51 protein-coding genes and 3 pseudogenes (1 of these 54 running past the window's edge) are annotated in these 56,419 nt (G+C 65.2%); 32 read left to right on the top strand and 22 right to left on the bottom strand.

Annotation, left to right across the window (positions count from 1 at the left end):
- From ACVW17_RS04810 to ACVW17_RS04785, 6 genes and pseudogenes are all read right to left on the bottom strand, one after another.
- Positions 1-295: pseudogene (locus ACVW17_RS04810) on the bottom strand (sugar ABC transporter ATP-binding protein); it reaches 1,203 nt to the left of the window's first position.
- A complete protein-coding gene (locus tag ACVW17_RS04805) occupies positions 292-1,389 on the bottom strand; it encodes a hypothetical protein (protein ID WP_456750879.1) in 1,098 nt (365 codons plus the stop codon). Before ACVW17_RS04805 ends, ACVW17_RS04810 begins: the two are co-directional and overlap by 4 nt.
- Positions 1,386-3,509 carry an ABC transporter permease gene (locus tag ACVW17_RS04800; protein WP_456750878.1) on the bottom strand — a complete coding sequence of 708 codons (2,124 nt, stop codon included), beginning with the start codon at positions 3,507-3,509 and terminating at the stop codon, positions 1,386-1,388. Before ACVW17_RS04800 ends, ACVW17_RS04805 begins: the two co-directional genes overlap by 4 nt.
- Before the next feature lie 78 nt (positions 3,510-3,587).
- Positions 3,588-4,604: a sugar ABC transporter substrate-binding protein gene (locus tag ACVW17_RS04795; protein ID WP_456750877.1), complete on the bottom strand. Its 1,017-nt coding sequence runs from the start codon at positions 4,602-4,604 to the stop codon at positions 3,588-3,590.
- A 38-nt stretch (positions 4,605-4,642) separates the two neighbouring features.
- Positions 4,643-5,614 carry an ABC transporter permease gene (locus ACVW17_RS04790; protein WP_456750876.1) on the bottom strand — a complete coding sequence of 324 codons (972 nt, stop codon included), beginning with the start codon at positions 5,612-5,614 and terminating at the stop codon, positions 4,643-4,645.
- Between the two features lie 19 nt (positions 5,615-5,633).
- The gene (locus ACVW17_RS04785) at positions 5,634-6,341 is read right to left on the bottom strand and encodes a TetR/AcrR family transcriptional regulator (RefSeq protein ID WP_456750875.1); all 708 of its coding nucleotides are present in this window, start codon (positions 6,339-6,341) and stop codon (positions 5,634-5,636) included.
- Between the two features lie 412 nt (positions 6,342-6,753).
- On the opposite strand from ACVW17_RS04785, the gene ACVW17_RS04780 reads away from it, so the two are divergent.
- The 16 genes from ACVW17_RS04780 (at position 6,754) to ACVW17_RS04705 (ending at position 22,088) form a co-directional block, all read left to right on the top strand.
- The gene (locus tag ACVW17_RS04780) at positions 6,754-7,521 is read left to right on the top strand and encodes an STN domain-containing protein (protein WP_456796807.1); all 768 of its coding nucleotides are present in this window, start codon (positions 6,754-6,756) and stop codon (positions 7,519-7,521) included.
- Positions 7,518-8,252: an energy transducer TonB gene (locus ACVW17_RS04775; protein WP_456750873.1), complete on the top strand. Its 735-nt coding sequence runs from the start codon at positions 7,518-7,520 to the stop codon at positions 8,250-8,252. Before ACVW17_RS04780 ends, ACVW17_RS04775 begins: the two co-directional genes overlap by 4 nt.
- Before the next feature lie 188 nt (positions 8,253-8,440).
- The gene (locus ACVW17_RS04770) at positions 8,441-8,983 is read left to right on the top strand and encodes an RNA polymerase sigma factor (RefSeq protein WP_456750872.1); all 543 of its coding nucleotides are present in this window, start codon (positions 8,441-8,443) and stop codon (positions 8,981-8,983) included.
- Between the two features lie 434 nt (positions 8,984-9,417).
- Entirely contained in the window at positions 9,418-10,395 is a 978-nt protein-coding gene (locus ACVW17_RS04765; protein ID WP_456750871.1) for a FecR family protein, read from the top strand.
- Between the two features lie 340 nt (positions 10,396-10,735).
- A complete protein-coding gene (locus tag ACVW17_RS04760; RefSeq protein ID WP_456750870.1) occupies positions 10,736-12,424 on the top strand; it encodes a ShlB/FhaC/HecB family hemolysin secretion/activation protein in 1,689 nt (562 codons plus the stop codon).
- The gene (locus tag ACVW17_RS04755; protein WP_456796806.1) at positions 12,424-14,466 is read left to right on the top strand and encodes a DUF2341 domain-containing protein; all 2,043 of its coding nucleotides are present in this window, start codon (positions 12,424-12,426) and stop codon (positions 14,464-14,466) included. The genes ACVW17_RS04760 and ACVW17_RS04755 overlap by 1 nt, the downstream gene beginning before the upstream one ends.
- Before the next feature lie 5 nt (positions 14,467-14,471).
- Positions 14,472-14,876: an ExbD/TolR family protein gene (locus ACVW17_RS04750; RefSeq protein ID WP_092122695.1), complete on the top strand. Its 405-nt coding sequence runs from the start codon at positions 14,472-14,474 to the stop codon at positions 14,874-14,876.
- A gap of 20 nt (positions 14,877-14,896) precedes the next feature.
- Positions 14,897-15,382 carry a hypothetical protein gene (locus ACVW17_RS04745; protein ID WP_456750868.1) on the top strand — a complete coding sequence of 162 codons (486 nt, stop codon included), beginning with the start codon at positions 14,897-14,899 and terminating at the stop codon, positions 15,380-15,382.
- Positions 15,379-16,176, top strand: a complete 798-nt coding sequence (locus ACVW17_RS04740) for a TonB C-terminal domain-containing protein (protein ID WP_456796805.1) — start codon at positions 15,379-15,381, stop codon at positions 16,174-16,176. The genes ACVW17_RS04745 and ACVW17_RS04740 overlap by 4 nt, the downstream gene beginning before the upstream one ends.
- A gap of 59 nt (positions 16,177-16,235) precedes the next feature.
- Positions 16,236-18,119, top strand: a complete 1,884-nt coding sequence (locus tag ACVW17_RS04735) for a putative porin (RefSeq protein ID WP_456750866.1) — start codon at positions 16,236-16,238, stop codon at positions 18,117-18,119.
- A gap of 2 nt (positions 18,120-18,121) precedes the next feature.
- Positions 18,122-18,715 carry a hypothetical protein gene (locus ACVW17_RS04730; RefSeq protein ID WP_456750865.1) on the top strand — a complete coding sequence of 198 codons (594 nt, stop codon included), beginning with the start codon at positions 18,122-18,124 and terminating at the stop codon, positions 18,713-18,715.
- Positions 18,712-19,767 carry a peptidylprolyl isomerase gene (locus ACVW17_RS04725; protein WP_456750864.1) on the top strand — a complete coding sequence of 352 codons (1,056 nt, stop codon included), beginning with the start codon at positions 18,712-18,714 and terminating at the stop codon, positions 19,765-19,767. Before ACVW17_RS04730 ends, ACVW17_RS04725 begins: the two co-directional genes overlap by 4 nt.
- A gap of 13 nt (positions 19,768-19,780) precedes the next feature.
- Positions 19,781-20,314, top strand: coding sequence for a YbjN domain-containing protein (locus ACVW17_RS04720; protein WP_456750863.1), 534 nt, complete (start codon positions 19,781-19,783; stop codon positions 20,312-20,314).
- 39 nt (positions 20,315-20,353) lie between these two features.
- Positions 20,354-21,277 carry a lytic transglycosylase domain-containing protein gene (locus ACVW17_RS04715; protein ID WP_456750862.1) on the top strand — a complete coding sequence of 308 codons (924 nt, stop codon included), beginning with the start codon at positions 20,354-20,356 and terminating at the stop codon, positions 21,275-21,277.
- 96 nt (positions 21,278-21,373) lie between these two features.
- Complete coding sequence (locus ACVW17_RS04710) at positions 21,374-21,796, top strand: hypothetical protein (RefSeq protein WP_456750861.1); 423 nt, start codon at positions 21,374-21,376, stop codon at positions 21,794-21,796.
- A gap of 115 nt (positions 21,797-21,911) precedes the next feature.
- A complete protein-coding gene (locus tag ACVW17_RS04705) occupies positions 21,912-22,088 on the top strand; it encodes an MJ0042-type zinc finger domain-containing protein (protein ID WP_456750860.1) in 177 nt (58 codons plus the stop codon).
- Positions 22,089-22,131: 43 nt separating this feature from the next.
- Here the strand turns inward: ACVW17_RS04705 and ACVW17_RS04700 are convergent, their stop codons facing one another.
- Genes ACVW17_RS04700 through ACVW17_RS04685 form a run of 4 tightly spaced genes read right to left on the bottom strand, consistent with a single transcriptional unit; the run spans position 22,132 to position 24,789 of the window.
- Entirely contained in the window at positions 22,132-23,394 is a 1,263-nt protein-coding gene (locus ACVW17_RS04700) for an MFS transporter (protein WP_456796804.1), read from the bottom strand.
- Positions 23,391-23,720 (bottom strand): hypothetical protein, encoded by a 330-nt coding sequence (locus ACVW17_RS04695; protein WP_456796803.1) that lies wholly within the window; start codon positions 23,718-23,720, stop codon positions 23,391-23,393. The genes ACVW17_RS04700 and ACVW17_RS04695 overlap by 4 nt, the downstream gene beginning before the upstream one ends.
- Complete coding sequence (locus tag ACVW17_RS04690; protein ID WP_456750858.1) at positions 23,707-24,282, bottom strand: isochorismatase family protein; 576 nt, start codon at positions 24,280-24,282, stop codon at positions 23,707-23,709. Before ACVW17_RS04690 ends, ACVW17_RS04695 begins: the two co-directional genes overlap by 14 nt.
- A gap of 51 nt (positions 24,283-24,333) precedes the next feature.
- Positions 24,334-24,789 (bottom strand): MarR family winged helix-turn-helix transcriptional regulator, encoded by a 456-nt coding sequence (locus ACVW17_RS04685; protein ID WP_456750857.1) that lies wholly within the window; start codon positions 24,787-24,789, stop codon positions 24,334-24,336.
- Positions 24,790-24,949: 160 nt separating this feature from the next.
- Between ACVW17_RS04685 and ACVW17_RS04680 the strand changes: the two are divergent.
- Positions 24,950-25,669: pseudogene (locus ACVW17_RS04680) on the top strand (NAD(P)/FAD-dependent oxidoreductase); the annotation flags it as partial.
- A gap of 7 nt (positions 25,670-25,676) precedes the next feature.
- Positions 25,677-26,025, top strand: a pseudogene (locus ACVW17_RS04675) (RidA family protein).
- Positions 26,026-26,064: 39 nt separating this feature from the next.
- Here the strand turns inward: ACVW17_RS04675 and ACVW17_RS04670 are convergent.
- A complete protein-coding gene (locus ACVW17_RS04670; protein WP_456750856.1) occupies positions 26,065-26,520 on the bottom strand; it encodes a hypothetical protein in 456 nt (151 codons plus the stop codon).
- Positions 26,521-26,620: 100 nt separating this feature from the next.
- Here ACVW17_RS04670 and ACVW17_RS04665 point away from each other — a divergent pair, with 100 nt between their 5' ends.
- The 8 genes from ACVW17_RS04665 to mscL all read left to right on the top strand — a co-directional run bounded on the left by ACVW17_RS04665 (position 26,621) and on the right by mscL (position 32,740).
- Positions 26,621-27,691, top strand: a complete 1,071-nt coding sequence (locus ACVW17_RS04665; RefSeq protein WP_456750855.1) for a sensor histidine kinase — start codon at positions 26,621-26,623, stop codon at positions 27,689-27,691.
- A 58-nt stretch (positions 27,692-27,749) separates the two neighbouring features.
- Positions 27,750-28,406 carry a response regulator transcription factor gene (locus ACVW17_RS04660; RefSeq protein ID WP_212021280.1) on the top strand — a complete coding sequence of 219 codons (657 nt, stop codon included), beginning with the start codon at positions 27,750-27,752 and terminating at the stop codon, positions 28,404-28,406.
- A gap of 194 nt (positions 28,407-28,600) precedes the next feature.
- Positions 28,601-28,930, top strand: a complete 330-nt coding sequence (locus ACVW17_RS04655; protein WP_456796802.1) for a hypothetical protein — start codon at positions 28,601-28,603, stop codon at positions 28,928-28,930.
- A 2-nt stretch (positions 28,931-28,932) separates the two neighbouring features.
- Positions 28,933-30,675 (top strand): OmpA family protein, encoded by a 1,743-nt coding sequence (locus tag ACVW17_RS04650; RefSeq protein ID WP_456750853.1) that lies wholly within the window; start codon positions 28,933-28,935, stop codon positions 30,673-30,675.
- Positions 30,675-31,175 carry a Rab family GTPase gene (locus ACVW17_RS04645; protein WP_456750852.1) on the top strand — a complete coding sequence of 167 codons (501 nt, stop codon included), beginning with the start codon at positions 30,675-30,677 and terminating at the stop codon, positions 31,173-31,175. Before ACVW17_RS04650 ends, ACVW17_RS04645 begins: the two co-directional genes overlap by 1 nt.
- A gap of 279 nt (positions 31,176-31,454) precedes the next feature.
- Positions 31,455-31,892: a DUF3597 domain-containing protein gene (locus ACVW17_RS04640; RefSeq protein WP_456750851.1), complete on the top strand. Its 438-nt coding sequence runs from the start codon at positions 31,455-31,457 to the stop codon at positions 31,890-31,892.
- A gap of 76 nt (positions 31,893-31,968) precedes the next feature.
- Complete coding sequence (locus ACVW17_RS04635; protein WP_456750850.1) at positions 31,969-32,247, top strand: hypothetical protein; 279 nt, start codon at positions 31,969-31,971, stop codon at positions 32,245-32,247.
- Between the two features lie 73 nt (positions 32,248-32,320).
- Positions 32,321-32,740 carry a large conductance mechanosensitive channel protein MscL gene (gene mscL, locus ACVW17_RS04630; RefSeq protein WP_456750849.1) on the top strand — a complete coding sequence of 140 codons (420 nt, stop codon included), beginning with the start codon at positions 32,321-32,323 and terminating at the stop codon, positions 32,738-32,740.
- Positions 32,741-32,817: 77 nt separating this feature from the next.
- Here mscL and ACVW17_RS04625 read toward each other — a convergent pair whose 3' ends face one another.
- The 3 genes from ACVW17_RS04625 to ACVW17_RS04615 all read right to left on the bottom strand — a co-directional run bounded on the left by ACVW17_RS04625 (position 32,818) and on the right by ACVW17_RS04615 (position 34,723).
- A complete protein-coding gene (locus ACVW17_RS04625; RefSeq protein WP_456750848.1) occupies positions 32,818-33,366 on the bottom strand; it encodes a hypothetical protein in 549 nt (182 codons plus the stop codon).
- An 87-nt stretch (positions 33,367-33,453) separates the two neighbouring features.
- Positions 33,454-34,272: a class I SAM-dependent methyltransferase gene (locus tag ACVW17_RS04620; RefSeq protein ID WP_456796801.1), complete on the bottom strand. Its 819-nt coding sequence runs from the start codon at positions 34,270-34,272 to the stop codon at positions 33,454-33,456.
- A complete protein-coding gene (locus ACVW17_RS04615) occupies positions 34,259-34,723 on the bottom strand; it encodes an Rrf2 family transcriptional regulator (RefSeq protein ID WP_456750846.1) in 465 nt (154 codons plus the stop codon). The genes ACVW17_RS04620 and ACVW17_RS04615 overlap by 14 nt, the downstream gene beginning before the upstream one ends.
- A gap of 166 nt (positions 34,724-34,889) precedes the next feature.
- Between ACVW17_RS04615 and ACVW17_RS04610 the strand changes: the two genes are divergently transcribed.
- Complete coding sequence (locus ACVW17_RS04610; RefSeq protein WP_456756342.1) at positions 34,890-36,980, top strand: tetratricopeptide repeat protein; 2,091 nt, start codon at positions 34,890-34,892, stop codon at positions 36,978-36,980.
- 7 nt (positions 36,981-36,987) lie between these two features.
- Here ACVW17_RS04610 and ACVW17_RS04605 read toward each other — a convergent pair whose 3' ends face one another.
- On the bottom strand, positions 36,988-38,721 hold the full coding sequence (locus ACVW17_RS04605; RefSeq protein WP_456750845.1) for an ATP-dependent Clp protease adaptor ClpS: 1,734 nt from the start codon (positions 38,719-38,721) through the stop codon (positions 36,988-36,990).
- Positions 38,722-39,050: 329 nt separating this feature from the next.
- Between ACVW17_RS04605 and ACVW17_RS04600 the strand changes: the two genes are divergently transcribed.
- The 3 genes from ACVW17_RS04600 (at position 39,051) to ACVW17_RS04590 (ending at position 43,364) form a co-directional block, all read left to right on the top strand.
- Positions 39,051-41,408, top strand: a complete 2,358-nt coding sequence (locus ACVW17_RS04600; RefSeq protein WP_456750844.1) for a mechanosensitive ion channel family protein — start codon at positions 39,051-39,053, stop codon at positions 41,406-41,408.
- A gap of 221 nt (positions 41,409-41,629) precedes the next feature.
- On the top strand, positions 41,630-42,730 hold the full coding sequence (locus ACVW17_RS04595) for an LLM class flavin-dependent oxidoreductase (protein ID WP_456756341.1): 1,101 nt from the start codon (positions 41,630-41,632) through the stop codon (positions 42,728-42,730).
- A 79-nt stretch (positions 42,731-42,809) separates the two neighbouring features.
- Positions 42,810-43,364 (top strand): flavin reductase family protein, encoded by a 555-nt coding sequence (locus tag ACVW17_RS04590; protein WP_456750843.1) that lies wholly within the window; start codon positions 42,810-42,812, stop codon positions 43,362-43,364.
- A gap of 20 nt (positions 43,365-43,384) precedes the next feature.
- Here the strand turns inward: ACVW17_RS04590 and ACVW17_RS04585 are convergent, their stop codons facing one another.
- From ACVW17_RS04585 to ACVW17_RS04560, 6 genes are all read right to left on the bottom strand, one after another.
- Entirely contained in the window at positions 43,385-43,789 is a 405-nt protein-coding gene (locus ACVW17_RS04585; RefSeq protein ID WP_456750842.1) for a hypothetical protein, read from the bottom strand.
- Entirely contained in the window at positions 43,789-45,372 is a 1,584-nt protein-coding gene (locus ACVW17_RS04580; RefSeq protein ID WP_456750841.1) for a hypothetical protein, read from the bottom strand. The genes ACVW17_RS04585 and ACVW17_RS04580 overlap by 1 nt, the downstream gene beginning before the upstream one ends.
- A gap of 132 nt (positions 45,373-45,504) precedes the next feature.
- Entirely contained in the window at positions 45,505-47,370 is a 1,866-nt protein-coding gene (locus ACVW17_RS04575; RefSeq protein ID WP_456750840.1) for a sigma-54-dependent Fis family transcriptional regulator, read from the bottom strand.
- Positions 47,371-47,615: 245 nt separating this feature from the next.
- Entirely contained in the window at positions 47,616-49,730 is a 2,115-nt protein-coding gene (gene glgX, locus ACVW17_RS04570; protein ID WP_456750839.1) for a glycogen debranching protein GlgX, read from the bottom strand.
- Between the two features lie 126 nt (positions 49,731-49,856).
- Positions 49,857-53,024: an ATP-binding protein gene (locus tag ACVW17_RS04565; protein WP_456796800.1), complete on the bottom strand. Its 3,168-nt coding sequence runs from the start codon at positions 53,022-53,024 to the stop codon at positions 49,857-49,859.
- A 367-nt stretch (positions 53,025-53,391) separates the two neighbouring features.
- Positions 53,392-54,390, bottom strand: a complete 999-nt coding sequence (locus ACVW17_RS04560; RefSeq protein ID WP_456750837.1) for a tetratricopeptide repeat protein — start codon at positions 54,388-54,390, stop codon at positions 53,392-53,394.
- Here ACVW17_RS04560 and ACVW17_RS04555 point away from each other — a divergent pair.
- Positions 54,376-54,720, top strand: coding sequence for a hypothetical protein (locus ACVW17_RS04555; RefSeq protein ID WP_456750836.1), 345 nt, complete (start codon positions 54,376-54,378; stop codon positions 54,718-54,720). The two genes, ACVW17_RS04560 and ACVW17_RS04555, sit on opposite strands and share 15 nt — an antisense overlap.
- Positions 54,721-54,804: 84 nt before the next feature.
- Here the strand turns inward: ACVW17_RS04555 and radC are convergent, their stop codons facing one another.
- Positions 54,805-55,518: a RadC family protein gene (gene radC, locus ACVW17_RS04550; RefSeq protein WP_456750835.1), complete on the bottom strand. Its 714-nt coding sequence runs from the start codon at positions 55,516-55,518 to the stop codon at positions 54,805-54,807.
- Between the two features lie 181 nt (positions 55,519-55,699).
- Between radC and ACVW17_RS04545 the strand changes: the two genes are divergently transcribed.
- Positions 55,700-56,419: a DNA-3-methyladenine glycosylase I gene (locus ACVW17_RS04545; RefSeq protein ID WP_456750834.1), complete on the top strand. Its 720-nt coding sequence runs from the start codon at positions 55,700-55,702 to the stop codon at positions 56,417-56,419.

The following is a 56,419-nucleotide window of genomic DNA, read 5'->3' as shown; positions in this document are numbered from 1 at the left end:
GCGCCACGGTCATCGTCGGCACCAGGCTGTTCTCCTGAAACACCATGGCGATGCCGAGATTGCGCGCCTCGAGCGGCGTGCGCGGCGCGACCGCTGCGCCGTCGACCGTCATGTCGCCGGAGGTCAGCGTCACGACGCCGGCCATGACCTTGGTCAGCGTCGACTTGCCGGCGCCGTTCTCGCCGACCAGCGCGTGGATTTCGCCGCGGCGAAGGTCGAAATCGACGCCCTCGATCGCGGGGACGCCGGCATAGAGCTTGGTGGCCTTGCGCAGCGAAAGCACGGTGTCGCTCATGAGCCTGTCTCCTCGGCAAGCCCGGCGAGGGGTAGTTTCAGCACGCGGCCCGGTCCCTTGGCGATCAGCACGAGGTCGCCGCCCAGTTCGAGCGCGGCGACGACGCCGTGATTGACGCCGTCGACCCGGCTGTGCAGCGAATAGAGCGGCTTGCCGTCCTCGCCCAGCCGGATGACGAGGCCGTAGGAGCGTGGCGGCGCCCATGGCTTGATGACGCCCATCGTCTTGATGTGCGCGCCCTGCATCGGCTCCTTGAACGAAAAGCCCGAGCGCAGCCGCGGCGCCACCCAATAGGCCGGGTCGATCTCGGCCATCATGCGGCGCCTGTAGGCGGGCTCGCGCAGCACGAATTCGATCAGCTGGGTGCGTGCGGTGAACGCGGTGAGCCAGTAGCCGCCGCCTGTGGCCTTCGAGAGCCGCGATGGATAGACGGGCAGGTGGCCGAGCACGATCTGCGGCGCCTTGCGGTCCGCGACGAGCACGAGACGATGCCGCCAGCTCTCGCTGACCAGCACGCCATCGTCGCGGGCGCAGGCGCCGAAGGCGTAGCCGAGTTTTGAGGCCAGCAGTCTCACCGATCTCGTCTTGGGATCGAGCCGGAACACGCGGCCGCTGCGGTTGAGCTCCATCAGGTCGCGCGCCCAATCGTCGACGCCGCAGGTCGCCGAACCGTCGGTCGCGATCAGAGTACCGTCGCCCGCCGGCGCCAGCGCGTTGATCGCATGGAAGGCGGCGTCGCTGAACGTCACGCTCGGCTCGCTCGCCGAAGGATTGGCATAAAGGTGTACCTCGCGGCCGCCAAGCGCGACGGCGATGCCGCCGTCAGCGAGCGCGCACAGCGCCGAGATCGGCAGCGCGAAGCTGCGGAACTCGGTCGCCGCGCTACCGTCGAGGCGCAGCAGACGCCGGCCGTCGGCAACGTAGAGGTTGCGGCCGTCGGTTGCGAGGTCTTCCGGCGCCTCGCATTCCAGCAACGTGGTCGCGGACTCCAGTTTCTGATTGGGCTTGAGTGCGCCGTCGAACGACGGCACGGTGATGGTGGCCTCGCCGCGGCCGAGAAAGCGGTTAGCGAATTCCCTGACGGCCGCGATCACGACAGCCTCCCCCAGCGCTTGTCATACTGCACGAAGTTCGGATCGGCATTCTCGAGCTTGTAGCGGCCGATCCGGTTGTTCATGATGCCGCCGAGATAGAGGTAGCCGCGATGCTCGCGCATCGAGGTGATCATCGGATGGTTCTCGCCGCGCAGGTCCCAGAACGATTCGAGGATCTTGCCCTGCTCGTTGAACTTGACGACGCAGCCGGTGTTGATGTTCGGGAATAGCCATTCGTCGACCGGGACGCGCTTGGCCATGCGGCGGCGGAAGCCCGGCATCTTCCAGGCGAGGTCGAGCGAAGGGCTGCGCATGCCGACCAGCGCCAGCCAGTAATTGCCGTCGGAGGCGAGATTGATGTTGTCGGGATAGCCCGGCAGATTGTCCATCACCACTTCCACCCGGCCCTTTTTCGGTCCGGCGAACCACAGCCGCTTGATCGAGCAGCCGAAGGTTTCCGCGAACAGGATCGATTGGCCGTCGCTGGCGACGCAGATGCCGTTGGGGAATTTGAGGCCGCGCAGCGCGGTATGCGTGGCGCCGGTCTTGGTGTCGTAACAGATGATGCGGCCGTTGCCGCGGGCCTCGAGACCGTCGATCGGCCATTCGTCCATCTCGTAGCGCACGGTCGCTTCCGAGAAGAAGATCAGGCCGTCGTCGGTGATGTCGAGGTCGTCGGCGAGCCGCAGGCGGCTATCGTCGTTGACCGAATGCATGCTGCGGTTGGTCTCGTCGGTCGCCTTCTCCACGGCGCCGTCGGGCGTGATGCGGTAGAGGCCCATGCCGCCGATGCAGACATAGAGATTGTCCTGCCGGTCGAACGCCATACCGAGCGGCTGGCCGCCGATATGGGCGAACACCTCCATCCGTTGATAGTCGGGCGCGAAGAAGCGCATGATGTCGCCATGGCGCGAGCCGGCGTAGAGATTGTTGTTGCGATCGAGGATCACGTCCTCCGGCGCCTCGATACGGCCGAGCCCGATCAGTTCGACGTCGCGCAGCTTGTCGTTCTGCTCGAACGGTCCGCCCTGGCCGATCTCGGTGGCCGGTGGCGGCGGTAGCGCATGATAGGTCGGTGCGACATAGACCTTGCTGATGATGCGGGTGCGGTTCTTCTGCCAGCGGATGTCGACCATCGCGGCGACCAGCAGGATGCCGGCGAGCGCCATGCGGTTGATGCCGCCGCGCGCATTGAGCGTGGTCAGGCCGTTGGTGATCAGGAGCACGATCAGCACGCCGACCAGCGATTTGGCGACCGAGCCCTTGCCGCCGCCGAGCGTGATGCCGCCGAGCACGGTTGCCGTCAGCACGATCACCTCGAGACCGACGCCGATGTCGCCGCCGACGGTACCGAGCCGTGCGGCAAAGAACAGTGCGGCGATGCTGGTCAGCGCGCCGCTTGCGACGTAGCAGAGCGCGATGGTGCGGCGGACCGGAATGCCGGAATTGTAAGCCGAGCGGCGCGAGCCGCCGATCGCCGTGATGTGCCAGCCAGGCCGCAGCCGGGTCATGAAGATATGGCCGAAGATCGCGATCGCGATATAGACCAGCGCAACGCTCGGAATCCCGAACACGTCGCCGCCGCCGATGAAATTCCAAGACGGGATATCGGGAAAGGCCGCGGCGATCGCGTTGGAGTAGCGCTGGATCAGAAGATCGAATGCCGACCGGTAGATGATCAACGTGATCAGCGTGGTGATGAAGGCGCGCAGCCGCAAGTAGCCGATCAGGACGCCGTTGACGGCGCCGAGCAGCGCGCCGCAGGCCAGGGTCGCCACCACCACCGCGGGCACCGGCCAGTTCAGCACGTCGAGCAGATAGAGTGCGCAGAAATCCGTCAGCGCGAAGATCGAGCCGACCGACAGGTCGATGCCGCCGACGATGACCACCAGCGCCATGCCGAGCCCGATGAAGCCGATCTCGCCGGCTTGGCGGGCGGTGTCGGCAAGGCTTGCCGGCGACAGGAAGTGATCGATGGAGCGGCTCAGCGCGAAGCCGACGATCAACAGCAGGATCACCGGGATTGCGGTCTCGGTCCAACGCTTCGACAGGATCTCGCCGAGGAGATGGTCCGGCCAGTAGCGGTAACGCAGGCTCGTCAAGGTGTCGCGCATCGGCATTCCAGCAAGGCGTTGGATTTCGGGAGATCGACGTCCCGGGCAGGTCACGCCCGGGACGTCAAGCGGGAATGGTTGTGGCTATTTCTTCAGGTCACTGAGATTCCAGCACGCAGTCTGGCTGTCCGCGTTCTCCTTGGTGATCGGAATCAGGGTGGTGTATTCCGATCCCTTGATCGAGCCGGCCTTGGCGCCGGACGACAGCAGCCACTTGATGGTGCCGGCCATCTGCGCGGCCTGGGTCGGCACGTCGTAGCTCAGGTTGAGATCGAAGGCGCCGGACTTCACCAGCTCGCAGGCGCCCTTGCGCTCGCCGCCGCCGGAGGTCGCGACGAACACCTTGCCGGTCAGGCCGGCTTCCTTCACCGCGGCAGCGGTGCCGATGTCCATGCCGTCCCAGAAGCCGACGATGCCGCAGAGGTCGGGATTCTGCTTCAGCACCGTCTGGGTGATCGCCTTGGCCTTCGCCGCATCCCAGTCGGCCGCCTGGCTCGAGACCACCTTGATCTCCGGATGCTTGGCGAGCACGTTCTCCACTCCCTTGAGCGTGTAGGCGCTGGCCGCGGCCGAGAGCGCACCCTGCACGATGGCGATCTTGTTCGACTTGCCCTGGCAGGCCTTGACCACGGCGTCGGTGTCTTTCTCGCCGATCTCGATCCAGTTGGCGCCGACAAAGGCCGAAGAGCGATAGGCCGATCCCATGTTGATTTGGATGACGTAGATGCCTTCGTTCTCGGCACGCTGCAGCAGCTTGGCGTAGGTCTGCACGTCCGGATTGTGGATCACCATCACGGCCGGCTTCTCGGAGATCAGCGAGGTCACCGCCTGCGCGCCGGCATTGGTGTTCCAGTTGGGATCGCGGATCTCGAACTTGACGCCGTAGGGCTCGAGCTCCTTCTTCATGCCGGCGTACCAGCCTTCGGTGAGGTCGAAATTCATGGCGACCGGCACGTAGGCCACCGTCTTGCCGGCGAGCGACTCCTTGAACGGCTTCTGGAACGGCTCGTCGAGGCCCTGCTGGGCCAGAGCCGGGGCGGCAATGGCCGCGAGTCCGAGCGCTGCGGCGATCACTTTTGCAGTCCTGACAGCGTATTTCATTGCTTCCTCCTTGGTCGTGTTGATCTTCTGTGGCTGGTTCAGATGTCGCCCTGCTGTGCCGTTTCTTCGTTGCGCGGATTCAGGAACGAATCCGTGATGACGGCGAGCAGCAGGACGACACCCTTGACGAGGTTTTGTCCGGCGTAGGAGATGTCCATGATGGTCATGCCGTTCAGCATGGTGCCGATCAGCAGCGTGCCGATGATGACGTTGAGCACGCCGCCGCGGCCGCCCGACAGGCCGATGCCGCCGAGCACGACGACAAGGATGACGTCGTAGATCAGGGTCGAATTGAAGATGCGGGTCGGCATCGAGTTGACGGAAGCCGCCATCACCAGGCCCGCGAAGCAGCCGATCAGCGCCGCGACGACATATTGCAGCACGATGATCGGCCGCGACGGAATGCCGGTGACGCGGGCCGCATAGGGATTGTCGCCGATCGCGTAGATATAGGCGCCCCAGCGCGTCTGGCGCAGCAGGAACGCGACCACGATGCAGGCGATCGCGAACATCACGATCGAGGTTGGGATGCCGAGAATAGTGCCCTGTCCGAGCCGCTCAAAACCCTTCATGCCGTCGCTCCACTGCACGACGTCGAGCTGAAACAGCGCGGCCTGGCCGAGGCCGGCGAGCAGCAGGCCGGTCGCCAGCGTCGCAAACAGTGACGGCACCTCGGCGTAGGCAATCAGCCAACCATTGACCAGGCCGAACGCGATCGTGAGCAGTACGGCGGTGAGCAGCGAGGCCGGCAGCGAATGGCCGTTCTGCACCATCTGCAGCACGAGTCCCGGAGGGACCGCGAGCGCCGCGATCAGCGAGATATCGATGCCGCGCCCGATCACGACGATCGCCATCGCAAGCCCGAGGATGCCGAGCACCGCGACGTTCTGCAGCAGCGTCAGCATGTTCTCCGGCGTCAGGAAGCCGCGCAGGAAGATCGAGAAGGCCAGGAACAGCACGGCAAAGACGGCGAAGACGATCTCCTGTTGATTGAATCGCAGCCGCTTCATTGCCTCGTCCCTCCTGCTTCTATGGGTGCGCCGTCTGCCTGGATTTCGCGCGGGAGCCGGTCGCGACGCGGCCGGGCCGCGTCCTGGCTGCGACCGCGGCGTCGACGAACGCACCGACGGCGTTGATGTAGGTCTCGATCGAGGTGCCGCGTCTGCGGTACTTGGCGCGCTTGACGTACCAGTCCTGCAGCAGTGGCTTGATCAGCGAGGCGGTCAGCGTGACCTGATCGATCGCGAACACCCCGCTGGCGACGCCCTGCTTGAGGACGTCGGCGATGATCTTCTCGGTCATCACCTCCATCTCGATGGCGCGCTGGCGCTCCGCGGGCGGAAACGACTTCGCCTCCATGAAGGAGAACACGAACCAGGGCTGCATCGCCTCGCTCATGCGGACATGGGTGGCGATGATCCAGTGCAGATGCTTGCGCGCATCCTGCTTCACGCTGGCGGGGGGCGCGGTGAGAACCTCGGCCGCCGTCTCGGCGACCTCGCCGAGGATCATCGCCAGCAGCGTCGGCTTGCTGTCGAAATACGTATAGAGCCCGCCCATGCTGAGGCCGGAGGCTTCGGCGAGCTGGCGCAGCGTGGTGGCATGAAAGCCGTGCTTGTTGGAAAGCGTCAGCGTCGCGCCGATGATGCGCGTGAGGTTCGGAACGGCGAGATGCGATTTCTGAACCCGGATGGAATCGCGATGTCGTTCGAGGATACGTGCGCAAAGCACGTCCATAGCGAACGCATTCGTCCCCGGCCGCTGGCGCGCGAGACCCAAATTGCCTCCCTAGCTATGTCCTGGACCGTTTCATTTTGTTGCCGGTCTGGGCTGGGCTTGACGCCCTTGCTCAATTCCTAGCGCACGGACCGGCATTCGGAAAAGGGGGATCGTGAAAATTTCTGAGAGAGCGCTCGCTCGTTTTTCGCGGACAAGCGTGCGGCTTGCCTTTTGCTGCGCGCGGCTCCGGCGGCCGTCGGGAACTTTTCATGCTGAAAGCTCAGCACAAATTCCCGGCGGCGCGTCGACGAACATCCCGGTTAGACGGCCGTCACATTCCAGATATAAAGAACGCAGGTTCGCTGGCCGGAAGGCTAACCCGCACTGCTGGCCGAATTTCACCCACGGTCAGTTTGGGCCGAAGCAAGGCATGACGGCAGTTGGATCATATGGTGCGCGCGGGAGCGCTGCGATTAGCGCCGGGCCGAGAGCGGGCGCAGGCGCGCGATATCTGTTCGGGATTTGTGCTGCGCTGCTGATCGGCGGCATCTGTGCCGTCGGCGCGCAGCAGCGCGAGACGGTTGCCGCACCCGCGCCGATCGAATTCAACATCCCCGCACAGCAGCTTGCCAGCGCGTTGCAGGCTTACGGCGAGCGCACCGGCGTTCAGGTGCTCTATGAGAGCAATTCCGCGACCGGCCGGAAGTCGACGTCGGTCGAGGGAAGCCTCACGCCCGGGGATGCCTTGAACCTGCTGCTGACCGGAACCGATCTGAAGGTCCAGTATATCCGCCCCGACGCCATTACCCTCGCATCGCGCAGCGCGCGCGCCGACCGCCCGCCGGCGAGCCCGCTTGCTTCAGCGGATCTGTCGCTGGGCACGCTGCAGGTGCGGGCGAGCAGCGACGGCAACGACGCCGGCGCGCTGCGCGACTACAGCGAAAGCCTGCAGCTCGACATCCAGAAGGCGTTGCAGAAGAATATCGGGTCGCGCGGCGGCAGCTATCAGCTGGTCGTCGATCTGTGGATCGACCCCTCCCGCACGATTCAGCGGACCCAGCTGATGCGGTCGACCGGCGACCAGCGCCGCGATGCGGCGGTGACCGCGGCGCTGCAAGGATTGACCGTCAGCCGAACGACGCCCGCCAATGCCTCGCAGCCGGTGCGGATCGCGATCCGGGTGAAATCGTTCCAATGAGCGCCAACGAAACCAGCGGACCCGATGGCATGCGCGGCGTGGGTCCGGGTCCGGCAAGCCTGCTGTTTCATCCCGAGGATCCGAGTGCCTGGACCTCGGGCGAGGTGCTGCGCCTGCTGCTGGCGCCGGCGATCGCCGCTTTGTTGTTTGTCGGGGGAATCTACTGGATCCGGCTGCAGCCGCAGGCTGGATCGTCAAGCCGTGAGCAGAACTCGATCGTGCAGGTTCGGCTGCTGCCGAGCCCATCGCCCGCGCCGATACCGGTCGCTCCGGTTTCGCAGCCGCAAACCGCGACCCTCGCCAGCCGGACCGAGGTATCGCCGGAAAACTCCGATCCGTCCCTCGACAATCTGACCGCGGCCCCGGCGCGGGAGCCGATGCCGGCGGAGTCCGCCGTGCCGAGCCTCCGTGCGACGCCGTCGCCCGCCGACACGCCGCCAGACAGTGTTGCCGTCAAGTTTCAGCAGACGCTGCTCCGCCATGTCGCGCGCTATCGGCGCTATCCCAGTGCGGCGCGGTCCGGCCGCTTGCATGGCTTGGTCGAGACGCTGTTTTCGATGCAGCGCGACGGCTCGGTGGTGGAGGTCTGGGTCAAGACCAGTTCCGGAGAGGCCGTTCTCGACAAGGCCGCGGTCGACGCGATCCGCCGCGCCCAACCGCTGCCGCCGATTCCGTGGGGATTGCCCGACCGGCTCAACATCCAGATCTGGCTTGAATTCGATCCGTCCTGATCCGCGCTTTCCGGTCCGCAAGCACAACCCGTTCAACTTTTGGATGTGACCCGCATGCACCAGCTCGTGTGTCGCCCGGTGTCGACTTGTTATCGTCATAAATGTGTTGTGCGCGGCCGTTACGAGATGGGCAGCTTCAAGAACAATTCAATCTGGATATCGGGCTGGTGTCTGGGAGGCCGCGGAACGTGGCTGAAATCAATCGAGTGCGGCTGCGGGGCCAGCTTGCAGTCAACTACGACGGCCTCGTCAAGAAATTGACCCGCCGTCTGGGATCGTCGGACTTCGCTTACGAGGCCCTGCACGAGACGTTCCTGCGGCTGGAGCGCGTCACTGACGCCGTGCCGATCCGCAGCCCCGCCGACTATATATTCCGCATCGCAATCAACATCGCGCGGGACCGTCAGAAGGCGCAGAATCTTCGGGTCAGTGCCGCCGAGATCGATTCACTGCTCGACCTGAGTGACGAGGGACCGAGCCCGGCGAGGATCGTCGAGGCGCGTTCCGATATTGACGCCTTCAAGCGGGCGCTGGCCGAATTGCCGGAGCGGCCGCGCGACGTACTCTATAGCATTACGATCGAGGGCCGGACGCCGCAGGATGTCGCGACCCGCCTCGGTGTCAGCGTGCGAACCGTGGAAAGCGATTTGAAGTCGGCCCTGAGCCATTGTGCTGATTGTCTCGACTATACGTTGATCCGCCGCCTCGGCGGTCCGCGCCCCCGTTCGTGATCGCATTCGCCGCGGCCGTAGCGCGCGCCGGTGAAATTCGTTGCAGAGGATTATTTGCAGCGGCCGCGGCCGCTTGATCCGAAATCGACACTGACAATCTGCAGGATTTCAACCTCAATTCTGCGGGATAGCGGGTTTTCTGTCGTCTATAGAGTAGAGAGCGATCTCATGGGGGCCGCTGGGGCGCCTGGGAAAGGTTCGCTGCACGTGTTGCACCGCTTGAACACAGCTTCAGACGTCATCGACCCGGCATGTGGTCGTCGTGCGGTCTCGCCGCGCGTGCCGCAGTTTCCGGATGTTTCTGCCGGCGTTGTGCGCAACGGCCGATTGCGGTGCCCTGCTGCCGTCGGAATCGTCTATATAGCGACCTTCGCTATGTGCTCGACGCGATCGGGAGGCTGAGGTTTGGCGCGCAGGGTGATGAGCAGTCCGTCGTGACCGAGCCGACCGGCACATCCGGGCCCGATCCGTTGCTGGATGAGGCGCTTGATTGGGTTGTTCGGCTGAAGGCCGGCGAACCGACACGCGCCGATGTCGCCGCGTTCCAGCGCTGGCGCGCGCAAAGCCCTGACCACGAGGAGGCGTTCAGATCGGCTGCCCGGCTGCTTCGCACCGCTACGGCTGCGGCAAAGGAGCTCGCCGAGGAAAAGGCCGCCACGGTGGTGACATTGCCGCCTCGGCCGCTACGCCCTTTGACACGTCGCATCATGCTGGGCGGCGCGATTGCCGCCGCGGCCGGCTATGTGATGATCCATCCGCCGCTCGACCTGTGGCCGTCGATCGAGGAACTGTCGGCCGATTACCGGACCGGCAAGGGCGAACAGCGCAAGGTGATGCTGGCGCCGGACATCTCGGTCGAATTGAACACCCAGACCAGTCTCGCGCTGCGGCCGGCGCCGAACGAAACCCGGATTGAATTGATCTCGGGCGAGGCCTCGGTGGTTGCCCGAAGGTCGTCGTCGATGCCGCTGGTGATGCTGGCGCGCGACGGCCGCATCAGCGCGCTGCAGGCGGATTTCAACGCGCGCTGCATCGAGGGCGTGGTTTCGGTGACGTGCCTCGACGGCATCGTCACGGTCGAGCAGGACGGCCGCTCGGTGCAGCTTCGCAAGGCCGAGCAAGTGACCTATTCGCGCGCCGGGTTGCAGGCGTCGCTGCCGGTCGATGCCAGGCAGGTCGCGGCCTGGCAGACCGGATTGCTGATCTTCCGTGACCGGCCGCTGGCAAGCGTGGTGGACGAAGTGAACCGGTACCGCGCCGGAAAGATCATCATCACCAACGCAGAACTGAAGCGCAGGCTCGTCAACGGCACGTTCCACGTCGACAAGCTCGACAATTTCGTCGCCCAGGTCGAGCAACTGTTTGGCGCGCGGATCACATCGCTGCCGGGCGGTGTGGTGCTGATGAGCTGACCACGCGCGCTTCGCAAAGCGGATATCCGGTTCGCGTGAAGAAAAAGCGTCACAAAAAATCAGTCGGCCCGGCCTCGTTCCTGTTCGCTCGGAATGGATCACGCTCTGATCGAACGAATCGACCCTGCGCCGCTCGATTTCCTAACAAACCAAAAATTTCTTTCGCGGTGCCGCAGATTCTCTTGCGGGTTTGCACTCGCCCAGACGTCTTCTGAGTAAGGCGTCGTCATCGCGGCCTTCCCGCTGCGATGGCGCGCGCCTGCGCGAAGTAAGTGGGACGTCTGTGCGTAATCGAAGAGATCATTGGGTTTTCGGGTATCGGGCGCGATCCCGGATCGGGTTGCGCGGATCGGCTGCGGCGCTGTCCGTGATCGGCTGCGTGGTGACCATCGTTCCTGCGCACGCAGCGAAGGATACTGCCGCGCCGGCCGCAGCGCCGGCGGCGGGCAAGCAGCCCGCCCAGGCCAATGCGCCGGCGCAAAAGCCGGCGGCGCCGTTACAGCGTTTCGATATCGACGATTTCGAGGTGCAGGGCGCCGACACGCTGCCCCAGGTCGAGATCGAGGAGGCGATCTATCCCTTCCTCGGCCCGAACAAGACTTCGGAGGACGTCGAGAAGGCGCGCGCGGCGCTGGAGAAGGCTTATCACGACAAGGGCTTTCAGACCGTCAGCGTCGCGGTCCCGCAGCAGAACGTCACCGGCGGCGCGGTCACCCTCAAGGTGAGCGAGCTGAAGGTCGGGCGGCTGCGGGTCAAGAACTCGCGCTATTTCGATCTCGACCGGATCAAGGACAACGCGCCTTCGCTGAAGGAAGGCAGTGTTCCCAATTTCACCGATGTCACCAAGGACATCGTGTCGCTCAACCAATGGCCGGATCGTCGTGTGACCCCGGCGTTGCGCGCCGGCGTCGCGCCCGGCACGGTCGACGTCGATCTCAATGTCGAGGACAAGGCGCCGATCCACGCCAGCCTCGAGGTGAACAACCGGCAGTCGCCGTCCACCACGGCAAGCCGCGTCTCCGCCACCGTGCACTACGACGATCTGTGGCAGCTCGGCCATTCCCTGAGCTTCACCTATCAGGTCGCGCCGGAACGGCCGAGCGATGCCGAAGTGTTCTCCGGCTCCTACATGGCGCGGATCCCGAACGCCGACTGGCTCAACCTGCTGTTCTACAGCGTCAAGTCGAACAGCAACGTCGCGACCATCGGCGGCACCAACGTGGTCGGTCCGGGCCTGATCATCGGCGAGCGCGCCGTGATCACGCTGCCGACCCGCGAGGGCCTGTTCCACACGCTGTCGGTCGGCATGGACTACAAGCATTTCGACCAGACCGTGAACCTCGGCACCGACGGCTTCTCGTCGCCGGTCACTTATTATCCCGTCGTCGCGACCTATGGCGCGACGTTCCAGCAGGAGAAGTTCACGACCCAGTTCAACGCCGGCATCACCTACAACATCCGCACGCTGAGCAGCCCGTGGGACGAGTTCGACGCGAAGCGCTACAAGGCCTCGCCGAGCTTCACCCATTTCAACATGGACGTCTCGCATACCCAGGAGCTGCCGGAAGGCTTCCAGCTCTACGGCAAGGTGCAGGGGCAGATCGCCGACGGCCCGCTGGTCTCGAGCGAACAGTTCAGTCTCGGCGGTCTCGATACCGTCCGCGGCTATCTCGAATCCGAGGTGCTCGGCGACAATGGTGCAGTCGCCAATCTGGAGCTGCGCACGCCTAATGTCGGCAGCATGCTGCAGGGCGAACTCAAGAGCGAGACCGGCGACGGCAAGCCGCGCTTCATCACCTTCAACGATTGGCGCTTCTTCACGTTCTTCGATGCCGGCTACGCGTCGATCCAGCAGCCGCTGCCGGAGCAGCAGCCGTCCTTCGTCGCATGGAGCTACGGCGTCGGCACCCGATTCAAGACGTTCGAATATTTCAACGGCATGGTCGCGCTTTCGGTGCCCGGGGTCGCTCAACAATACACGCACGCAAACAGTCCGCGCGTGAACTTCCGAATCTGGGGTGAATTCTGATGGGGATGGGTCTTACTTTCGATCGACGCACGCGCCGGCCGGCGCTGCGCCGAGGCGTTGTGAACGCCGCGACGGCATTGTTGTTCGGGCTCGTCGCCCTGGTGACGTCGCTCGCGCCCGCGAGCGCCTGGTGGAACGACGAATGGTCGCTGCGCAAGAAGATCACGATCGATGCCAGCGCGTCGGGTGCCAGCGTCACCGATCCGATCGGGACGACGCCCATGCTGGTCCGCCTGCATGTCGGAAATTTCCGCTTCAGTTCGGCCAAGGACGACGGTAGCGATCTGCGCTTCGTCGCCGGCGACGACAAGACGCCGCTGAAGCACCACATCGAGAAGTTCGATTCTCTGCTTGGCGAAGGCCTGGTCTGGGTCGCGGTGCCTAATCTCGCGCCGGGCGCGCGGACCGACATCTGGCTCTATTACGGCAACAAGAAAGCGATCGCGACCAGCGATCCCAAGGGCACCTACGATCCGGATACCCTGACGGTCTATCACTTCAACGAGCGCGGCACGCCGGCGATCGATTCCTCGGTATGGGCCAACAACGCGCAGAGCGTCGGCCAGCCTGCGGACGGTTCGCTGATCGGGACCGGGCTGCGGCTCGACGGCCGCGCGCCGGTGACCATGCCGGCCTCGCCGTCGCTCGCCTGGGCGGATGGTGCGGCGCTGACCTGGTCGACCTGGATCAAGCCGGCGACGTTGCAGCCCAACACTGCGCTGTTCAGCCGGCGCGATGGCGCCAACGCGCTGGTGATCGGTGTCGACAATGGCAGCCCGTTCGTCGAGGTCACCAATGCGGGATCCGTGCAGCGCTCGACCGCGGGCGCGCCGGTCGCAGCCGGCAGTTGGCACCATGTCGCCCTCGTCGCGGCAAACGGCCAGGTCACGCTCTTTCTCGACGGCGTATCCTACGCCGCGCTCAGCGCGAGCCTGCCGGCTCTCAATACCGTTGGCCTGATCGGAGGAGACTCGTCGACCTCCAGCGCTTCTCCGATCGCGCCTGCGACGGCCCCGTCCGCAGCAACACCGTCAGTGCCCCCTGATGCGTCGGCTGCGGGCGGCGGCGCCGCGCCCGCGGCGACGCCGGATGCGGCGGCAACGCCGGCACCGGCACCCGCGGCTGCGATGGCCGGCTTCGTCGGCGACATCGACGAACTCGAGATCAGCAAGGTCGCGCGTCCCGCCGGACTGATCAAGGTGATGGCGATCGGGCAGGGCCCTGACCAGGGCAAGCTGATGTCCTTCAGCGTCGACGAGGAGACCGCGAGCTGGCTGTCCGGCTACTTCGCGGTGATCCTGAAGTCGGTGACGCTCGACGGCTGGGTGGTGATCGGCATTCTGCTGATCATGGCTGTGATCAGCTGGGTGGTGATGATCGACAAGGCCTCGTATCTCAACAAGCAGGCCAAGGCGAATGCCCAGTTCATGAAGGGCTTCCGCGAGATCGCCGCCGATCTCACCATGCTGGATCGCGGCGATGCCGACGATGTCTCGACGCTCGGCGGACGCCTCACTGAAGCCGACGCCAAGATGATGCGCTCGTCCTCGCTCTACCGCATCTATCACATCGGTGCGGCGGAAATCCGCCACCGCTTCGGCACCAACAATGCGCAGCGCGTGCCGGTGCTGTCGGCGGTATCGATCGCGGCGATCCGCGCGGCGCTCGATAGCGGCGTCGTCAAGGAGATGCAGCGGCTCAACCGTCTGATGGTGGTGCTGACGATCGCGATCTCCGGCGGTCCGTTCCTCGGCCTGCTCGGCACCGTGGTCGGCGTCATGATCACCTTCGCGGCGATCGCAGCGAGCGGCGACGTCAACGTCAATGCGATCGCGCCCGGCATCGCCGCCGCGCTGGTGGCGACCGTCGCCGGTCTCGGCGTCGCGATCCCGGCGCTGTTCGGCTACAACTATCTGATCTCGCGGATCAAGGACCTGACCAACGACATCCAGGTCTTCGTCGACGAGTTCGTGACCAAGATGGCGGAATTCTATTCCGCCGACCGGCCGGACCCGATCGAACACCGCATCGCCGCGGAGTAACGGCGATGCAGATCCAGGCCGATTCCAAACCCTATGACGACATCAACATCACGCCGATGTTGGACCTCGCCTACGTGCTGCTGGTGATTTTCATCATCATGACGACGGCGACCGTACAGGGACAGAAGGTCAACCTGCCGAAGGCGTCGGCGGCGCCGAGCCTTGCGACCCAGACCACCAAGGCGATCACCGTCGCCAATGACGGCAAGATCTTCCTCGACACGATCCCGGTCACGCTGGCCGAGCTCGAACAGCGGCTGATCCAGCAGAAGGCGCTGACGCCGGAATTCCCCGTGGTGCTTCGCGGCGATGCGCAGGCGCAGTACCAGAGCGTGATGGATGTGTTCGATCTGCTCAGCCGCATCGGCCTGAGCCAGGTCGGGCTCGCCACGAAGCCGCTCGTGAAGTGAGCTAGCCGGAAAGCGACGCCATGTTCACGCAGCCAGCACCCTTTCCACTGACCGAGCGGAAGACGCTGCGGTCGTGGCTCAGCGGCGTGATGCGATCATTCGATCCCGGCTGCGATGCCGCGGCGGGTGCGGAGCATCCTGTCCCGACTGTTGTCGCAGAGCTGCGCGAGGAACCGCGCGGCGAGGTGGTGGCATTTCCCCTCCATGGCGAGGCCTTGCTGGTGAAGCTGGCGGAACTGTTGCGACGGCAGGTTGCAGGCCGGCAACCCGCCGACAATCCGCTGCGGCTGACAATCTCGCGATGCCCGTGGGCCCGCCTCTCGATCGATGAGATGGCCTATGTGGACTATCTGAGCGAGATCGAGACGTTCCATGCGGCGATCGAAGCCGGCCCCGACACCAAGGTCATCCTGAAGACCACGGATTTCGGCGCGCTCGCCAGCTTCGTGACGCAATATGTCAATGAGAGGCTGACCGACCGTGCCGCGATGAGGGCCGCGCCATGAACGCGCCGCTTCGGGATCAGAACGCGCAGGCTGCGCGCGCCACGCCCTCTGCCGAAGATCAAGCCGCCGTCGCACCCGCAACGCCGCCCCGCAAGGCGGTCGCGCGGAAGAGCGAGCGCAGCGCGCTGCTGCGCTACGGCGCGGCGGTGGCCGTGGTCGCGCTGTTGATCTGCGGCATCGTCTATTTCTTCCTCGGCCATGACGACCTGCCGCCGCCGCGCCAGGTGCGCGATCTCACCATCGTCAATGTGACGCTGCCGCCGCCACCTCCGCCTCCGCCGCCACAGCCGCAGCCCGAGCAGAAGATGGTCGAGCAGCCCAAGATGGCGGAGCCCGAGTTCAAGGAAGAGAAGCCGGTCGACAAGCCGAAGGACGAGCCGGTCAAGAACGCCAAGAACGACGAGCCGCCCGGTCCGCTGTCGCTCGATGCCAAGCCGACGAGCCCCGGCGACCTGTTCAATCTCGGCGGCAAGCCCGGCGGCAATCCGTACGGCGGCGGCGGTGGCGGTGGTAGCCGCTGGGGCTGGTACGCCACGATCGTCACCTCGCAGATCGAGGCGGCGATCCGCGCCAACCCGAAGACGCGCAACATGGCGACGCAGATCCAGGTGCGGCTGTGGGTGGATGGCTCCGGCCATATCAGCCGCGTCGTCCTGGCGCCGTCGTCCGGCAATCCGGAGGTCGACGCGGCGCTGCGCAACGAGGTGATCGGCAGCCTGACGCTGCGCGAACCGCCACCCAAGGACATGCCGATGCCGGTGGTCACGCGCGTCACCGCGCGGCGGCCGAGCTGACCAGACCAACCAAACGACCAACCTTGAACTGAAATGTGCGAGTGAGAACTGGGGGACTGATGTTTAAGAAACGAGCTCACGCAGAATGGCGCGCGCTACCGCTTGCGGTGTCGCTGGGTGCGCTCGCCTGCGCAACGCCGGCCATGGGCCAGAGCGCGGACCAGGCTCCCGCCGCCGCAACCAAGCGGACCGATGACAAGAAGCCAAAAGTATCGAGCACGAAGCCGACATCGTCGAACGCCACCGTCAACCTCGTCAATCTGCTGGTGCAGCAGGGCGTGCTGAAGGAAGAGCAGGCCCAGGCGCTAATCAAGCAGGCCGAAGACGAAGCCTATATTTCGCGTCAGGCCTCCAAGGACGCCACCGCCAAGGCCGATGACGCCGCCAAGGCCGCAACCGCCGCCGCTGCAGCGGCGCAGCCGCCCGGCACCAAGCACGTCACCTATGTTCCCGAAGTCGTCAAACGGCAGTTACGGGAAGAGATTAAGCAGGAGGTGATGGCCAAGGCACAGAAGGAAAACTGGGCGTCGCCCGGAACCTATCCGGAATGGGCGCAACGCATCCGCTTCTACGGTGACGCGCGCGTGCGCTATCAGGGCAATTATTTCCCGACCGGCAACGACCAGGCCGGCGCCGCCAATTACAACGCGATCAACACCGGCTCGCCGTATGATATCACGAGCACTGCGTTCGGGCCGACATACGACGCCACGCAGGATCGCAACCAGTTCAGGCTCCGCGGCCGGCTCGGCATGGAAGCGGACTTGCTCTATGGGTTCACGGCCGGCCTGCGCATCGCAACTGGCGAGAACAGTTCGCCGGTGTCCACCAACCAGACCCTTGGCGGTGGTGCAGGCAACTTCTCGAAATACGGCGTCTGGCTCGATCGCGGCCACATCAACTGGCAGACTTGGGGCGACGATCTCCGGATCTCCGCCGGCCGCTTCGACAATCCGTTCTGGTCGCCGACCGATCTCGTCTGGTACAGGGAACTCGGTTTCGACGGCTTCGCCGTTCAGACCAAGCACGAGGTCTGGGAAGGCTTCACGCCATTTGCCGTGGGCGGCGCGTTCCCGCTGTACAACACCGATTTCAACGCCGGAATCAATTACGCGGATCCGGTCACCGGCGCGCCGATCAAGTTCGTGAGTCATGACAAGTGGCTGTTCGGAGGCCAGGTCGGCTTCAACGCTCGCTTCAGCCCGGAATACTCATTCCGGTTCGGCGTCGCCTTCTACGACTTCGACAACGTCCAGGGCCAGTTCTCCAGCCCCTGCATCGTCAGATCGTCGTCCGATGTCTGCGATACCGACCTGACGCGGCCAGGCTTCGCGCAGAAGGGTAACACCTATTTCCCGCTGCGTAACATCATTGCCGATGCACCCGGGGTTACGAACGGCAACAATGGCGGCACGATCAATCAGTTCGAATATTTCGGATTGGTCAGCCAGTATCGCCCGGTGGTCGTGAGCGGGCAGCTCGATCTCGGACAATTCCATCCGACCCACATCGTGCTCGACGGCGAGTATGTCTACAACACCGCGTTCAGCCGCTCCTACATGAATGCGCAGGCTGCGATCTACGGCGTGCTGATGAACAACCGCGGACCGAGTCCGGACGGCGGCACCACGCCCGGTCCGTTCAACGGCGGCAATCAGGGTTGGCTCGGCCGCGTCACCGTCGGCGACCGGGAGATCAGGCATCTCTGGGATTGGAACGTCCATGCCGGCTACAAATACCTGGAGTCGGATGCAACTCTCGACGCGTTCGCAGACTCCGACTTCGGCCTCGGCGGCACCAACCTCAAGGGCTACTTCGTCGGCGGCAATATCGGTCTCGGCGAGAATGTCTGGGCGACATTGCGCTGGATGAGCGCCAACAGCATCGCCGGCAGTCCCTATGCCGTCGACGTCCTGCAAGTCGACCTCAACGCGAAGTTCTGACCATGCGCATTGCACTGTTTGTTCTTGTGATGGTGATCGGAGCCTTGAGCTCCGGCACCGCATTCGCCCAGTCCGAGACCGACCGTCTGCGCGACGCGCTGCGCAGCGCGACGGCGCAGACCCGCGCGCTGGAAGACCAGCGCACGGCGCTGCAAGCGAAAATCGCCGACGCCGATCGCGAAAAGGCGGCGGCCAAGAAGGAGGTCGACGACCTCAAGGCGCAGCTGAAGAAGGCCGACAAGGAACATCGCGACGCAGTCGACGAGTTCAATCAGCGGCTCGCCGAACGCGATGAGACCCTGGAGAAATGGAAGTCGGCCTATGAGGAGGCGGCCACCGTCGCCCGCAGCAAGGACGCCGAACGCGCCAAGTTTGAAGGCGAGGCCACCGCCTACAAGGCCAGCACCAAGAGCTGCATCGCCAAGAACACCCAGCTGGTCAAGGCCGGCAAGGAGGCGGTGCAGCGCTACAAGGATCTGACGATCGGCGAGATCGTGGTCTCGCGCGAGCCGATGATCCAGCAGCGCCGGGTCGAAATCCAGAACCAGCTGCAGGAAAGCACCGACAAGTTCCTCGATCAGAAGGTGAACCCATGACGACCGCCACCATCGTGAAGTCGCTTCGGTCGATCAGCCTTGCCGCCGGAATGACCGTCGCTTTGGCGGCTTTCGTTGCGCCGATCGCGGTGCAGGCGCAGACCCAGGCTCCTGCGCCGCGGACGGTGCAGGCACCGGTCAGGAAGCCGCAGCCGCAGCCCGCCGCGCAGGCGCAAGCCGCCGCGACGCCCGCGCCGGCTCCAGTCGCGGCCGCGCCGAAGGCGACTGCGCCCGAGAACGTCATCGCGCGTGTCGGCGACACCAACATCTCGGCCGATGATCTCCGCAGCTATGTCGCAGCGCTTGCGCCGCGCGAGCAGGCGGCGCTCGCCAAGGATCCGGCGATGCTCAGCCAGGCCGTGCGGCTGCTGCTTGCCAACCGCCTGGTGCTGCAGGAGGCGGTGGCGAAGAAATGGGATCAGCAACCCGCTGTCGCCGCCCAGCTCGAGCGGGCGCGCGAGGGCGCGGTGGTCGAGCTCTATCTGCAATCGGTGTCGACGCCGCCGGCGAATTTCCCGACCGAGGACGATCTGCAGAAGGTCTATGAGGCCAATCGCGCCGCGTTCCTGATGCCGCGCCAGTTCCAGCTGGCGCAGATCTTCATCGCCGCGCCGAAGGAAGCCGACAAGGCCGCCGAGGACAAGGCGAAGCAGGAGCTCGACGACGTGCAGCGCAAGCTGAAGGCGCCGGCAGCCGACTTCGCCGCGATCGCGCGCGGCGACAACAATGCCGCCAAGGACGCCGGCGACCTCGGATGGGTCGCGGAGACCCAGATTCGTCCGGAGATCCGCAGCCAGGTGATGGGCCTTGCCAAAAACAGCGTCTCCGAGCCGATCAAGCTCGACGACGGCTGGCACATCATCAAGCTGATCGACACCAAGGCGTCCTACACCCGCACCCTGCCGGAAGTGCGCGACCAGTTGGTGCTGCAGATCCGCTCCGAGCGGTCGAACATGATGCGGCGGGCCTATCTCGCCGAGCTCTTGAAGCAGCACCCGCCTGTTCTCAACGAACTTGCGCTGTCGAGCCTGCTCGACCCATCGAAGAAATAATACGGAGACCAGGATGTCCGAGATCATCACCAAGCTCACGCTCGAAGGACTGCGCGACAGCTTCCAGAACGGCGGCTATCGCGTCGAAACGCTGACCGATCCGGTCGCCAACACCACCTATCTGCGCTCGGCGACGGCAGGGCTTGGCTTCGAGATCCGGCCAGGAAACCAGCTGGTCGGCGGGGAACAGGGATTTGTCGACGCCACGCTGTTCACCACGCTTCAGGTGCAGGGTGAGCTGCCGCTCGACCTCGTCAATCGCTGGAACGCGACGCGGCGGTTCGGACGGCTGCAGTTCAGCCATCCGTTCCTGATGTTCTGCCTCGACGTCTCCGTTGCCGGCGGCGTCACGCCGAACTTCGTGCGGGCGCAGATCGAGGTCTGGGACCGGCTGGTTCAGGAGCTGATCGCCTATCTGCGCGAGGAGCTGCCGAAGCTTGCCGCCCGGAACAACGGCGCGGCGGCTGCCGCGCAACCCGCCGCGCCTGCCCAGCAGCCGGCGCATGAACACACCGCGGAAGCGGCCGCCGTTCCCACCATCCAGTAAGTCGCGCCCGCCCCGCGACGGTCAGGCCCGCAAGCGATCATGAACGACGCTGCCTCCACGATGCAGGCGAGCTGCTTCGGCCGATGGTCGAAACGGTTCGGTCCTGTTCGTCGCCGGGGCGGCTGCATCGCAGCCGGTGGTCTTGCGCTCGCGCTCGGTCTGGCGCAGCCCGCGCACGCCGAGGGCGAGACGCCGGCAACGTCATTCAGCACGCGCTTTGCTGCCGTCGCAACGGCGGAGCCGCCTGCCGCCGCAGCGAAGCCGCCGGCGGAGGCCGCGACCAATCCGGCCGCGCCGGCCAAGGACACGACCAAGGATACGTCCAAAGACCCGAGCAAGGGTGCTGCGAAGGATGCCGGCGGCAAAAACCTGCCGCCTCCGCCCGCGAGCCAGCCCGCGATTTCGGATGCACGCATGCGCTATCGCGCGCTGATCGAGAAGGAAGCGGCCGGGACCGGGCTCGCGCCCGAGATCGCCGAGGCCGTGATGGGCGTCGAAAGCGGCTACAATCCCGATGTAATCGGCGGCGTCGGCGAAATCGGGCTGATGCAGCTGTTGCCGTCGACCGCGCGCATGCTCGGCTTTTCCGGCTCGCTCGCCGAACTTGCGATTCCCGAAACCAACATTCACTTCGGTGTCATGTACCTTGCGGAAGCGTGGCGCCGTGCCGGCGGCGACCTTTGCACCGCGGTCATGAAGTACCGCGCCGGCCACGGCGAGACCCGCTTCTCCTATCTCTCCGTGAATTATTGCGTGGCGGTGCGCGCCCGGCTGTTTGCCCGCGGCTTTCGGGTGACCGGAACCGTGCCGGCCGCGACGTTCGGCGAGCCGGGGCGCGGCAGCGGGGGTGGCGGATGCGGCCGCAAATGCCTCGGCGGCGGCGGGCGCATCGGTCGTGTCGATCTCGTCGCGCTCAACACGCGGCTGAACGCGCTTGTGATCCAGGCCCGGGGAGGGAAGTAGCAAGGCCGAGCCGCTCTGATCGACCTTGCTGCCTTGATATCCTGCTTGAGCTTCCTATCGTTTGAAACAGTTCTGGTTCTGCAAGGAGCAGCACCGATGAAAGTCATCATGTTGGCCATTGCCGTTGCCGGATTGTCGGCGATGCCCGCACCAGCACAGACGCCGACGCCGCAACACACGCCGCTGCCGGAGATCGTCTTCGGCACACCGCCGCCGGCGCTCAACCTGAACCGCGACACCAGCGGCGGCACCGGCCGCGCTACGGCAAGAGGCAGCGGCAGCGCGCCCGCCGAGCGCTGCGGCGATGCGTCTTCGCTTGGCTGCATCAATGAGCGGCTGAGGAAGCAGGTCGATCAGGTCAATCCGCCGGTGACCAACACGACGCCGATCGACGCGAAGTCGCAGGATCTCAAGGTCGGCGTGGTCAACGTCCCGGCGGTGCAGCAGCAATATGGCCGCAACTTCGGGGTCTCGGCGTTTCCCTATCGCCCGGCAGCGCCGGTTTTCAGCCATCGATAACGACGCGCGCCTCGACGCTTGTTTCGCGGAGATCGTGACACCGTCACATTTCTGACCATGGGCGTGTGGAAAATAGACAGAGCAACGGCTTGCTGATTCGATGCGAAAATCTGACGTGACCTGCCCCCATTGCCAGGCCGGCTATCGCCGGATCGAGTTGACGTCGAAGGGCGGCGTCGCCGGCGAGTTTCGCTGCCTGGTGTGCCACCACACGATCGAGCTGATGGACGGCTCGACCGATGTTGCGTTTCGCCTCACCGTGCAGCCCGGCAAGCCGTCTTACGCGTATTAGAGCCGTCTCGGGCGAAACGGACGCCGGTTCGCGTGACGCATCATCAACGCTGCTGCGGCAGGTTGACTTCGCTCCTTCGCGTCTCCTGGCTGCGAAGTTCGGCTTCGCGGCCGGATCGCGACAGCATGCCGAGCGCGACCAGTGCCGCGGCGAAGCCGGCGGCAGCGCCGACGCCGAGGGCCCAGCGCGGGCCGAGGTGATCGGCGACCCAGCCGACGATCGGTGCGCCGATCGGCGTACCTCCCAGTGCCACGCCGAGCCGCAGCGCCATCACGCGTCCGCGCATCGCCGGCTCGGTCGAGAGCTGCATCAGCGCATTCGAGGTGTTGGTGACGGTCAGCGCGGCGACGCCGATCACGACGAGTGCTGCGGCAAACAACCAGTAGCTCGGCGCCAGTGCGGCCAGCGTGCAACCGAGGCCGAAGATCGCGGATCCCAGCATCAGCGAAGCGAACCGCGGCTGGTCGCGGCTCGCCGCAAGCAGCGCGCCCGACACCGTCCCGAGCGCCATCATCGACGACAGCAGGCCGAAGCCGCGTGCGTCGGTGTGAAACGCGCCGACCGCCATGGTGGAGATGAAGATCGGAAAGTTCAGTCCGAAGGTCCCGATCAGGAACAGCATGATCAGTGTCGCTCTGAGATCGGGCCTGGACCAGACATAGTGGAAGCCCTGCATGATGCTGCCCTTGGTCGGATGGGCCCGCGCATTCGGACGCAGCTCGGAGGTGCGCAGCAGGGTTAGCGACGTCAGCACGGCCAGGAAGGATGTGCCGTTGAACAGGAACGCCCAGCCGGTGCCGACAGACGCGATGATGAGGCCGGCGACCGCCGGGCCGATCATGCGCGCGGCGTTGAACGAGGTCGAGTTCAGTGCGATCGCATTCGACAGGTTGGTATCGCTGACCAGCTCGGCGACGAAGGTCTGCCGTACCGGCGCATCGAGCGCGGCGGCACAGCCGAACAGGAAGGCGAAAGTGTAGACGTGCCAGAGCTGCACCAGCCCGGTGACGGTAAGAATGCCGAGGCCGAGTGCGAGCGTGCCCATCGTCGCTTGCGTTGCCATCAGGAGCTTGCGCTGGTTGAAATGGTCGGCGGCAAAGCCGGTCCACGGCATCAGCAGCAACTGCGGGCCGAATTGCAGCGCCATCACGATGCCGACGGCGGAGGCGCTGTGATTTGTCAGCTGCGTGAGGACCAGCCAATCCTGGGCGGCGCGCTGCATCCAGGTGCCGATGTTGGACACCAGCGCGCCGGCCGCCCAGACCCGGTAATTGAAGCTTGCGAGTGATCGAAAGACACGTCTCATGTTCGCTGCGGATCATTGCCGCCGTGAAACCGTCCGAAATGCCGCGCGAGGAAGAGACCGATCAGGACGCCGCCCAGACCGAGGGCTGCGACGTCGGCTGTGGTCCTCAAGCCGAAGTCACCGACGCGGCAGACCAGGAGATATCCGACCGCGAGGTTGAAGAAGCCCCACACGATGTTGACCGACGACGACGACAGGCCTTCGCCTCGCGGCTTGGCGAACGGGCTCTGGAACGATTCGCCCATCGTGCCGGCGACGACGTGCGGAATCGCATTGGTGAGGAAGGCGCCGCCGAAGAAATAGGCGACGAGGTCAAGCCAGTTCATGCGCATGGGTCCTTTCAAGCAGATCGATGATCGCCTGCGTCGAGCCGGTTTCGCCAAGCCGCGGAAACACGTGCTCGATGCTGTAGTCATGTGCGTGCGGCCGCGCGTCGGTCATGGCGTCGATCGCAAGCGTGACGTTGAAGCCGGCCTCATAGGCCTGCCTTGCGGTCGATTCGACGCCGGTGCCGGTCGCAACGCCGGCAATCACGACATGGGTGACGCCGCGGGTGCGCAGCTCCTGCTCGAGATCGGTGCTGGCGAAAGCGCCCCATGTCCGCTTGGTGACGACGATGTCGCTCGCCTGCCGGCCGAGCTCCGGGATCAGGTCGGTCCAGCCTTCGGGAAACGCCGTACCGAGGCGCGGCCGCTCGGTTCGTCCGGGCGCTGCGCCGTCGACATTGACCAGCGCGACCGGCAGCCGGCGTCGTCGAAACGCGGTGAGCAGGACGCAGGTGCGTGCCACGATGTCGGCGAACGGATGGATGAAGGGCGCGCCGACGAGGCCTGCTTGCAGATCGACGACGATGAGGGCGGTGATCGGATCGAGCGTCGTCAGGGCCATGATCGTTCCTTTCAATCGAGCATGCTCGCAACCATCGCGGCGCAGCCGGTATCAATCCTCGACCAGCCGCTTCAGCAAGCCGACGGCGGCGGCGAGTTCGTCCTGCTCTCGCGCCGACAGCCGCACGGCGATGGTGCGCGACAGCCAGTCCTGCCGCGCGGCGCGGCCGGTGCGCAGCCGCTCACGGCAGCTCTCGGTGAGCGACATGATGGTCTGCCGGCCGTCGTCCGGATCGGGCGCGCCACGCACCAGGCCCGCGGCCTCGAGCGCCGATATCGCCGAGCTCATCGACTGCGGACGCATTCCCTCCGACCGCGCCAGACTGGACACGGTCGCGGGGCCGTCCTTTTCGAGGCGAAGCAGCACCGCGACCTGGGACGGCGGCAGGTCGTCACGCTGGCCTTGCTCGCGCAGCCGACGCTTCAGCTTTCCAATCAGCAGGCGGAGGTCTTCGGCGAGCGCGGAGGTGCGCGCCGAGCCGATGCGGGTTGCCGGTGCATTGCTCATGCCGAGCTGGTAGCAAATATGAAGGTAAACTGTAAAGATTACCTTTGCAGATTGGCTTCATATTCCCGTGATCGTCAGCAGCGCGGCAGAGCATTGCCGGACGAGGCTTCAAGTCTGAACCGCGTCTGAACCCGGTTCTGCTACGCATCACTTTCAATTTGGTTGTCTTCCTGCCTGCGATGGCGCGGCCAATCCGGCGCAGGCGACCACGGCGTTCCGGCGCAAGGCCGCGATGCTCGGCGCCAAGGTGTGCGAGGGCATCGCCGCCAGCAACATCCGGCAGCATGATGGGCTGTGGCAGGTCGACGTCGGCGCCGGCAGCTACGCCGCGCCGGTGCTGGTCAACGCCGCCGGAGCCTGGGCCGGGCGGATCGCCGCCAGCCTCGGCGAGCCGGTCCCGGTCGAGACGGTGGCGCCGATGCTGATGATCACCTCGCGCGTGCCGCATTTCATCGATCCCGTCGTGATCCTGCGCGGCCGCAAGCTGTCGTTCAAGCAGTTCGCCAACCGCACCTTGCTGATCGGCTGCGGCGGCCATCTGGCGACGCCGGATCAGGATCGCAACGAAACCGTGCTCGACTGGCACAGCCTTGCGGTGAGTGCGCGTACTGTGTTCGAGCTGTTCCCGGTGATGCGCGCCGCGACCATCGTGCGCGCCTGGGCCGGCATCGAGGCTCGCACCAAAGACGAGCTGCCGGTGCTCGGGCCGAGTGCCCGTCACAAAGGGCTTGATCACCAGTTCGGCTTTTCGCTCCACGGCTTTCAGCTCGGTCCCGCCGCCGGCGCTGTCATGGCGGAGCTGATCGCGAACGGCGGCACCCAGACCCGGATCGGCGGCCTCGGCGTCGAGCGATTCCACACCTCCCAACCGCAAAGATGAGGACATCATGACCATCACCCGCAGCATCCGCACGCCGATCATGCATCGCGCCGTCGAGGCCAACGGCTTCGTGTTTGTCGGCGGCACCATCGCCGACGACACCAGCGTCTCGATGGGCGAGCAGACCCCGCAACATCCTCGGCAAGATTTCGGGCTATCTGAAGCAGGCTGGCACGGACATCTCGCGCGTCGTCAGTGCCTCGATCTTCGTGACCGATTTGTCGAAGAAAAAGGAGATGGATGCCGTCTGGACCGAGGTCTTCGCCGACGACCTGCCGGCGCGGGCGACGGTCGGCGTGGCGGATCTCGGCGGCGGCGCGCTGATCGAGGTGGTGGTGACCGCGCTCAAGGGCTAGTTAGGGCCGTCCAGCCCTGCGGGCGCCGAGCTTCCGGCGTCAGGCCTCTTGCTCCGCCGCCGGCGCCGCGTAGATCTCCCGCGCGCGCCGGGTCACGGCCGCGTAGCGCGCCGTCGCGCTGAGGCTCATCAGCCCGGCGCGGACCAGGCCGAGAATGGCGCGCCGCGAGTGGAACGGTCCGGTCTTGCTCGCGGCATATCCGCGCGGGTAGAGCTGCAGGCGGCCGGCCAGCGCTTCCTGCAACGCCAGCTTCTGGGTCGCGCTCAGCCGCCGGCGCCGCGCGGGCTTCTCCGCTTCCGCCAACATGCGCAGCTCAATGCGCGACGATTTCCGTGGCGCAGCCTTCATTGTCAGCTCACGATCCGGTCGACTGGCGCGGCCTTCCGCGAAACCCGGCGCACGGCCGGCATCGTCATGGACGCCGGCATGTGGCACAACATCGCTCGCGTTGTTGCTCATCCCCGAACAGAACCGCATTTCGAGCGGCAGCGGCATCTGACGAAGGTCAGGATCAGTTGTGACGAAAGTCATATTCGTTTGCGGTCGCTGCCGGCTTACGCCAGAGTGGGCTGCTCGCTGAGCTGATGGGCAACGCATGATCGATCTGGGCAAGGATTTGCTTGCGGCCGCAGAAGCCGACGTCATCGGACTTGCCGTCATCGGTGCCGACCGGAGCATGCAGCGGAAAATCGGGCGGCTGGTCGAATGGCTTCCCGCAGTCGGCATCGATTGCTGCGAGTGCATGCTGCTGGTCGGCATGGAAGCCGAGCTGGCGGCGCTCGCGAGCGGCCAGCGGAACATGATCGCCCTTGCCGGCGTGCGCGGCGCATCGCCTGACATCACCCAGCCGATGACGGCGGTCGTGCTGTGGAACGGCGCGCAGTCGCACTACTTCGTCATCGCCACGCCGGATTTCTCGGGCCGTCAGGTCGAAACCTTGCTCGGCAGCGAGCGCCGCGCCCGGCGCCTGATGGAGCAGCAGCTCGAGGCGGCCAGCGCCGAGGTGCGCTTTGCCTCGCTGGCGCGGACAAGGCTGCGGCTGGCGCGCGATCTGCACGACACGCTGGTGCATTCGATCGTGGCGCTGCTGACCCAGATCCGGCTGATCAGGCACTATCTGACCGCCGATCCCGCGCGCATGGCGGACAGTCTCGCAACGGCGGAGGATGCAGCCGCAAGCGGCCTCAGCCGCGCCCGCGAGGCGATCGCACGCCTGCGGATGCCCGACGACTGGAAGCTCGATCCCGACGTCGAGGGGCAGCTCAGCGACTTCGCCACGCGCAGCGGCGTCAGGGTGTCGATCCAGATCGACGACGCGGCACGGGCCGGCTTGCGCGATTGCGGCTTGACCGTTCAGCGCATCCTCAGCGAGGCGCTGCGCAATGTTCAAACCCATGCGCAGGCGCGGCGCGTCTCGTTTCACGCCTTCGACGAACCGGCCGCGGTCGGCCGGAAGCTCATCGTCGAGATCCGCGACGACGGCCGCGGTTTCGATCCAGCGGTGCCGACGCCCGGACATTTCGGATTGATCGGAATGGCCGAATTTGCTGAACTCGTCGGCGGAAGCTGCGCGGTGGAGAGCGCGCCCGGACAGGGAACGCTGGTCCGGATATCGCTCCCCGTGGCGGTGCCGCCGGCAGCATCTGCCGGCGTGCTGGCCGATTGATGTGGTCGCCATGTTGAGGTGGTCGCCATGCAGACCTTCGAGAGGATGAAGGAAGCCCGTGAGCAGGATTGAGAAGGTGCGGGTGCTGATCGCCGAGGATCAGACCCTGATCAGGGAAGGTATCGCCACACTGCTGGCCCAGCAGAACGACGATTTCGAGATCCTTCCCGGCGCTGCCGACGGCGAGCAGGCGATTGAGTTCGCGCGGCGCTATCGGCCTGATGTCATCCTGATGGATCTGCAGATGCCGCGCGTCGACGGCATCGCGGCGACCCAGCGGATCCTGCGCGAGCTGCCGCAGACCCATATCGTGGTGCTGACGACATTCGAGACCAACGATCTGATCTTCGAGGCGGTGAGCGCGGGCGCCAAGGCGTATCTGCTGAAGGATGCCAGGATGGAGGAGATCGCCTCGACGATCCGCGCCGTGATCAACGGCCAGTCCGGGTTGTCGCCGAGCGTCGCGGCGCGCATCCTCGACGAGTTCAAGCGGCTGCGCGGTCCGCGCGTTTCGGCGAAGCTGCCGGTGCGCGACGGGCTGACGGCGCGGGAGAATGAAATTCTCACGCTGATCGTCGAGGGCAAGAGCAACACCGAGATCGGCGAGCGGCTACATTTGGCCGAGGGCACGGTGAAGAACTATGTCAGCACTATCCTGGAGAAATGCCAGGTCAAGAACCGTACGGAACTGGCAATAAAGGCAATCACTTACTAGAAATAATTGCTCTTGTCCGGACAACCAGACGGCTGATCTGGCTGAGATTGCTCGCCTTTCTCTGGGCCGCGCCCGCAAAATTAGCTATAGGGTTGTTTCGGATTTGCTTTTTGACACGGCAGGTCCGGATTGCGCAGCTTTGAGTAAGCAGGAAATGACCATGAAGGGTATCGAGCGCCAGACCAAGGATACCGATGGACTGGCAAACGCGGCGGCCGGCAACGGCGCGGATGCCGCAGCGCATGGCATGGCGGCGATCGATCAGGTCCGCGACCTCCTGTTCGGCGGGCGCGCAACGCTCGCTGGAGACCAACCTCTCGGGCCTGCGCGAGGAGATGCAGGCATCGCTGAAGCAGATGCAGGCGGACTTCACCAACGAGCTCACCGCGCTTGCTGCGCGGCTGTCCGACCTCGAGCGGGATACCGAGCAGAAGCGCTTGGACTCGCTGAAGGATGTCGGTGCGGCCATCACCCAGCTCGGTTCCGTCATCAACGGATTGGGATCGGGCCGCACGGGCAAATAGCCATGGCAGCCGCTGCCGGCCAGAACCGCGAGATCGAGCAGCTCAAGACATTGCTGTTTCAGCCGGAGGCGACGCGTCTGACGTCGCTGGAGGCCGATCTTGACTCGCTGCAGCGTTATGTCGGCAATTCCGATCGGCTGGAGACCGCCACCGCCGGTATTCTGGTCGAGGCGCTGGAGCGCGCCGAGGTCAACCGGCCGCGCGAGCTCGCCAGTGCGATCGCGCCAGTCGTGGTCTCCGCGATCCGCAATGAGATCAAGAATTCGCGCGAGCAGATGATCGAGGCGCTGTATCCGATCGTCGGCCGGCTGGTCAGTGCGGCGGTCGCCAATGCATTCCGGGAACTGGTTGCCTCGCTTGAGCAGCGCATCAATGCCCTGACCTCGGCGCAGCTGTGGGTCGGGCGCGTCAAGTCGTTGGTGACCGGACGTCCGATCAGCGAGTTCGTGCTCGCCGATGCCCCGCCGCAGATCAACCGCCTGCTGATCATCGAACGCGGCAACGGCCGCCTGATCGCCGACTGGAAGCGCGAGGCGACCGCCGACGAGCGCGCCGATCTGCTCAGTGCGATGGTCGCGGCGATCCTCGAATTCTCGGTGCAAGCGCTGGCCGGCGAAGGCAATCTGCAAACGCTCGATTTCGGCGGACGGCAGCTCGCGCTGCGCGCCTCGCCGCGCTACATCCTGGCCGCGGAGTGCCTCGGCCCGCTGCGTCCTGCCGACAATGCGAGGATCAACTCGCTGTTCTTCGATGCGATCGAACGCATCGATCGCGGCGCGGATTGCGATGGCCCGATGCTCGCTTCGCTCGCCGCTGCGATCGAGACCGACGACACGCCGCGGCGGATCGCGAGCCGGCGCGGCAAGGTGATCCTGTTTGCGGTGCTCGCGGCCCTGGCTGCGCTGTTGCTTTACCTTGCCGCGACCGCGGTGACGCGAAGCCTTTTGGAGCGGCGGACCCATGCCGCGCTGGAGCAGCTCGCCGCCAAGCAGCCGTTGCTGGCCAGCTTCCCGCTGCGGCTCGACTTCGATCACGGTGGTCGAAGCGTGGCCGTCACGGGCCTCGAGCCGAGCCAGTTGGAAACCGCGCCATTGATCGACGCGCTCGCTGCGGCTGCGGCGCCGTACAAGGTCGTCGACCGCATCGGGCTGGTGTCTGCGCCGGATCAGGTTGTGGCATCGCAGGCCGGCATCGCCGAGAGCCTGAAGCGGCTGCAAGCGAGTCTCGACCAGATGCGCGAGGCAATGAGCGCGCAGGCCAAATCGGGCGACCAGAAACTTGCCGCGCTCGCCGAGCAGTACGACAAGGTCGGCGACCAGTCCGCCAAGCTGGGCGAGCAAGTTGCCAGGCTGCAATCCGTCGCCGACGGCCCGGCGGCGCGGCTCGACCGCTTCATCGCCACGACCGCGATCTTCTTCGTCAACAACGCCGACGAGTTCCTCGACAACGACCTAGCCGAGCAGCAGCTGCGCGAGCTCGCCGGACTGATGGTGAACAATGATCTCAGGCTGCGGATCGTCGGCTACGCCGATCAGAGCGGCACCGAGGGTACCAACAAGACGCTGGGGCGCAAGCGGGCGGAGCAGGTTCAGCGCAGGCTGACCGCGCTCGGGGTCGATCCGTCGCGGCTGATCCTGGTGTCGCGCGCCGCGACGATGCCGATCACCGACCGGCTCGATGCCACTGTCGGCGGCAACCGCCGCGTGGCGTTCGAGACGGTCTACCGAGGCGAAGTGGCGCGCTGATGCTCACCGCAAAAGTCATGCTGCTCGGCGATATGGGTGTCGGCAAGACGTCGATCCTCTATCGGCTGATCTACAACCGGTTCGAGGGCCAGTACAAATCGACGCTCGGCGTCGAGATCCTGAGCCATGACGTGACGCCGGCGGATGGCAGCGATCCGATGCGCCTCGTGCTGTGGGACACCGACGGCGATTTCGGTACCCAGATCTTCGACACGGTCTATGTCACCGGCGCCTCCGCGGCCATCATCGTGTCCGACGTGACGCGGCCGCACACGGTGACGCGCATGGTCGAGCTGGTCCGCGGTTTCGAGGAGCGCTTCCCGGGTCGGCCCTACCGGGCGCTGCTCAACAAGATCGATTTGCCGGAAGCCGCGGGAAGCGCCGGCCTGATCGCCGAGCTTGCGAAGTCGAGCGTGAAATCGGTCAGCGCCAAGACCGGCGTCGGCATTGCCGAGAGCTTTGTCGACCTCGCGCAGACGATCCGTCGTCGTCAGTTCTAGTCCAAAACGCGCAACGGACGTTGGTGTCAGCCGTCCCGACTTCTCGGGGCTGGCGAATCGGGCCGGGACGGCTGACTTCATCGCACGTGGGGCGTACGATGAAACGCGCGCGACGTGCGGCGCACGACCGCACGAATCTCCCCGACTGCACCACGCGGTCCCACACTCCGATAGTGACGATGGTCATCTTCCGCTCGGCCAATGGCCTGCCTATCGTCCGCCCCGTCACCGGAACCAGCCACGGGACCGACGCTGTCTCGGGCATACGGAGTGAGAGACATGAGCATTTTTGGAAGCATCATGGGTGCAATCTTCGGCCACGGCGCCCAGGCCAAAGCACCTGATGGCAAGACACCTGATGGCAAGACACCTGAGACGACAATGACGGCTGCGCCCGGCGCGGCACCGGCAACAACGTCGACCGCCGCATCCGCTGCGCCCGGCGCGCCCGCCGCACCGACCGTCGACGTCGCTGCGATCGTCGACAAGGCGGCGGCAGCCACCGGCGAGAAGCTCGACTGGCGCACGTCGATTGTCGACCTGATGAAGGCGCTCGGCCTCGACTCGAGCCTTGCGGCGCGCAAGGAACTCGCCAAGGAGCTGCACTACACCGGCGATACCAACAACACCGCCACCATGAATGTCTGGCTGCATCAGCAGGTGATGGTCAAGCTCGCCGCCAATGGCGGCAAGCTGCCCGCCGACATCAAGACCTGACGATTCGTATCGGGCCGTGCGCGCGTTCTCGCCCGCACGGCTCCGAACCATGTGTATTGCGTGAGGAGCAGTGGCGATGACCTCATCTCATCTTGCCATCCTGAACAGGTGGCGCACCGGCGTCACCGCCGCGTCGCTCGGCGCGGGGCTCGGGCTCGCAGCGCTGGCGCTGGGCATCACCATCGCCATCGCCCGCGCGGATAATTCCGGCGACGAGCAGCATCCGGCGAATGCAAATGTGCAGCGCGCTGCGCAGCTTCCGCCGCCGGCGCGGGTCATCTTGCCTGCACCATGGGAGCAGGCGACGCCCGCTCAGCCGGTCGCGGCGCCGGCGAAGTCGGAAGTTCGCAAATAATCTTCGCGCCTTTGCGGCGGCCGGCGATCCCGTCGTCGAGCCGGGCCATACCCTTCTTGAATCAGGAGATCACATGCTGAAGGAATTCAAGGAATTCGCCATGAAGGGCAACGTCGTCGATCTCGCCGTCGGCGTGATCATCGGCGCGGCGTTCGGGGCGATCGTGACGTCGATGGTGGCCGACATCATCATGCCGATCATCGGCGCGATCAGCGGCGGCGTCGACTTTTCCAACCATTTCACCGCGTTGTCGAAGTCGGTGACGGCAACCAATTTGGCAGATGCCAAGAAGCAGGGGGCGGTACTGGCCTGGGGCAACTTCCTGACGCTGACGCTCAACTTCCTGATCGTCGCCGTTGTGCTGTTCATCGTTGTCCGTCTCATGAATCAGCTCAAGCGTGAAGCGCCCGCCGCGCCGGCCGAGCCGCCGAAGCCGACCCGGGACCAGGAGCTGCTCACCGAGATTCGCGATCTTCTCAAGTCGCGTGCGTAGCGGTCGCCACTTGTATCCTGCGTACTGCCCAGCTCTGGAGCCTCACGATGCCAGAACAGGTCAAGCTGCCCCGAAAGTTATCGCAAGAGCCCGGTGGTCCGTCCAGGCTGCGGCCGAGCCACCGGCGGGTGATCGAGGAACTCGACCGCTGGGCCAACAGCCCCGGCCTGCAGCCGCCGAGTGACGCAGACGAGCGGGACGACGACAAGCGCTAGGGCATGATCCGGAAAAGTGCGAAGCGGATTTCCGAAAAGATCATGACCTAACAAAGAGCTCACGCAGGCAGGTGCCGTCTCCGATCGATTGACCGGCACGCGCGCCCTGGCCGAGAACGTCCAGATCTGCGCTGTGCCGCCGAGCCCGCCATACTCCGCGCCGAGACCGAGCATGACGCCACCCGCGACCCTGGCGTTCAGCCCGCCGGTGACGCGCGCCGACCAGCCCTCCAGCACCAGCGTCGGGTTGACCGGGATGCCGTTCACGGCCAGCGCCGCGGCGTCATCCCGGCTGAAGTAATAGTCGCTGTAGACGCCGAGATAGGGCGTGACCACCGCCGCGTCGGTCGTCGCCGGCCGCTCCCACAGCGTGTAGAGGCGCGCGGACGGCTCGATCAGTAGGCTGCCCATCCTATAGCTGCCGGTCAGCCCGGTCGCCCGTTCTCACCGCGCGCACGCAATGGGGCGATTGATAACGGTTATCGCCGGAGGGCGAGGTCAGAGCCGACGTGCGGTGGCGATCAGCGCGGTCGAGGGAATCGCAAAACTGTCGCCGACCCGTCCGCGCTCGATCTCGGCGCGGAAGGCGCGCGCGACGGTGGCGCTCTGGTCGGCATCGAGGCCGCTCCAATGCGGCATGAGTTCGAACAGTTTGTCGACGTCACCGGGATTGCCGACATTGAGTTTGAAGTCGTGGGTGATCTCGGCGATGGCGGGATCGGAGAAGCCGGCAGCGATGACCTCAGCCGCGAAGCGGCTGGGGTCGGCGAGCTCGGCAAGGCCCGTGCAGGGCATCGGTGTGACGTTGTCGGGATAGAGCCGCCGGATGATCTGCGCGAGTAGCAGACGCACGGCCGCACCATCGGCGCTTTTCCAGACCGCGATCGCAGCCGATCCACCTCGCCGCGTCACCCGCGCCATCTCGCGCAGTCCGGCGCGCCAATCCGGAAACAGCATCACGCCGAACACCGACACCGCCGCATCGAAGGAGGCATCCGGCAGATCGAGCGCCTGGCCGTCCATCTGCCGGGCTTCGATATTCGGTTGGCCATGCGCGCGGACCCGCGCCACCATGCCGGCGGAGAAATCGATCGCGGTGACCGCAGCGCCAATGCGGGCAGCGGCGAGCGCCGCAGCGCCCGTGCCGGTCGCGACGTCGATCACCCTGGATGACGGGCCAATCGGCAGTGTCGCGACCGCGGCGTCGGCGAACAGCGTCGTGAACGGCTGCGATTGCGCCTCATAGGCGGCGACCATCTTGTCCCAATGCGCGGGATCATTGTACGGCAGCGGCTTCGCCGGCTCACTTGACTGCATGAATCTGGTCCTCGAGGCTTTGCTTGTGCTTGGCGAGCCGGCGCTTGAAATCTCTCGCCAGCGCGTCGAGCGTCACCGCGCCGAGCCGCTTCAGGAACAGCGCTTCGACCTGGCGGAAGGTGTCGCCGAGCGCATCGTTGACGGCCTGCTCGACCAGGCAGCCGGGATTTTCCGAGCGGTGGCCCATCGCGACGATCGTGGGTTCGCCGACCGCGCGATAGATTGCCGCAAGCGTGATCTCGGTGGGATCGCGCGCCAGCGTCCAGCCGCCGCCATGGCCCTTCTCGGAGCGGACCAGGCCTTGCTCGCGCAGGCCCGCCATCACCCTGCGCACCACCACCGGGTTGGTGGCCATCGCTCTTGCAAGCTGCTCCGACGTCACCGCCTGGCCCGCTCCGATCATGTGGAGCAGGCCGTGCAGGACGCTGGACAAACGGCTATCGCGTATCATGTAACTTCATATGTTACATGATCGGGCGAACGTCAAGAGGGACCATGCGCCGTGAGAAACGATGCGCCGATTCGAACTTCGCGTGCCGGATTTGGCGGAGCCGTTCGTTTAATCCCCATCGGGGTCTTTGGGGGGCTGTATCGTGGGCAGTGTGGCGGTCGATCGGATGTTGCAGGATGCGGTGGCGCATTATGGCGCGGGCCGTGCGACGGAGGCCGGCACCTTGTGCAGCGACATTCTCTCCGCCGATCCCGATCATATTCCGGCACTGCATCTGTCTGCCGTGATCGCCTTCGTGACCGATCGCGCCGCCGAAGGCGCGGTGCTGCTGAACCGGGTGTTCAGCCTCGATCCGCTTCATGGACCGGCCTTTGCCACGCTCGGCGATGCGCTTGCGGTGAAAGGCGAGCATGATGGCGCGGTGGCGGCGTTCCAGCGTGGCGTGGCGCTGCGGCCGCAGGATGCCGGCCTGCAGGTCAAGCTCGGCGTCGCGTTGTGCGATCTGTTGCGCTTCGACGAAGCCGAGACGGCGTTTCGCCGCGCGATCGCGCTCGATGGCGGCCTGACGCGCGCGCGCTTCAACCTCGCCGTTGCGCTGGGAGCGCAACAGCGGCCGGTCGAGGCCGAGCAGGCCTATCGCGAGGTGATCGCGCGCGATCCGGCCTATCGCGGCGTCTGGCTCAACCTCGGCAACGCGTTGACCGATCAGAAAAAGCTCGACGCCGCCGTCACGGCCTATCGCCGCGGGCTTGCCGCCGAGCCCGATCATCCGGGGCTGCATAGCGGCCTTGGCGCGGCGCTCTACCGCCAGGGCCGGCTGGAGGACGCAGTCGTGCATTATCGCCGCGCGATCGCGCTCGATCCCGACAATCTCGTGCCGCAGCGCCTGCTGGCCATGGTGCTGCACGAGCTCGGCGAGCGCGAGGAGGCGGTCCGAATCTACCGGCAGGTCTCGGCCCGCGACCCGTCCGACCACGTCATCCTCAACAATCTCGGCGCCGGCCTGTTCGAGCTCGGACAAGTCGACGACGCCATCGCCTGCGCCGAGCTCGCGCTGGCGTTGAAGCCGGACTACGCCGCCGCGCACACCAATCTCGGGATCATCTTCGAGGCGCAGAATCTGGTCGAGGCGGCGGTCGCGGCGCATCGGCGCGCCATCGAGCTCGATCCGCTCTATGCCAAGGGCTACGCCAACCTTGCGGTCGCGCTGCGCAATGCCGGCGAGATCGATGCTGCGCTGGTGGCCTCGCGCCGCGCCATCACGCTCGATCCCACGCAGCCGCTCGCGCACTACAACCACGCCCATTTCCTCCTGATGAACGGCGAGTTCGAGGAGGGATTCGAAGAGTATCAGTGGCGGCGCAAATCCAAGATGCTCAGTGACGGCGATCCGGTGTTCGACGAGCCGGAATGGCAGGGTGAGCCGCTGGCGGGACGCACGCTGCTGTTGTTTGCAGAATACGGCCTCGGCGATGCCATCAATTTCGTCCGCTATGTGCCGATGCTATCCGGCACGGGCGGCCGGATCATCCTGCAGGTTCAGCCGGCGCTGGTCGCGTTGCTGCGGCCGATGCTGCCCGATGTCGCGATATTCGCCCGCGGCGAGCCGCTGCCGCCGTTCGACCTGCAACTGCCGCTGCTGAGCCTGCCGCGGATCTTCCGCACCACCGTCGAGACCATTCCATCGGCGGTATCCTATCTGCGGGCCGATGCCACCAAGCTCGCGCGTTGGCGCGAGGCGCTCAGCAGCGTCTCCGCGCTGAAGGTCGGCGTGGTTTGGGCCGGCAATGCCAGGCACAAGGGCGACCGCCAGCGCTCGCTGCCGGCCGATGCCGTGCTGCCGCGGCTGGTGATGCCTGGCGTGCAGCTCTACAGCCTGCAGAAGGAGCCGAGGCCCGACGATGCGCCGGTGCTGCGGCGTCTTGGTAATGACGTGGTCGACCTCGCGCCGACGCTCGGCGATTTTGCCGACACCGCGGCGGCGGTCTGCGCGCTCGACCTCGTGATCGCCGTCGACACCTCGGTGGCGCATCTCGCCGGCGCGCTCGGCCGCCCGGTCTGGATGTTGTGTCCCTATGCGCTCGACTGGCGCTGGCTGCGCGATCGGGCCGACACGCCCTGGTATCCGACCATGCGGCTGTTCCGTCAGGACAGGCCGCAGGCCTGGGAAAACGTACTGGCGCGGATGTCGGACCAGCTTGCCCGGCTCGCCGGCGGCGAGCGGGAGCTGCTGCTGCCGGCGTCTTTGACGCGCTGACCTGGTATCACCCCGTGCTCATTCCCTGCGCGCCGCCGAGCAGCTTGACGTTGAGCCGGCCGCCGTCGAACAACATCTCGTTCAGTGCACCGTCGATGTCTTCGGCGGTGACATCCTGGCCGCCGCCGCGGGCGATGCTGGCCTGGGCGATACGGCGCATCAGCTCCTTGATGAAGGCGGCGCTGACGCCTTCGGTACGTTGCACCGCTGCCTCGATGACGGGCGGCTCCAGCGGCAGGCCGCGGCCATAGAGCCGGATCAGCTTGCCGCGCCCCGGCTCGTCGGGCAACGGCACCTCGATTGCCTGATCGATGCGGCCGGGCCGGCCGGCGAGCGCGCCCTCCAGCTCTTCGGGCCGGTTGGTGGTCAGCACGAACAGGATATCGCAATCCTCCTTCAGGCCGTCCATCTCGTTGAGCAGCTTGTTGAGCAGGGATTCCTCGCACGGTCCGCCCATGTCCTCGCGGTCGCGCGCGATCAGATCGACGTCCTCGATCACGACCATGGTCGGCTGCAGCAGCCGCGCCAGGCTCATATAGGCGCCGAGCAGACCGACCTGCTCGGCGGTGATGATCAGCGTGGTGTGGTTTGGCAGGTTGGTGGCGAGATAGCGGATGGTGTGGGTCTTGCCGGTGCCGGGCGGCCCGTACAGCAGGATGCCCTTGCGGGTCGACTGCCCGAGCTTGCGCAGCCGGTCGCGGCTTTCGACGAAATCGAGCACGTTGCGGTCGAGCAGCCGCAGCGTCCGGTCCGGCAGGATCACGTCGCCGCGCGCGACCGTCGGCAGCCGATGCACGGTCAAGCCTTGCGAACGTCCGCGATAATTGGCGCCATCCTCCAGCGACAGGATCTTGCCGCGATAGGAGCGTGCCGCGTGCACGGCCGTTTCCAGCTCGGCGAACGTGCGCTGCACGAAAGCGTTGCCGGCCGCACCGGCGGGCAACGCAAGCTCGATCCGCAGCGACGGCTCGTGATTATATTCGCGATAGAATGTCAGCAGCACAGCGTAGCGCAGTTCACCGGTTCGACACAGCCATAGTCCATTGGCAAGGCACTTCACCGGCTCGGCCTCGCCGATATCGACGTCGCGATATTGTGGCGGCGCGATCGCTGGTGCATGCCGGCCGGCCTTCATCAGCGCCGCGAAGTCGAGCGTCTCGTAGCGATATTCTTCATGGATGCCGAAAAAGTGGATTGGATCGGTGAACAGCTTGTCGATCGCGACCTGAACGTCGGCGCGCATATGGCCCGGAAACTGTCGCGCCCGTGTCACGATCAGGTTGCGCGGCACGCCGGCGAAATGCCAGTCGAGCGCGACGTAAGCGGATCGAAACGTCTCGCCCGGCAGTTCTTCCGAGCTGCGGCGTGCCGCGAGCAGGCAATCGCTGCACAGCGATGCGGTCGTCGTACCGGGGATCAAAATCTCCGTCACGGCCCTTGGCGCTTCGCAGAGATCGCAGGGGCGGCTGGCGTCGGCGGATTCGGTGCTGATCATCAACGGCTGGCCGTTGGAGCGGATCAGCCACTTCGCCGAGTTGAAGATGGCCCGTGCGACCGGCCCCGGATATGGCCCGCAGGGAACAGCGCCGTTGGCCTCGATCAAGGCAGCGCAGGCAACGGCTTCCTGCTCGGATTTCCCGAACACCGTACGCAATAAATCCTGCACGAATTCCAGCGGGGTCTCATCGTCGTCATGAATGAAGAGCCGGACCGGACCATCGTCGCTTAACACGTCGTGCATGATCACCTCGAAACGCAATCGGAACCAAAAGAACAAAATAAGAACATCATGGCCGCCGGCCTTCGTCAAGCGAAAGATTCCCCCGCCTCATCCCTGACGTGTGGCGTGATCGGCCGGCTCGGCTCAGCGGAGAAGCGCATTGCATGCGTAAACGCCGCTCAACACCTGTGACGTTTGTGTTGCGGCAAATGCCAAAACATGGCCGCCACAGCGGCAAACTTCCGACACATCATCGGGGCGAAAAGGAGCATCCGACATGGCACGAGCGCGTGAGCTGATTCCTTTCAGGGATGAGCCGTCGCGCAATGACTTTTCATAAGAGGGCCCTCGTGTCGCACACATTTCGTTTTGCGATCCTTCTCGTCCTCGCTTTGTTCGTCTCTCCCGCGCTGGCTCAGCCGGGCGCCAAGCCGGCGCCGCCGCAATCCGGTACCAGTGACAATCTGACGCCGGAGCAGGCGAAGCGCGCGCTCGAGACGCTGCAGGACGACAAGAAGCGCGGCGAGATCATCAACACGCTGCGCGCCATCGCCAATGCCTCGCCGCAGGCTGCTGCCCAGCCGGCGGCTGCGGAGCCGCCGCCCGAGCAGCATTCGCCGATCCCGCTCACCGCTGACAGCCTCGGCGCACAGCTTTTGCTGATGGTGTCCGAGCAGGTCGGCGAGATGTCGCGCGAAGTCGCCGACGTCGCGCGCACGCTGACGCATTTTCCCGCGTTCTATTACTGGTTCGTGCGCACCGCGAACGATCCGGCGGCCTATGGCCTCCTGATCGACATCGCCTGGAAGTTGGCGCTGGTGTTCGGCTGCGCGCTCGTGGCCGAATGGGTGGTGTTCCGCCTGATCAAGCGGCCGGTCGCGTTCCTCGAGGCGCGGCTGCCGCAGACCGCGCGTATGCCGGTGCAGACGCTCGCGAGCGTCGACCCGCCGTCGTCGGTCGCCGACGTCACGCCGGAACCGGAGCTGCATCGGCGCCGGCTCAGCCTGGCACGGGCCTGGCAGTCGCTGGTCCGGCTGCCCTTCGTGCTCGGCCGCCTGCTGCTCGAATTATTGCCGGTGGTGGTATTCGGCGGCACCGCGACCGCGCTGCTCGGCACCGAGATCGGCGATCAGTCGACCACGCGGCTGGTGATCCTCGCCGTCGTCAACGCCTATGTGTTCTCGCGTGTCCTGATCTGCGCGGTGCGCGCGCTGGCAGGGCCGTTCGGCCTGTTCCGGGTCCGTGCCGAGACCGCAGCCTATATCGAGATCTGGGCAAGGCGCATCGTCGCCGTCGGCGTCTCCGGCATCGCCTTTGCCAACGTCGCGCTGCTGCTTGGCCTGCATCGCGCCGGTTATGCCGCGCTGATCCGGCTGGTGATGCTGGTGGTGCACCTCTTCATCGTCGTCATCATCCTGCAATGCCGCCGCCAGGTCGCCGATGTCATCCGCGCGCCGGCCGATCGCACCGGGCTTGCGGCGCGGACGCGCAACCGCCTCGCGGCGCTCTGGCATGTGCTGGCGATCGCGCTCGACCTCGCGCTGTGGGCGGTGTGGGCGCTCAACATCCGCAACGGCTATTCGCTGCTGCTGCAATATTTCGTCGGCACCATCGCGGTGCTGCTGGTCACCCGTCTCGTCACCATGGTGGTGCTGAGCCTGATCGATCGCGGCTTCCGCATCAGCCCCGAGTTGATCCAGCGCTTCCCGGGGCTGGAGACCCGTGCCAACCGCTATCTGCCGCTGCTGCGCAAGGTGGTCACGGCGGTGATCGCCCTGATCGGATTCGTCGCGCTGCTCGAAGTGTGGGGCGTCGATGCCATCGTCTGGTTCTACGGCGGCCAGATCGGCTCGCGTCTGATCTCGGCGCTGGTGACGATCGGCATCGCCGCGCTCGCGGCGGCCGTGATCTGGGAGGTCGCCAACGCACTGATGGACCGGCAGATCGACACGCTGTCGCGCGAGGGGCATTACGCCCGCGCCGCGCGCCTGCGCACCTTCCAGCCGATGCTGCGCACCGCGCTGTTCTGCATGATCGTCGCGGTGGTCGGGCTGACGGCGTTGAGCGAGATCGGCGTCAATGTCGCGCCGCTGCTCGCCGGCGCCGGCATCGTCGGCATCGCGATCGGCTTCGGCTCGCAGAAGCTGGTGCAGGACCTGATCACCGGGCTGTTCCTCCTGATCGAGAACACCGTGCAGGTCGGCGACACCGTCACGGTGTCGGGGCTGTCAGGCGTGGTCGAGAACGTCTCGATCCGCACCATGCGGCTGCGGGCCGGTGACGGCTCGGTGCATGTCGTGCCGTTCAGCGCGGTGACCACCATCACCAACGCCAGCCGCGGCGCCGGCAATGCCGCGGTCAGCGTCAACGTCTCCTACAAGGAAGACACCGACCGCGCCGGCGAGGTGCTGAAGGACATCGTCGCGCAGATGCGCCAGGAGACGGCGTATCGCGCGCTGATCCGCGGCGATCTCGAATTGTGGGGCGTCGACAAGGTCGACGGCTCCGTCGTCACCATCGTCGGCCAGATCCGTTGCACCGACGGCGGCCGCTGGTCGGTGCAGCGCGAGTTCAACCGCCGCATGAAGCGGCGCTTCCAGGAGGAAGGCATCGAGATCGCCTCGATGGGCCAGACCATCCTGATGCAGCTCCCGCCGCCGTCGGAGCCCGATAGCAACAACGCGATGCCGCGCCGCGCGGCGGGCTGATCTGACACGCTAGCTGCGCGTCTCACCGTTGCGACACGTCTCGCGACGGTGAGACGGTCGCAGCGCTACTGAGCCCGGCGTACGGCCGCAGCCGGCCGAAATCCGGCCGTTCCCGTCCATTCCCTGCGATTTCCTCTCTGGCACAGCGCTTGCTGATTGTCGCGTGAATGCGCGGCAAGACGCATTGCATGACTGAACCCAACGCGAAGGAAGGAACGCACATGGAGCTTGGCTACTTCACCATGCCCTCGCACCCGCCGGAGTGCGGATTGAAGGAGGGCCACGACTGGGACCTGCAAACGCTGCGCTGGCTCGACGAGCTCGGCTATCAGGAAGCCTGGATCGGCGAGCATCACACCGCGCCGTGGGAGCCGCACCCGTCGCCTGATCTCTTGGTGGCGCAGGCGCTGCTGCAGACCAAGAATCTGCGCATCGGGCCCGGCGGCTTCCTGCTGCCGTATCATCACCCGGCCGAACTCGCCAACCGCGTCGCGATGCTGGACCATCTTTCGAACGGGCGGCTCAATTTCGGCGTCGCGGCTTCGGGGCTGCCGAGCGACTGGGCTATGTTCAACGTCGACGGCATGTCCGGCCAGAACCGCGACATGACCCGCGAGGCGCTCGAGATCATCCTGAAGATGTGGTCGGAGCCGGGGCCGTGGACCCACAAGGGCAAGTTCTGGACGGTGTCGAAGCCGGACACGATGTTCGATTTCCTCAAACCCCACATCAAGCCGTTGCAGGGCCCGCATCCGCCGATCGGCGTTGCGGGGCTATCGAAGAATTCCGACACGCTCAAGCTCGCCGGGGAGCGCGGCTTCATCCCGATGAGCCTCAACCTCAACCCGGCCTATGTCGGCAGCCACTGGGAGTCGGTGGAAGCCGGCGCCGCCAAGACCGGCCGCAAGCCGAGCCGCAAGGACTGGCGGCTGGTGCGCGAGGTGTTCGTGGCCGATACCGATGAGGAGGCCTGGAAGCTCTCGACCGGCGACATGATGGGCCGGATGATGAGCGAGTACTTCCTGCCGCTGCTCGGCCATTTCGGCTTCAAGGATTATCTGAAGCACGCGCCCGATGTGCCCGACAGCGACGTCACCGTCGAATATTGCGCGCGCCGGAATTGGATCGTCGGCTCGCCCGCGACGGTCACCGAGAAGATCGAGACAATCTACCGGGAGGTCGGCGGCTTCGGCGTGCTCTGCGTGTTCGGCTTCGACTACAAGCACAAGCCCGAGGCCTGGCACAACTCGCTGCGGCTGCTGAAGCAGGAAGTGCTGCCGAGGCTGAAGCATCTCGGCGCCGAGTTCGAGAAGGCCGCATGACAGCTGCGCGGGGTGCGGGGCTTGCCTCGCCCCCCGCGTCGCATATGTTAAACCGAATGTTTTTGACGAGGTTTGCGGCATGACGGTCGACGCACAGAGTTTCAAGCAGGCGATGCGCCATTGCGCCGGCGCGGTCGCGCTGGTGACGGTCGGTCGCGAGCCGGGGCAGCGGACCGGCCTCACCGTGACCTCGGCCTGCTCGCTGTCGGATAACCCGCCCTCGGTCCTGGTCTGCGTGAATCGTAATGCCAGCGCACATGAGCGCATCCGCGCCGAGCGGCATTTCGTCATCAACTTCCTGAACGAGGACCACGCGCTGCTGGCGCTGACCTTCTCCGGCCAGAAGGGCGTCAATGGCGATGATCGTTTTGCGTTCGGACGCTGGACCACCGGCGCGACCGGCGCTCCGATGCTGGAGGATGCCGTCGCGGCGTTCGACTGCGTGCTGAGCCAGGAGCTCGAAACCAAGACCCATTCGATCTTCATCGGCGAGGTCCAGCATGTCCGCGCTGTGACCACGGTCGATCCGCTGATCTATCTGCGCTCGGGCTTCCAGAGCGTGCGCAACATCCACGATCCGATCACGCTCGGCGACGTCGATGCGCGCCGCGTCAGCTGGAACGAGTTTTCGTAGAGCCGCGACGGTCTCTACATCTATTTGAGCCACACCAGCAGCGGCACGGGCGCGCGGCCCTCGCAGGACAGCGTGCCCTCGTAATTGCGCGTCTTGCGGGCGCTGTAGGTGCAGGGCGCGCCGTCCAGCACCAGCTCGGCTGTCACCTGCGCATCCGTCCCCGAGATTTGCAGCTTGATCTCGCCGGCGCGTTCCTCCGGCCCGTCCTGCGTGCAGATTCCGACATGCTTCATCTTCAGCGGTCCGGAGAATTGCTTGCGCGCGTCCGGTCCGCTTTCGGTGAGATGCCCGGTCAGTTCCCATTCGCCGAGCACGCCGGCCTGGCCGAGGATCTCCATCGCACCGAGCGGCGGCGCGTGGCAGAGGCACAGCGCAACAGCGCCGAGCAGCGCCGCGCCACCGTTGCGCCATGTCATCAGCAGCATCACAGCTTGCTTCCGGTTGTCTGCCGCAATTCGATCAGCTCCGGCCGCGATACATCGGAATCCGCGGTGAGCCGAGCGATCTGCACTGCGCAATCCTGTGTCTTGGCCTGATCGCCGGCCGCCTTGGCGCTCTTCATCATCCCGATATAGGCTGCCAGCCGGTTGGGCTCCTTCTTGAGCACGGCCTCATAGGCGGCAAGCGCATCGGCGGCCTTGCCGCGTTCGAGCAGCATCGCGGCGTAGAGCTCGCGCGCCGGCGCCAGCGGTCCCGGGGTGACCGGATGCTTCTCGGTCTTGTCTTCAGCGTCCGCGGCGGCGTTCATCGCGCCGAGCGCCTCATCATATTTGGCTTCGGCGTACAGCATCCAGGCACTCGCGATCTGCTGCTGGATGTCGACGATGTTGGACCAATAGGCGTCCTTGCCGTCCTTCAACCTGTCGCGCAGCTCGACGAGCTTGGCGATATCGGGCTTGGCGGACGCCGGATCACCGGAGCGTGCGGCGCCGACCGCGCGGGCGAAGTAGGTGATGGCATCCGCATAGGCATATTTGGTCGGATGCACGTCAAGCGCGGCAGCGCCCTTCCAGTCGCCGCGCTCGAACACGTAGCGGGCCTGGCTTGCCGCCACCGCGAAGGGGCCGGCGAACCGGTCCTGCTTGAACTGGAGCTGGCCGAGCTCATCGACCGCCGCCCGCGCCTCCTTGTCCTGCCCGAGCTGCAGATAGGCATAGACCAGGTAGTCCATCGCGTGCGCCTGGTCCTGCTGTTCGCCGTCTGCCTTGGCGATGCGCGCGGATTCCTTGTTGGAGGCGATCGATTCCTTCCAGTAGCCGACGCGCGTGAAGATGTGTGACGGCATGTGCTGGGCATGCGGCGCGTGTTCGGCGATCTTGGCATAGCGCATCGCCGCGGGGAGGCCCTTCTCCGCCAGCGCCGGATAATCGTAGAGATGGATCAGATAGTGGGCGATGCCCGGGTGCTCCGGCTGGCGCTGGAAGATCGGTTCCAGCAGCGCCGCGCCTTTCAGCTGATTGGCATAGGTCTTATCGGATGGCGACGCCGCGACGTTGAGCGTGATCGCATAGGCGATCTGCGCCTCGTCATCGTCGGCATAATGCGTCGCGACCTGCTCTTCGGCCGCGAGGAAGCGCTGCACCCGGGTGCGGTGATCGACCTTGTCGTAGTCGACATACATCGCGGCGATCGCATCGATGTATTCGCGCTCGCGCGGCGTGCCGGCATTCAACGCCTGGCCTTTCTTGGCGGCTTCGAGGCCGAGCGGAAGGTTCTCGGGTGGCGGCGGCGCGTGCGGATTGTAGAGATAGCTGAGCGCGATCCCCCAATAGGCGATGGCGCATTGCGGGTCGGCCTCGAGCACCTCTTCGAAGGTGCGGCGCGATGCGCTGTACCAGAACGAATGCTGATACAGCATGCCGCGATCGAACAGCTCCTGCGCCTCAAGCTTGCAGGACGTCGTAAAATGGACTTTGCCCAATCGTTGTTCAGTCGAATCAGAGGCGGCAGGCTGCGAAATGGTCGCGGCAACCAGGCCAACGACCACAGCGAGGGGAAACCGTGTCATGGGACCCGCTCCGTGGCGTCGAAAGCGAAAGCCGTACGATATCACTTTTCCTGCACGGCCGAAACACGACAGCCATTCTTACGGAGTACCCATGTCCGCGCTACGAACCGTTTCTCGAACGAAATATTTGATCTAGCCGTCGAGCCCGATCTTCAACGCCTTGATCTTTCGGTACAAGGTCGCGCGGCTGAGCTTGAGGGCCTTCGCCGCGTCGTTTACCCGGCCGCCATTGGCGCGCAACGCGTCGGCGATCGCGGCGCGCTCGGCCGCTGTGTGATCGGCCATCACGCTGTGCGCGGCGAACGGCGGCAGATCGAGATCGGCCGCGCTGATGACGCCGCCTTCGGCAGTCGCACCGGCGAGCCGCAGCACATGGCGAAGCTGGCGCATGTTGCCGGGGAACGGATAGACCATCAGCTGCGCCCAGGCCTCGGTTGAGATGCGGCAATGCGGCGCTTCCTCGTCGGCGATCTGCGCGATGACGTCCTTGCGGTCGCCGCGTTCGCGCAGCGCCGGCAGGCGGATCTCCATGCCGCGCAGCCGGTAATACAGATCCGAGCGGAAGCTGCCGTCCTCGGCCATCCGCGCCAGGTCACGATGGGTGGCGCTGATCAGGCGGATGTCGACCGGTACAGGCTTCAATGCGCCGAGTGGCCAGACCTCGCGATTTTCAAGCACGCGCAGCAGCCTTGTCTGCAACGAAAGCGGCATGTCGCCGATCTCGTCGAGGAACAGCGTGCCGCCGGAGGCCTGCACGATCAGGCCCTTCGATCCCTCGCGCCGGGCGCCGGTGAAGGCGCCGGCCTCGTAGCCGAACAGCTCGGCGTCGATCAGGCTTTCCGGCATCGCCGCGCAGTTCAGCGCGACATAGTTGCGGGCCGCGCGGTTGCTTGCGGCATGGATCGCACGCGCGAACACGTCCTTGCCGGCGCCGGTCTCGCCATGCAGCAGGATCGGCAGATCGAGATTGCCGACCGTCTTCAGCCGCTTCACGCCCTTGATCAGCACGGGATCGCGGCCCGCCAGCCGATGCAGGCCGGAAAACTGTCCAGGCGGTTGTTCGCGCGGCGGTGCCGGCAACGGACGCGCTGATCGCGCGCGCACCGGCGGCGCCAAATGGCCGCGGCCCCATGGCGTGCCGTCGGCCCGGCGCAGCGTGACCAGCTCGTCGGCGGCCCGCGTCGCGCGATCGTCGAGTTGAATGAGATGCGACAGATCGATGCCGTCGTCGATCATCGCATCCGTCAGGCCGAACACGCCGCGCGCGGTGCGGCAGGCGCCGACCACGCGGCGGTCGTCGTCATAGGCGAGCATGCCGTGCCCATCACCGGGCAAGGTCGCGATCCAGGAGGCGCGGTAGTGGCGGCGGAAGAACGACTGCTCAATCCGTCGCGTCGCCTCCGTGGTGACGGCGAGCGCCAGTTCATGCGCGCTGCGGCCCAGATCGCTGCGGCAGGAGGAGATGTTGACGGCACCGGCCAGTCGCCCGGCATGATCGAACAGCGGCGACACCGCGCAGGTGAACATGTGCCACTGCTCGCGGAAATGCTCGTCGCCATGCACGATGATCGGCCGCTGCTCGGCGAGCGCGGTGCCGAGCCCGTTGGTGCCCTCGAAAGTCTCGGCGAAGTTCGAGCCGGTGTAGATCTTCCACTCCAGGAACATCCGTTCGTAATCGCCGCCGGGCAGCCGGCTCACCAGCATGGTGGCGTTGGGATCGGCGAGATTGACGCAATAGCCGCTGTCGTGGAGCACGCGGGCAAGATCCTCGATCTCCGGGATCGCGACCTGGATCAGGTCTTCCATCGGCTCGGCGATGTGCCGGACCTCGGCCTCGGTCAGGGTCTGCGGCGGCCCGCGGCGGGCCGGATCGAGGTTGTGATTGACCACGCAGCGCCGCCACGACGCGGCAATCCGCGCCTCGGTGTCGACGCCGGCCAGCTGATGGGCCGCCGATAAAACACGGGCGACGTGATTTGAGGCCGATAGATTGGCCATCCAGAGGTCTCCACCCTGTATTTTGGGCGAAGTCTGGCAGCCCATGGCCGAATGTCAATTGGCCCGCGGGGTCGCGGGGAGGGGACCTTTGGAGGGAGGCAGCTCCTTCCGTCATTCCGGGGCTCGCGGAGCGAGAGCCCGGAATCCATTCATCCTCAGAATCCGCGGCCCGATGGATTCCGGGCTCGTGCTTCGCACGTCCCGGAATGACGAGGCCAACGGTGTTCGGCCGGCCTACTTCGCCCCTACTTCACCTCACCGGCGGTGAGCAACACAAACGAACGCCCGCCCGCCTTGTAGGTGCTTTCGAACGCGAACTGCGCGCCTGGCCGCTCGTCCGGCGCGTTGGTGTCGAGCAGCAGCGACCAGTGCGGGCCGGCCGATGTCACCGGCAGCTTGAAGTCGACCTCGCCCTCATAGCTGTTGAGGATCACAAGCACGGTGTCGTCCTCGCCCTCGCGCGCGATCGCGGTCTTGCGGGCGCGGCCGTCGAGCACGACGCCGAAACATTTGATCCAGCCGGTGGTCCAATCGGACTGCGTCATCTCGACGCCCGAGGTCGAGATCCAGACCACGTCGCGGATCGATAGCTGCGGATCGCGATCGCCGGACAGGAAGCGGCTGCGGCGCAGGATCGGATAGTCGCGCCTGAGCTTGATCATGCGCTTGGTGAAGGCGAGCAACTTCTCGGCATCGTCGGACAGATTCCAGTCGAACCAGGAGATGTCGTTGTCCTGGCAATAGGCGTTGTTGTTGCCGCGCTGGGTGCGGCCGAACTCGTCGCCGCCGAGCAGCATCGGCGTGCCCTGCGAGGCGAGCAGCGTCGCCAGCATGTTGCGCTTCTGGCGTTCACGCAAAACGCGGATCTCTGGATTGTCGGTCGGGCCCTCGGCGCCGCAATTCCAGGAATGGTTGTCCGACGAGCCGTCGTTGTTGTTCTCGCCGTTGGCCTCGTTGTGCTTGTTGTTGTAGCTCGCCCAGTCGTTCAGGGTGAAGCCGTCATGCGCGGTGATGAAGTTGACGCTGGCCCAGGTGCGGCGGCCCTCGCGGTTGAACACGTCGTGCGAGCCGAGCAGGCGGGGCGCCAGGCTGCCCGGCGCCGCCTCGCCGCGCCAGAAATCGCGCACGGTGTTGCGATACTTGTCGTTCCACTCCGCCCATCCCGGCGGGAAGCCGCCGACCTGGTAGCCGCCGGGGCCGCAGTCCCAGGGCTCGGCGATCAGCTTGACGGTCGCGAGCAGCGGGTCCTGGTTCATCGCTTTCAGGAAGCCGGACTGCTCGTCGAAGCCATAGACCTCGCGCGCCAGGATGGTGCCGAGGTCGAAGCGAAAGCCGTCGACATGCATGTGACCGGCCCAGTAGCGCAGGCTGTCCATCACCAGCTGGATCACCCGCGGATGCGACAGGTTCACCGTGTTGCCGGTGCCGGTGTCGTTGACGTAGTAGCGGCGTTTGTCGGGCAGCAGGCGATAATAGCTCGCATTGTCGATGCCCTTGAACGACAGCGTCGGGCCGCGTTCATTGCCTTCGGCGGTGTGGTTGTAGACCACATCGAGAATCACCTCGAGGCCAGCGCCATGCAGCCGCGCCACCATCTCCTTGAATTCGCGCAGGCTGTTGGCGACGTCGGCGGCGTAGCGCGGGTCCGGCGCGAAGAAGCCGATCGTGTTGTAGCCCCAGTAATTGGTGAGGTGCTTGTCCAGCAGATAGCTGTCGTTGACGAAGGAATGCACCGGCAACAGCTCGACCGAGGTGATGCCGAGCGCCTTCAGGTAGTCGATCGCGGCGTTCGAGCCGAAGCCCGCGTAAGTGCCGCGCAGGTGCTCGTCGATGCCGGGGTGCTGTTTGGTAAAGCCCTTGACGTGGGTCTCGTAGACGATGGTCTCGTCCCAATGGGCTTCCTGCCGCTGCGGCTCCTGCGCCCAGTCGAAATTGGGATCGCACACCACGCATTTCGGCATGAACGGCGCGCTGTCGCGCTCGTCAAACGTCAGGTCGTCGTCGGTCTCCATCTTGTAGCCGAACACCGCCGGATTCCAGGTCAGGTGGCCTGCATGGGCGCGGGCATAGGGATCGAGCAGCAGCTTGTTCGGATTGAAGCGGTGGCCGCCGTCCGGCTGGTAGGGACCGTAGACGCGATAGCCGTAGAACGTGGCGGGCTGCACGCCATTGATGAAGCCGTGGAACACCTGATCGGTATATTCCGGCAGCTCGAAACGGTGCGTCTCGCGCTCGCCGTCGAACAGGCAGACCTCGACCTTGGTGGCGTTAGCGGAAAATACCGCAAAATTGGTGCCGTGGCCGCTCCAATGGGCGCCCAGCGGATAGGGCAGCCCTTCCTCAATCACGAACTCGGACATCGGTCCCCCAAAAGCAATCAATCAACCTGCAACAAACGCCGCCGCACGGAAAACGTTGCATGGTCACTTTAGCGCCGGAGGACTGGCTGCGTGTGACACGTTGTGGCGCGTGGCACGCAGACACCGCTAGGTGCGGAGTTCGGACATCGCGGATTCGATCCGTGCCAACATGGGGGTCGCACCGTACTGTCCCGCTATGCGCTGAGCTTCAACCAAGTGCTGGAGCGCCAGACCCGGCTTCTTCTTTGCCTGGTACAAAAGCCCGAGAATCATTTCGCAGCGGCCAAAATGGTGCGCATTGGCGTCGAACCGGGAGTTCTGTTTGACCTGGTTCACCAGCATCACGATCTGTCTTCGGGCGCCGAACATGACCGAGACGAGACTGGCCGCGTTTCGCCAGAGGACCCCGATCGGTGGCCGCTCCTTCCCCGCGATGATCTCAAGGTAGATCTCGCACAGGAACATCCGGTACCAATCGGCCGCCGCGTAATAGCCTTCGCTCTCGCGCTTCGAGATGGAGCGCTTCATCCAGCGCAGTGCGGCGGCGATCTCACCGCGCAAGGCCATGGCGATCGCCATGATCCCCTCGGCTCCGGACAACGCCCAATACCAGCCGTTGGTCTCACATTCGTCGATCCACGCGCGGAGCATTGCAAACGCCTCGGGCCGCCTGAGCAGGACGAGCGCCGATATTTTTGCATTGGTCGAACTGATGGTGTCGAACGGCGCGCGGGCCATGCTGATGCTCATTTCAGCATAGTCAAGCGCAGCAGCGTAGTCGTCGCCGATCAGGGCAATCCACGCCTCAACTTGCAATCCCAATCCGATCGATCTGGGATCGTTCATTTTCCGGCCGACGGCCAGCAACTCCTGGGCCGCTTGGCGCGCCTCCGAGATTCGTCCGCGATGGATTTCTTCCCATCCCAAGGCATATCGCGTGAAGGCCTGCGGATATGGGTCGCCCGTGCTCGACGAGAGGCGGATCGCATCCCGGCCGAGCGTCTCGAATGCCTCGCGGGGGCGCGGCGCGACAATCGTGGAAACGTGGATGTCGCTCGAGATCGCATAGGCGCGCGATCTGGCATCCCCCAGCCTGTCGGCCATCGCCGTCAAATCGATTTGCCGTTGCGCAGCCTCCCGATTCCGTCCGCTCAGCAAAAGAGCGACCACGTGATAGTGCTGGATGAGGACGCAGTGCTGATTGTCGCCAAGCCGCGCCAGATCGGCGCTGAAGCGCTCGACGGTTTCGATCAACGACCTCTGCTGGTTGAGCAGGTTCAGGCAATAGAGGTGATCGACCAGCAGCGATGCGATCTGCTCGCTCACCGCGCATGCCGGGTTGCTTTCGAGCAATGCGACAGCCGCCGCAAGATATTTGTTGGCTTCCTCAAGCGAATAGACGCCGAGGCTCTTGGCCCCGGCCAGCGCGAAATAGACGAATGCCTTCTCGGCGCGGTCTGTCTGACTGTAGTGGTGAGCGAGAATTTCAGCGACCTCGGCCAGCCGATTTCCCTGGCGGCGCTCGATCTCCTGGCCGATGCGCAAATGCAGGGCCTTGCGCGGTTCGGTCAGCAGGCTCTGGTATAGCGCATCGCGCCCCAACGCGTGCTTGAAGACATAGATGCTGGAATTCTGTTCGCCGTGGATGAGATCGAGCGATCGCATCGCCAGCAGTCGTGCGCCGATCTCGCCCTGGACGTCCGCGACTGCCGCCAGAAGATCCGCCTCGAAGGCGCGGCCAATGACGGCCGCGGCCTGGAGAAGTGCCCGATCGGCCGTCGCGAGCCGATCGACGCGCGCGGTCAGGAGACCTTGAACGCTGGCCGGTAACGTCGCCGCGACTGCCTCGGCATCGAACTCGACGCGACCGGCGTTCAATCGGATTACCCCGCGCTCGATCAGAAACGTCACGATCTCCTCGGCGAACAGCGGATTGCCTTCCGCCTTTGTCGCCAATTGTCGCGCCAGTGCGTCCGTCAAATCGCTGACGCCAAGCCGTGCTCGCACTAGGCGATGGATTTCGCCGACAGGCAGGGGATCGAGATTGAGCGTCTTCGTCGTCTTCGCGTCGAGCCAGGCTGGAGCGGACTCCAGCCGCCGCGTATGTACGATCAGGAGCGGCAGCGCCGCCCCGTGGTCGATGATTTTGCCGAGCAGTTCTTCCGATCCTCCATCGATCCAATGCAAATCCTCGATCAGCATCACCACCATGGAGACGCGGCAACTGGCTTCGAGCAGTTGCTGCAGCAAGTCGCGGGTACGCAGGCCGATCAGCAGGCCGTCGAGACCGGCCAGGGACGCTTCCGGTGGCGTCAGGCCCAGCAGGTTGAGAAGCAGGCCGATGTTTTCGACCGAATGCAATCCCAGGACACCGAGCCCGGTCTCCAGCTTTCGCGTCAGCTCGCTCTGATCCTCGCCGATGCTGACCTGGAAGGAGCTTCGTACCACCTCCACGAATGGCAGGAACGGGGTCAGTTTGCCGTCCGGAGAACAATGTCCTCGCAGAACCGAAATCCTCTCGGCGCTGATGCGCTGCTGGAATTCGTGCAGCAGTCGCGATTTGCCCATCCCGGGTTCGGCCGCAACATCGACAATGCGAAGCCCGTTTTGCGCCAGGCGAAGCTGCTGATCCAGCGTCTCCATTTCGCGCTCGCGCCCCACGAACTCGGTCAGACCGCGGCTCAGCGCTGCGTCGAACCGCGCGGCTCCCTTTCGAACCGCGACGAGCTTAAAGGTCTTCTGAGGCGCCGATTTCCCTTTGATGTCGTGCTCGCCGTCGAAATTGGCGTCAACCAGCCCGTGCACGAGCCGGTACGTGCTTTCACTCAACAGGGTCTTGCCCGACCCGGCGAGCGTTTGCAGGCGCGCCGCCGTATTGACCGTATCACCCAACGCGGTCATCGAGGCATCATCACCGCGTATCCGTGTCACGACTGCGGGCCCCGTGTTGATGCCAATGCGCATCTGTGGCCGCACGCCGTGCCGGGCTTCGATTGCAGGAGCTGCGGCTGCAAGCCGCTGATGGATCAGCAACGCGGCCTGGCAAGCCCGCAACGGCGCATCTTCAATGCCATCCGGTGCACCGAACAAGGCCATGATGCCGTCGCCGGTGAAATCCTTGACCGAACCTCCCTGCTCCTTCACCACATTGGCCATCAGCTCATAGATCGGATGGATGAGGGTAAAGGTCCCTTCTTCTCCCAATCGTTCGGAGATGGAGGTAAAGCCAACCATGTCGGCGAAAAGGACAGTGACGTGCCGGCGCTCAGCAATCGGTGGCGCTATCTCGCTCATGGCGGCCTCAGTCCTTCAGCTTGGCTCGCACAATCATGCAGTGGGCAGCCTCGCGACGATCTGCGCCGGTGCAACGATCATTTTATCCAATCGGTCCATTCATGACAACGAACGCGCCGCCGATGCTTTCTGCAATCACGTTTCTGCGCAGACACATTTGATCGGTCACAATCGCATCTGGCACGTTCACCCGTCTTGGCGAAGGCCAGGACTCGTCACCCCGAAAGCTCATCGCTGCGCGACGCTCGGGCCGCGATCCCGTTTGCAATCCGATGCGGTGGTTGTGAGTCCTGGCTTTCGCCAGGACGACGAACGATGGATCGCTGCTCCCGTGCGCAATTGCGCACCGGGCAGGGACGACGGCGCGCTAATTGTTCGTCAGCATCGCAAACCGGCGCCTGTCGATCCGCTCGCGCGCCGATTGTCCCGCGGCCGCGCAAAGATCGGGCGCATAGAGCTGGCAGTTTCCGCGTGCTTCGATTGCCTTGTCGATCAGATCCAGCAGCCGCACAGGCGCGATATTGGGCGGTGCGGCAATGCGGCCGGTGACGACGTGCTTCTCCATCGTCGCGTGATCGGCGTGATCGATGTCGGGCTTGCGCCAGCAATTGGCGCACATGATCTTGAAGCTCTCGGAATGCGAATAGACGACGGCGTCCCCGTCCAATTCCTCGCTGATGCCGGCCAATTGCCGCGCCGTATCCTGGGTGCCCGCGAAATCGAAGAACTGGTAGTTCCGGCGCAGCAGCGTTGCCAGATGGGGGAAGACCGGAATCTGCTGCTCGCCATAGGTGTGATGCGTGATCGGGGCGCCGTCCGTGAGGATGACATCGCCATAATCGACGCCGAGATTGCCGTACAACACGCTGCGGATGATGCCATGGCACGGACTGAGCCGTTCGATCCATACCGTTTCCTCTGCGCCTGGATCGTCGGAGTTTGCGGTCCGCTCGGCAAGCGGCCGTTCGGCGAGCCTCACCTTGCAGGCCGAATATCCGCCTTCCGGCAATCCGAACCGTCCAGGCTCGATTTTGTTGCCCATCCGCTTCCAGACGTCCAAGGCGGTCCCGGCATCCCCGGCACCGGTGGCGCAGATTCCAAGATTCCATTCGGTGCTGTCGACAACCTCTTGCGACAGGCTCGCCGCAGTCCGGTTTGCCGCCGCGCCTTCCGCGAATCTGCCGCGCGTCTTGTAGAAAAGGCCCAGATTGTAGTGGTTCGCGCTCTTCTGCGGATCGAGTTCGACCAGCTTTCGAAGACTGTCCTCGGTAATCGCGTCGTTCTGGCGCGCCGTCATTCGCGCCGCCGTGGCGAGGCCGCGCAGGATCTGCTCCTGCTCAGGCCGCGCCACATGGAGCTGGGCCAAGCGGCCGAGCTTTTCGATCATCGTCTGAAATATCGGGTGTTCCGGCGGCGGCGCGTTCAGATCGTCGATGTCGCGGGCGGCTTCGAGGCATTGCCCAAGCGTCGAGAGGAGACCGATGTTGTCATCATGGGCATCCGCGATCTCCGAAAGCAGGTCCGCCGCTTGTTCCCTTGCGAGGCCTCGTTCGTCGACGATCCATATCAGCGCCCTCGCAGCCTCAGGCTGGTGGCGCTGGGCCTTTCGCAGCGGCTGGATTTTCTGCCATGCGGCCTGCTTGCTGTCCGGTCCCGCTGCGACGGCATCACGCGCAATCGCGGCGATCTCGTCTGAAGACAGAACCGCGCTCGGACCGTTCGACATCATCGTCTCCGTGAGAGGGGCTCGGTGCAGGCAGTGTGTTTCACCGCAGCGAGATCACATCAGCCGCATCCCCTTCAGACTCGTATGCCCGTTCTTGCCGACGATGATGTGATCGTGCACGGAAATCCCGAGCGGTTTTGCGATGTCGACGATCGCTTTGGTCATCTGGATGTCGGCCTGTGACGGCGTCGGGTCGCCGGACGGGTGGTTGTGCACCAGGATCAGTGCGGTCGCGGACAATTCCAGCGCGCGCTTGATCACCTCGCGCGGATAGACCGGGGTGTGATCGACGGTGCCGGTCTGCTGCACCTCATCGGCGATCAGCTGGTTGCGCTTGTCGAGGAACAGCAGGCGGAACTGCTCCTTGTCGGCGAACGCCATGCCGGTGCGGCAATAGGCGATGACGTCGTTCCACGACGACAGCGCGATGTTGCGCCTGATCTCGCCCTTGGCGATGCGCCCCGCGGCCGCGGCCAGCAGCTTGATCTGGTTGATCGAGGCATCCTTGATGCCGTCGACTTCGCGCAGCCGCGCCACCGGCGCATGCACCACCTCGGCGAACGAGCCGAACTTCTTCAACAGCGCTTTCGCTAACGGCTTGGTGTCGCGGCGGGGGATAGCGGCGAACAGCGCCATCTCCAGCAGCTCATAGTCGGTCAGCGCGTCCGGACCCGCCGCATAGAATCGCTCGCGCAGCCGTTCGCGATGGCCGTGGTAATGCGGCGTCTCGTCGGCTTCGTCCTGGCTGGCGTCGGGCTTGGCGGGCATCGGGCACAACCATGCCGTGCCTGCCGCGATTTGCAAGGGGCGACGCAATTTCCCGGTTTGCCACAATGCGATGGGCGAATTACCGTCGGCCGCAATGTTCGGGATCGAAAAGAGCGTTTTCGAGCGAAGTGGATACCGGTTCGCGTAAAGAAAACGCGGCAAAACTAAGGGGGAGGGCGGCGTGACATCGTTCAAGGTGATCCGCGCACGCGCCGAGAAGCGCAAGGGCGGGCCGAAGGCATTGGAGAAGCTGCTGCGGCCGCCGGCCGGTGCCAAGGCGCTGGCCAAGCTCGGCGACGACCGCGTGCTGGCCGAGATGACCAAACGCGTGTTCTGCGCAGGCTTTGCCTGGAGTGTGATCGACGCCAAATGGGAGGGCTTCGAGGAGGCGTTCCTGGGCTTTGCGCCCGGCAAGCTCGCCTTCAAATCGGATGAATTCTGGGAGAAGCTGACCAGCGACGCCAGAATCGTGCGCAACGGTGCCAAGATCATGTCGGTGCGCGACAATGGCCGCTTCGTGCAGGAGATCGCGCGCGAGCACGGCAGTTTCGGCCAATTCCTGAGCGCCTGGCCATCGTCGGATGAGGTCGGATTGCTCGACCTGCTGGCGAAGCGCGGCAGCCGGCTCGGCGGCAACACCGGGCAGATGCTGCTGCGCTTCCTCGGCTGGGACGGTTTCGTCACCTCGCGCGACGTCGTCGCCTGCCTGCGCGATGCCGGCCTCGATATCGCCGAGGAGGTCAAGTCGAAGCGCGATCTCGCCAAGGTGCAGGCGCAGTTCAATGCCTGGGCGGAGGAGACCGGGCTGTCCTATCTGCATCTGTCGCGGATCTGCGCGATGTCGGTCGGCGAGAACCACACGCCGGAGGCGATCGTCGCGCGCACGCGGAGCGACTATTGA

This window comes from Bradyrhizobium sp. USDA 4473 (assembly GCF_054063335.1).
The sequence above is the reverse complement of the archived record's forward strand: the minus strand, read 5'-3'. Positions and strand labels throughout refer to the sequence as shown.

What these genes read in the sequence shown, in the direction of transcription:
- ACVW17_RS04800 (WP_456750878.1), bottom strand. Translation starts at nt 3,509, where the DNA reads ATGCCGATGCGCGACACCTTGACGAGCCTGCGTTACCGCTACTGGCCG.
- ACVW17_RS04795 (WP_456750877.1), bottom strand. Translation starts at nt 4,604, where the DNA reads ATGAAATACGCTGTCAGGACTGCAAAAGTGATCGCCGCAGCGCTCGGA.
- ACVW17_RS04790 (WP_456750876.1), bottom strand. Translation starts at nt 5,614, where the DNA reads ATGAAGCGGCTGCGATTCAATCAACAGGAGATCGTCTTCGCCGTCTTT.
- ACVW17_RS04785 (WP_456750875.1), bottom strand. Translation starts at nt 6,341, where the DNA reads ATGGACGTGCTTTGCGCACGTATCCTCGAACGACATCGCGATTCCATC.
- ACVW17_RS04780 (WP_456796807.1), top strand. Translation starts at nt 6,754, where the DNA reads ATGACGGCAGTTGGATCATATGGTGCGCGCGGGAGCGCTGCGATTAGC.
- ACVW17_RS04775 (WP_456750873.1), top strand. Translation starts at nt 7,518, where the DNA reads ATGAGCGCCAACGAAACCAGCGGACCCGATGGCATGCGCGGCGTGGGT.
- ACVW17_RS04755 (WP_456796806.1), top strand. Translation starts at nt 12,424, where the DNA reads ATGGGGATGGGTCTTACTTTCGATCGACGCACGCGCCGGCCGGCGCTG.
- ACVW17_RS04750 (WP_092122695.1), top strand. Translation starts at nt 14,472, where the DNA reads ATGCAGATCCAGGCCGATTCCAAACCCTATGACGACATCAACATCACG.
- ACVW17_RS04745 (WP_456750868.1), top strand. Translation starts at nt 14,897, where the DNA reads ATGTTCACGCAGCCAGCACCCTTTCCACTGACCGAGCGGAAGACGCTG.
- ACVW17_RS04740 (WP_456796805.1), top strand. Translation starts at nt 15,379, where the DNA reads ATGAACGCGCCGCTTCGGGATCAGAACGCGCAGGCTGCGCGCGCCACG.
- ACVW17_RS04735 (WP_456750866.1), top strand. Translation starts at nt 16,236, where the DNA reads ATGTTTAAGAAACGAGCTCACGCAGAATGGCGCGCGCTACCGCTTGCG.
- ACVW17_RS04730 (WP_456750865.1), top strand. Translation starts at nt 18,122, where the DNA reads ATGCGCATTGCACTGTTTGTTCTTGTGATGGTGATCGGAGCCTTGAGC.
- ACVW17_RS04725 (WP_456750864.1), top strand. Translation starts at nt 18,712, where the DNA reads ATGACGACCGCCACCATCGTGAAGTCGCTTCGGTCGATCAGCCTTGCC.
- ACVW17_RS04720 (WP_456750863.1), top strand. Translation starts at nt 19,781, where the DNA reads ATGTCCGAGATCATCACCAAGCTCACGCTCGAAGGACTGCGCGACAGC.
- ACVW17_RS04715 (WP_456750862.1), top strand. Translation starts at nt 20,354, where the DNA reads ATGAACGACGCTGCCTCCACGATGCAGGCGAGCTGCTTCGGCCGATGG.
- ACVW17_RS04710 (WP_456750861.1), top strand. Translation starts at nt 21,374, where the DNA reads ATGAAAGTCATCATGTTGGCCATTGCCGTTGCCGGATTGTCGGCGATG.
- ACVW17_RS04700 (WP_456796804.1), bottom strand. Translation starts at nt 23,394, where the DNA reads ATGAGACGTGTCTTTCGATCACTCGCAAGCTTCAATTACCGGGTCTGG.
- ACVW17_RS04695 (WP_456796803.1), bottom strand. Translation starts at nt 23,720, where the DNA reads ATGAACTGGCTTGACCTCGTCGCCTATTTCTTCGGCGGCGCCTTCCTC.
- ACVW17_RS04690 (WP_456750858.1), bottom strand. Translation starts at nt 24,282, where the DNA reads ATGGCCCTGACGACGCTCGATCCGATCACCGCCCTCATCGTCGTCGAT.
- ACVW17_RS04685 (WP_456750857.1), bottom strand. Translation starts at nt 24,789, where the DNA reads ATGAGCAATGCACCGGCAACCCGCATCGGCTCGGCGCGCACCTCCGCG.
- ACVW17_RS04670 (WP_456750856.1), bottom strand. Translation starts at nt 26,520, where the DNA reads ATGCCGCTGCCGCTCGAAATGCGGTTCTGTTCGGGGATGAGCAACAAC.
- ACVW17_RS04665 (WP_456750855.1), top strand. Translation starts at nt 26,621, where the DNA reads ATGATCGATCTGGGCAAGGATTTGCTTGCGGCCGCAGAAGCCGACGTC.
- ACVW17_RS04655 (WP_456796802.1), top strand. Translation starts at nt 28,601, where the DNA reads ATGGACTGGCAAACGCGGCGGCCGGCAACGGCGCGGATGCCGCAGCGC.
- ACVW17_RS04650 (WP_456750853.1), top strand. Translation starts at nt 28,933, where the DNA reads ATGGCAGCCGCTGCCGGCCAGAACCGCGAGATCGAGCAGCTCAAGACA.
- ACVW17_RS04645 (WP_456750852.1), top strand. Translation starts at nt 30,675, where the DNA reads ATGCTCACCGCAAAAGTCATGCTGCTCGGCGATATGGGTGTCGGCAAG.
- ACVW17_RS04640 (WP_456750851.1), top strand. Translation starts at nt 31,455, where the DNA reads ATGAGCATTTTTGGAAGCATCATGGGTGCAATCTTCGGCCACGGCGCC.
- ACVW17_RS04635 (WP_456750850.1), top strand. Translation starts at nt 31,969, where the DNA reads ATGACCTCATCTCATCTTGCCATCCTGAACAGGTGGCGCACCGGCGTC.
- mscL (WP_456750849.1), top strand. Translation starts at nt 32,321, where the DNA reads ATGCTGAAGGAATTCAAGGAATTCGCCATGAAGGGCAACGTCGTCGAT.
- ACVW17_RS04625 (WP_456750848.1), bottom strand. Translation starts at nt 33,366, where the DNA reads ATGGGCAGCCTACTGATCGAGCCGTCCGCGCGCCTCTACACGCTGTGG.
- ACVW17_RS04620 (WP_456796801.1), bottom strand. Translation starts at nt 34,272, where the DNA reads ATGCAGTCAAGTGAGCCGGCGAAGCCGCTGCCGTACAATGATCCCGCG.
- ACVW17_RS04615 (WP_456750846.1), bottom strand. Translation starts at nt 34,723, where the DNA reads ATGATACGCGATAGCCGTTTGTCCAGCGTCCTGCACGGCCTGCTCCAC.
- ACVW17_RS04610 (WP_456756342.1), top strand. Translation starts at nt 34,890, where the DNA reads ATGTTGCAGGATGCGGTGGCGCATTATGGCGCGGGCCGTGCGACGGAG.
- ACVW17_RS04605 (WP_456750845.1), bottom strand. Translation starts at nt 38,721, where the DNA reads ATGCACGACGTGTTAAGCGACGATGGTCCGGTCCGGCTCTTCATTCAT.
- ACVW17_RS04595 (WP_456756341.1), top strand. Translation starts at nt 41,630, where the DNA reads ATGGAGCTTGGCTACTTCACCATGCCCTCGCACCCGCCGGAGTGCGGA.
- ACVW17_RS04590 (WP_456750843.1), top strand. Translation starts at nt 42,810, where the DNA reads ATGACGGTCGACGCACAGAGTTTCAAGCAGGCGATGCGCCATTGCGCC.
- ACVW17_RS04585 (WP_456750842.1), bottom strand. Translation starts at nt 43,789, where the DNA reads ATGCTGCTGATGACATGGCGCAACGGTGGCGCGGCGCTGCTCGGCGCT.
- ACVW17_RS04580 (WP_456750841.1), bottom strand. Translation starts at nt 45,372, where the DNA reads ATGACACGGTTTCCCCTCGCTGTGGTCGTTGGCCTGGTTGCCGCGACC.
- ACVW17_RS04575 (WP_456750840.1), bottom strand. Translation starts at nt 47,370, where the DNA reads ATGGCCAATCTATCGGCCTCAAATCACGTCGCCCGTGTTTTATCGGCG.
- glgX (WP_456750839.1), bottom strand. Translation starts at nt 49,730, where the DNA reads ATGTCCGAGTTCGTGATTGAGGAAGGGCTGCCCTATCCGCTGGGCGCC.
- ACVW17_RS04565 (WP_456796800.1), bottom strand. Translation starts at nt 53,024, where the DNA reads ATGAGCGAGATAGCGCCACCGATTGCTGAGCGCCGGCACGTCACTGTC.
- ACVW17_RS04555 (WP_456750836.1), top strand. Translation starts at nt 54,376, where the DNA reads ATGGAGCTGGGCCAAGCGGCCGAGCTTTTCGATCATCGTCTGAAATAT.
- radC (WP_456750835.1), bottom strand. Translation starts at nt 55,518, where the DNA reads ATGCCCGCCAAGCCCGACGCCAGCCAGGACGAAGCCGACGAGACGCCG.